We start from the raw sequence: 57,110 nt of genomic DNA, 5'->3' as shown, positions 1-57,110 counted from the left end.
CGTGGTCGGTCTGACCGATACGTTCCGCCCGATTCCGGAGCGGCGCGGCCTCTACAAGCCGAACGACCCGCGTGCCGCGGCCGCCAAGCCGGCTCTCGCCGGCGCAGCACCGCGCATGGCGGTCATGGCAGGACGATAGACATGGCCGAGGATGGCAAGGGCACGGAACGCGTAACTTTCAGTCGCGGCTATGACGTCTGCATCATGGCCATCGACGGCACCTGGCGCCGCGACTGCAAGCTCAACGCGATCTCCGACACCGACGCCATCCTGACGGTGGAAGGCTCGATCCAGGGCTTGAACCTGAAAGAGTTCTTCCTGCTGTTGTCGTCCACGGGCCTCGCCTACCGCCGCTGCGAGCTGGTCCGCGTCAACGGCGCCGAAATGGACATCCAGTTCCTGCGCGGCAAGAACAGGAAGAAGCGGGGTGCGGCCGGCGGTCATGACGCCGCTGCGTGATCTGGCCGCGTCCGTTGCCGTCCTTTCCGATCACTTGCTTCACATTTTCTGAAAACATCCGAACGAATTCGCGACGCCAGCTTTACGTGGCCTAAGCGCGAACCGTGTATCCGTTGACGGTCTCAATCTCAGGATACGGAAATGCCCAGAAGTTCTCTTTCGCCCATGACGTCAAACCTGCCCGATGGCACTGAGCGGCGTGCGCTTCAGCTTCTGGTGGTCGATGACGACGCCACGCAGCGCAGCCTGATCACGGTCGCCGCCAAGCAGGCCGGCCACGAAGTCACCGTGGCGCCGTCGGTGGCGGACGCGGTCGAGAAGCTCCGTGCCGCCCGCTTCGATTGCGTGACGCTCGATCTCGTGCTGGAGGATGGCGACGGCATCGACGTGCTGCGCGAGATGGCGGCGGCGAAGTTCGGCGGTGCCGTGATCGTCATCAGCGGCATGGACGGCAAGCGCCGCAGCGCCGCCCGCAACTTCGCCCGGTCCGTCGGGATCGAGCTCCAGAGCCTGCCGAAGCCGCTCGACCTCGCGGCCTTGCGCATCAGCCTCGCCAATCTCGGCAAGACCGCGATGGGCCTGCCGGCGATGCACACCTGGGGCGGCGTCGCTACCGACGCGATCGTGGAACGGCACCGCGCCTGAGCTGCGGGGCTGCCATGCGATGGGATGCGGCCATCGGGCCGCGCTGATCGCGATCTATTCCGGGCTGCCGGATTCCGACAGACATTGCAGGGCGTGGCCAAGGCCCGCCCGGCAGGCATTGAGGGCGGCGCTCGCCGTCGCATAGCGCGGCGTGACGTCGTCGAGCACGACAATGTCGGCGGAACCCGCCGGATCGGCCTGCGCCAGGCTTGATTCAGACAGGCCCGTTTCCAACATGCCGGTTTCCATCATGGCCGCGTCGATCAGGCGCATGCTGCTCTCGATCCGTGTGATCAGAGCGCGAAGATCGGCGGCGATCAACTGACGGCTGTCGGTTTCGGGCACCGCGACGAGCGGGGGTGTGCCAGCGAAATTTAGCATGGATATTCTCCGTACCCCGCAATTAGGCACCCTGCCGCTACTTGTGCGTTAAGTCCATGTCCCGTACAAATACGGGTGGGCCGAATCCGCGCCGAACGCCATAAACGGTTGGCGCGGACGCGAGTCCTTCATGCCAACCGGATGTGGCACATGGCCGAACAAAGCTCTCGCGGTGAAATCTTCGTGGTCGACGACGACCCTGCCGTTCGCGACACTCTGTCGATGGTGTTGAAGGCGGCGGGCTATGAGGTGATCTGTTTTGCCGACGGCGCAGCGCTGCTCTCCGTCGCGCGAAACCGCACACCGGCTGCGATCCTGCTCGACGTGCACATTCCCGGAAAGTCGGGCCTCGACATTCTGAATGAGCTGCAGGGCGAGGACTATCCGGCGCCGATCTTCATGATCTCCGGACAGGGCGACATCGCGATGGCGGTGGGCGCGATCAAGAGCGGCGCGCTCGACTTCATCGAGAAGCCGTTCCGCGGCAGCGAGATCGTCGGCCGGCTCGACGAGGCGATCGGCGCCTATGCGCGCAGGCAGGCGGAGAACGCCTCGCCGAAATTCGGCTCGCTGCATTTCCCCGGACGCGAGCCGCTGACGCGCAGGGAGCGCGAGGTGCTGGAGCAGTTCGCCTCCGGAGCGTCCAACAAGGAAGCTGGCCGCACGCTCGGCATCAGCCCGCGCACCATCGAGGATCACCGCGCCAACATCATGAAGAAGCTCGGCGCGCGCAACGCCGCCGATCTGATCCGCATCGTGATGACCGCGGCCCAGCGCGCCTCGTAAAATGGTCGCGTGCCCCGGACGCGGTGCATCATGGTCCCGGCTCTGCACAGCAGCGCTTGCGCGCTGCCGTGCGTCCGGGACACGAGATCGCAGCGTCAGCTGCTCAGCGCCCTGCGGATGATCCGCGCGAGATCCGACTTGCGATAGGGCTTGGCCAGCAGCAGAACGCCGGAATCCAGCCGGCCGTGATGGATGATCGCGTTCTCGGTATAGCCTGATGTGTAGACCACCCTGAGATCGGGGCGCGTCTTCATCAGCTCGTCGGCGAGCTGCCGTCCGTTCATCCTGCCGGGCATGATGACGTCGGTGAACAGAAGGTCGAACGGCTTTCCGGCGGCGACGATCGCGAGCGCCTCCGCGGCGTTCGCGGCCTGCAAGGTGACGTAACCCAGCGAATGCAGCTGCGCCAGCACGTAGTCGCGCACCAGCCTGTCGTCCTCGACCACCAGGATCGTCTCGTGCCCACCCTCGATCGTCGCCGGCGTCACACCCTCACCGGCCACCGTCGGCGTCTTGCCGGGCGGCAGGTACATCTTGATCGTGGTGCCGTGGCCTTCCTCGCTGTAGATCTTGATGTGGCCGGCCGACTGCTTGACGAAGCCGTAGACCATCGAGAGCCCGAGTCCGGTGCCCTTGCCGGGTCCCTTCGAGGTGAAGAAGGGGTCGAACACCCGGGGCAGCATGTTCGCAGGAATTCCGGTGCCGGTATCGCTCACGGCAATCAGCACGTAATGGCCGGGCCGGACATCGTTGACGCTGGCATAGACCTCGTCGAGATAGGCGGCGCCGGTCTCCACGATCAGCTTGCCGCCGCCGGGCATGGCGTCGCGGGCGTTGAGCGCGAGGTTGAGGATCGCGGTGGTGAGCTGGTTGGGGTCGACGATCGCGACACAATTCTCGTCCTCGAACACCGATTCGATCTGGATCTGCTCGCCCAGCGTCGGCCGCAACAGTTTCGCGGTGTCGACGACCAGCGAGTTGATGTCGATCTCGCGCGGCTGGAGCGGCTGCTTGCGCGCGAAAGCGAGCAGGTGCTGGGTCAGATCGGCGCCGCGCGCGGCGGCCTCGTCGATCATCTTGGTGATGGCCGCAAGCTGCGGCTCCTTCTCGACCGCCTCCGCGAGAATCTCGATCGTCCCGGTGATGACGGTGAGGATGTTGTTGAAATCGTGCGCCACGCCGCCGGTGAGCTGGCCGACCGCCTCCATCTTCTCGGCATGGCGGATGCGCTCCTCGGCGGCGATCTTGTCGGTGAGGTCGCGGTAGAAGACGTTGAACAGCAGGCCTTCGCGGCGCTTCAGCGCGGTGACGCTCAGCTCGGCCTTGAATTCCTTGCCGTCGCGGCGACGGCACATCAGCTCGCGGCGTCGGTTCAGTGACCTGCCGTCCTCGCTCTCCAAAAACTGCTTCAGGCCCGCTCTGACCCTGTCGCGTTCGCTCTCGGCGACGATGAGGTCGATCGTGCTCTTGCCCAGCACCTCGTCGCGGCGCCAGCCGAACAGCTGTTCGGCCTGCGAGTTCCAGTTCAGGATGCTGCTGGTCTCGTCGGTCTGGATGAAGGCGTCGAGCGAAGTCTCGACGATGTTGCGGGCGAGCCGCTCGCTCTGGCGCAGCGATTCCTGCGCGAGGCGCGCCTCCGTCATGTCGCGCCCGATGAAGAAGAAGCGTCGAGCCCCCTCGGACCAGTTGCCGAGCCAGGACAACCAGACTTCGTGCCCGTTCTTGTGGAAGCAGCGGGTATCGGCGAGCTTGGGATGTTCGCCGCGCCGCATCGCGCGCATGTCCTCGCGGGACTGCTCCAGATGGTCGGGATGAATAAAGTCGGCGCCACTGCGGCCGATCATCTCCTGCGGCCGGTAGCCGAGAATGGCCTCGCTGCTCGGGCTGATCTGCGCGATATGGCCGCGCGCGTCCATGATCATGATCAGGTCTTGCGACGTCTCGAAGATCTGCCGCCGCTCCTCGAGCTGGTGCTGCAGCGCCCGTTCGGCCCGCCGCGCCTCGGTCAGGCTGCGCGCAGATCCGGAGACACCGATGACCTCGCCCGACGGCCCTCTGATCGGTGAGAGGCTGAGTGAGATCTCGACTTGTGTGCCGTCCTTGCGCAGGCGCACCGTCTCGAAGCGTTCGATCGGCTCGCCCCGGGCGATCCGCTCCAAAATGTCCTTGCCCTGCTCGCGGCGCTCGGCGGGCACGATGATCGCGGTGGATTGTCCGATCGCCTCGTCCGCCGAATACCCGTACAGGCGCTCGGCGGCCGGATTCCAGCCCGTGATGACGGTATCGAGCGTCTGCATCACGATCGCATCGTCGGAGGATTCCACCGCGGCGCTGAACAAGCGCTCGCGCGCTTCATGATGGCTTCGCGCGGCCTCGGTGCGGCGATGCTCCTCGATCTCGCGTTCGAGCGCCGCGGTCTTCACCCGCGTCTCTTCCACCATGTGGGCGAAAGCGCGCGCCAGCACGCCGGTCTCGCCGCTGGCGTCGACCGGTATGTCCGCGGCGCGCCCGCCGCCGATGGCCTCCACCGCCGCGGTCAGGCGGCCGATCGGTCGCGTCAACGAGCGTGCCACGAATATGGCGAGAGAGGCCGCGGCGAGGATCGCAAGCGCGCCGACGAGCAGGGATGTCCTCTGGATGGCGGACGGCACGATGCCGAAGACGGGGGAGGGAATCGCCTCGATGATTGCGACCCATTCCTTGCCGACGAGCAGCGCCGGCGCGATCGCCGCGCCGCTGGGCCGGCCCGAATCGTCGGTCAACAGCCGTGTCGATCCCTCCCGCGTGCCTGTCAGGGCCGCAAAATAGGGAAAATCCTTGCGCCAGTCGTTGGGGCGATCGGGCGCCGCGCCGAATTCGCGCGTACGGTCAGGATGGAGGAGATAGTCGCCGCGCGAATTCACGACGTAAATCATTCCCCCCGACGTCACCGTCGCGCGAATGCGATCGAGCGCCGGCCGCATGTCGATGTTGGCGATGATGATGCCGAACGGCCTGTTGTCGGGCGTGAACAGCGGGGTCGCGACGCGTAACGTCGGAATGTGCGCCTCCGTGGTGCCCCCCTGACGCGTGGCGTGGTCGATGGGCGAGACATAGATCTCGCCCGGCGCCAGTCGGATCGTGTCCTCGAAATAAGTCCGCTCGCCCTTGCGCTCCAGTTCGGCATTGGGGGCAATCCGTGCCGTGCCGTTCGGGCCGGAGCGATCGACACGGACGAGTTCCCGCTGGTTGTCGTCCAGGCCGATGATTCGAAACTGGCTGTAGCTCGGCTTGGCGTCGATTTCGGCCGCAAGCCGCGCCGCGATTCGCTCGCGCCAGGTTTGTTCCGAGACGCCATCAAGCGGGTCGATTCCGCCACCGAGGCGAGCCCGGATCAGGCCGTTGATGGCCGCGGCGGAGCGATAGCCGATCAGGTCGCCCCGGACGCCGGCAACGTAGGATTCGAGGTTGGCGGCGAGCAGGCGTGACTGGGCTTCGACCCGCTCCAGAACCCTGGGAATGACGGCCTGGGTGGTGTTGCGATAGCCCAGCCAGCCGACTGCGGCCACCGTCACCGCCACCAGCAGGATCATCGCGACGGCAAGCCGCGTTGCAAGCGTCATGGGGATATTCACGCCGTTTGCCGAATGGCCGCGCCTGTTCTGGCCTGGGATGGAATGAATCTCCTTCTCATCGGCTGCCGGTGCTGACATCGGGGGCCTCCGGCCGTGCCGCCTTCAGGCAGCCTTCGACGGCGGCGAGCAAGGCACCGGCGCGAAAGGGCTTTTGCAGGCTTGCCACGGCGCCGAGCTTGGTCGCCATCTTCAGGAAGTCCGGCTCAGCATAGGCGTCCGGCGTGGCCGAGCGGCCGGAAATGACGATGATCGGAATGGCCGGGACCAGCGCCCGGATGTGACGCATCGTCTCCAGCCCGTCCATGCCGGGCATAAAGATGTCGAGAAACAGCAGATCGAACCGGCCCGCCTCGAACAGCGCAAGTCCCTTGCGGCCGTCGCCGGCGACGGTGACGTGATGACCGGCCCTCTCGAGGAGCAGCCGGATCGTGATCTGCACGGCCGGGTCGTCATCCACGATCAGGATGTTGGCCACGTCTGAATTCCTCCGGGCTGGATGGAGATCCCACCAACCGCAAATCAAATCCGTCAAAGATGAAATTGTTGCGCGGATTCCGCTCGGGCTGCAAGCACTTCGCGTTTGCTGCGACTGTAGGTTCCTGGCACCGCGGGGGATGACGGGCTTGGGGACCGGTACGCACGCTTACGTGCATATGGAGCCCAAAACTTCGGTTCCGAACGCGGAGATATTCTTCTCGCCGTAGTTGTACGGAACCCAGCCTTCACCATCGATTAAAAGGCAGCGGACTACAATCTCCGATAGTTTCCATAGCGGTACTTCGCGCATTTCATTTCGGCATTCTGGACCCGACGTAGCCGGCCACCCCCAACCGGCCATCAGCACGAGAACCTCTCATGTTCAAATCGATCGCGGACACCGGAATTCGCACCCGGCTGCTCGGCGGCTTTGCGTTGATCTGCGGCCTGCTCGCAGCGACCGTGATCTACACCGTTGCCGCCGTCTCGGACATTTCGTCCCGGATCAGGGCGGTCGTGGATCAACGCGCGCCAGTCGCGATCGCGAGCACGGAGCTCGTCGGCAATCTCTATTCAACGCTTTCGACGCTGCGCGGCTATCTGCTGACGGGCGATGTGCAGGGCAAGCGCGACCGGGCCGCCGTCTGGGCCGAGTTGGATCGCACGGCCGCCGCAGTCGACCGCATGGCGGAGGGCTTTTCCAGCTCCCAGAACAAGGCCAATTGGAGCGAAGCTAGGGCGCTGATGGCGGAATTCCGCGAGGCCCAGGACAAGGCCGAAGCAGCCGCCTTCACCCCCTCGGCCTATCCGGCGAGCGAATTGCTGGCGAAGGAAGCCGCGCCGCTGATTGCGGCCATGTTCGCCGAGATCACCGGCATGATCGACGAGGAGGAGGCGCTGGAGGCGACCCCGCAGCGCAAGCGCCTGCTCAAGACGTTTGCCGACGTGCGCGGCAATCTTGCCGCCGCGGGATCGCAATTGCGCCTGTACGTGGCCTCGGGCGAGGCTGCCGATCGTGACAAGTTCGAAAAGCCGCTGGCGACCTTTAGTGCCGCGCTTGCAGCGGTTGGCGCCCAGGCGGATCTGCTCACCCAACGGCAGGCGATCGCTTACCGGGCCATCGCCAAAGCGAACGAGGCCTTCAGCCCGCTGCCGCAGAAGATCTTCGCGATCCGCCAGAGGCCGCAATGGAATATACCGGTCTTCATCCTGTCTACCGAGGCCGCGCCGCGCGCTGCTCGGATCCTCGATCTGCTCGACGGTCGCAAGGACGCTGATGGCAAGCGCTCCGGCGGTCTCAAGAGCGATCAACAGTCGAGGCTCGCCGACGACGCCCGCAACGTGGCCGACGAGGTCGAGAGGCTGCTCCTTCTGCAATGGATTTTGCTTGCCGCAGGGCTTGCGCTCGGGACGGCGATCGCGATCCTGGTCGCGCGCTCCATCACTCGTCCGATCGTCGAACTGGTGGGCGATTCCGCGCGCCTGTCCGGCGGCGACACCAGCGTCGAATTCAGGACGGCCGAGCGCGGCGACGAGATCGGCGTGGTGTCGCAGGCGGTGGCCAAATTCCGCGACAATGTGATTGCCCAGCAGCAGGCGGCGGCGTCTCTCGCGCGCGAGGCGGAGGCGCGCGAAGCAGCCAACCGCAACATGGAGGACGCGGTCGAGGACTTTCGTGCGACCTCGCGCGACCTGCTCGCGCTCGTCGGGGAGAATGCGGGCACCATGCGTCAGACCGCAGAGAGCCTCGGCGGCATCGCCAAACAAGCGACGAGCCAAGCCGCGTCCGCAGCGACCGCCTCCGAACAGACCGCGGTCAACGTCCAGACCGTCGCCGCGGCGGCCGAGCAGCTCGCGGGCTCCATCGTCGAGATCGGCCGGCAGATCGAGCTGTCCAACACGACCGTGCGCACCGCGGGCGAGGTGACTGTACGTTCGGAGAGCGAGATCGAAGGGCTCGCGCACGCCGCGCAGAGCATCAGCTCGGTGGTCGACCTGATCGAGGCGATCGCGGCCCAAACCAACCTGCTGGCGCTCAATGCCACGATCGAAGCCGCGCGCGCCGGCGAGGCCGGTCGCGGCTTTGCCGTGGTCGCGTCCGAGGTCAAGGCGCTGGCCGAACAGACCCGCAATGCGACGCAGGAGATCGCCCAGCACATTGCCGCGATCCAGAACTCGACGGGTAGCGCAGTCGCCTCGGTCAAGGAGGTCGCAACCGCCATGCGCCGGATCGACGAGGTAACCGCGGCGATCGCCAGCGCCGTGGAAGAGCAGGGCGCGGCCACGCGCGAGATCTCGCAGAACGTCCAGATGGCGGCGTCGGGGACGCAGACGCTGGCAACCAGCATCGGCACGGTGTCCGGCGCCATCGCGGAAACCAATCGCTCGGCCGACGAGGTGATGGGGGCCGCGAACCACGTCGCGGGGGCGGCCGAACGCCTCGCCACCGAGGTCCAGGCCTTCTTCGTCAGGCTGCGCACCGGCCCGATGGACCGCCGCAATAGCAGCGATGCCAGTTATCGCGGGCCGGAACGGCGCAACTGTCGCGACGCGGCCTGATCAATCCGTCAAATACTCCGGATAGTCGCTCCGGATCCGGTCGAGCTCGCTCAACGTGCCGGACAGATGCTTGCGCAGGTGCTGTTGCGCAGCCTCGGCGTCTGCCGCCTCGATCGCGCGCGTGATCAGCTTGTGGTGGCGCACGATGTTCTGGGCCTTGCCGGGCGAGGGCAGGTGCAGCCGGCGCAGCCGGTCACTGTGTCCGCTGCGGCTGCGCACCAATGTCCACAGATCCTGCTTGCCGGCGGCGGTGTAGAGCTGGGCGTGAAAATCGTTGTCGCCGGCCATGAAGGCCTCGAAGTCGCCGGCCTTGGCGAATTGCTGCTGCAATGCGATGGCCTGATCCAGGCGCACGATCAGGGTCGCGTCGGGACGGGTTGCGAGCAGGCGGACGATCTCCAGCTCCAGCGCCTGACGCAGGAAATGCGCCTGTTGCGCGCGATCGACGTCGATCCGGCTGACCACGGTCGCATGCTGCGGAAATACGTCGACCAGGCCTTCTTCCTCGAGCCGCATCAAGGCATCGCGCACCGGGGTCGAGCTGACACCGAACTGGCCGGCAAGCTCGGCGCGTGACAGCGGGGCGCCCGGCGGCAGTTCGAGGGCGATGATTGCATTGCGCAACCGCTCGAACACCTGCGGTGCGGCTTGACGGCCGCGATCGAGCCGGGCGGCGGGTCGTGGTGCCGCGCGCGGCGCGGGGTGGGGTGATTCCATCGCGGATCCTGCGGGCTTGCCTTTGATGCACTAATATATTAGTGCATCAATAGCGTCAACGCAGCTCGACGATGACCGGAGGAAACACACAACAATGATCACGCATCTTCGCAGCAAGCTTGCGGCCGCCATCCTGATCGCCGCAGCCCTCACGGCAAACGCTGCGCATGCCCAGCAGAAATCCGAGATCGCGCTGTCGCGCCAGCCCGGCATCTTCTACATGCCGAGCCACATCATGGAGAAGCTGAAGCTGATCGAGAAGCACGCAGCTTCTCTCGGCGTCTCGGGCGTCACCACCAAATGGATCACTTTCTCCGGCGGCGGCGCGCAGACCGACGCGCTGCTCGCGGGCGGCGTCGACATCCTCAACACCGGCACCGGCAATTTGCTGCTGCTGTGGGACCGCACCCGCGGCGGCGTGAAGGGCATCGTCGCCACCTCGGCGCAGCCGATGACGCTGATCAGCCGCGATGCCAACATCAAGTCGATCAAGGACTTCGGCCCCGGCGACAAGATTGCGGTGCCGACCGTGAAGGTCTCGACCCAGGCGATCGTGTTGCAGATCGCGGCCGCCGAGGCTTTTGGCGCCGACCAATGGTCGAAGCTCGATGCCAACACGGTGCAGCTCGGCCATCCCGACGCCTATGCGGCGCTGTCCAACCCCAAGCACGAAGTGCACACCCACTTCTCGATCCCGCCCTTCACCTTCCTGGAGCTGAAGAACGTGCCGGGCGCGCATATCGTGCTGTCGTCGCCGGACGTGATGGGCGGGCCGCTCAGCCAGGCCCAGTTCTTCACCACGACCAAGTTTGCCGACGCCAATCCGAAGATCATCCAGGCCGTGCGCGACGCCACCAAGGAAGCGCAGGATCTGATCCGCAGTGACACCAAGCAGGCGGTCGAGATCTACAAGGAGATCACCGGCGACAAGACCTCGGTCGAAGAGCTGCTCGATCTCCTCAAGGAGCCCGGCATGATGGAGTGGAATCTCGAGCCGCAGGGCACGATGAAATTCGCCGCGCATCTGTTCAAGACCGGCACGCTGAAGAATCAGCCCAAGGCGTGGACCGATTATTATCTTCCCGTCGCGCACGATCTGAAGGGCAACTGATGGCGCTGCTCGATGTCAGCGGCGTGACGCTGCGCTACAAGACCTCCAGCGCCGTCGTCACCGCCACGGAGAGGGTGAGCTTTACGGTCGACAAGTCCGACCGCTTCGTGCTGCTCGGTCCCTCCGGCTGTGGCAAGTCGACCCTGCTCAAGGCCGTCGGCGGCTATATGAGCCCGAGCGAGGGCCGCATGACGATCGGCGATCGCGAGATCCACGGTCCCGGCGCCGACCGCATGATGATCTTCCAGGAGTTCGACCAGCTCCTGCCCTGGAAGAGCGTGCTCGCCAACGTGATGTTTCCGCTGCTCACCGCGCGAAAGCTGTCGCGCAGGGACGCCGAGGCGAAGGCTCGCGCCTATATCGAGAAGGTCGGCCTCACCCGCGTGGTCGACGCCTATCCGCATACGCTCTCCGGCGGCATGAAACAGCGCGTCGCGATCGCGCGCGGCATGGCGATGGAGCCTGATATCCTCTTGATGGACGAGCCGTTCGCGGCGCTCGACGCGCTGACGCGCCGGACCTGCCAGGATGAATTGCTCCAGCTCTGGAGCGAGACCAAATTCACGGTGCTGTTCGTGACCCATTCGATCGCGGAGGCGATTCGCATCGGCAACCGCATCCTGCTGCTGTCGCCGCATCCCGGCCGGGTCAAGGCCGAGGTGATCGATGTCGACAAGGTCTCGAACGAGGACGGCAGCGCCGGGCGGCTCGAGAAGGAGATCCACGATCTCCTATTCGCCGCCGAAGCAACCGCGCATTGAAGGAGCCGGTCATGGGCGAGGCAAGAATTCTGCTGCGCGGCACGACAGCCGCGGCCACCGGTGCGGGCGAAGTCGAGCGCAAGCTCAGCGTGCTCGAGCTGTTGTGGAACGACGGCTTCGTCCGCAAGTCCGTCATCATCCTGTTCCTGGCGGCGGTCTGGGAGGCCTACGGCGTCGCCCTCGACAATCCCCTGCTGTTCCCGACGCTGCACGATACCGCGGTCACGCTGTTCGAGCGCGTCAAGGACGGCACCATTCCGATGCGGGCCTGGGCGTCGCTGAAAGTGCTGTTCATGGGCTATTCGGCCGGCATCGTACTGGCCGCAATCTTCACCATTCTCGCCATCTCGACCCGCATCGGCACCGATTTCCTCGAGACCGTGACGGCGATGTTCAACCCGTTGCCGGCGATTGCGCTGCTGCCGCTCGCGCTGATCTGGTTCGGCCTCGGCAATGGCAGCCTGGTCTTCGTGCTGATCCACTCGGTGCTGTGGCCGGTCGCGCTCAACACCCATTCCGGCTTCAAGAGCGTCTCCAACACGCTGCGTATGGTCGGCCGCAATTACGGCCTGCGCGGCTTGCCCTATGTCGCCAAGATCCTCATCCCGGCGGCCTTCGGCTCGATCCTCACCGGCCTCAAGATCGGCTGGGCCTTTGCCTGGCGTACGCTGATCGCGGCTGAGCTGGTATTCGGCGTGTCCTCGGGCCAGGGCGGGCTCGGCTGGTTCATCTTCGAGAACCGCAATCTGCTCGACATACCTGCGGTCTTCGCAGGCCTCTTGACGGTGATTATCATCGGGCTCTTTGTCGAGAACCTGATCTTCCGCGCCATCGAGCGGAACACCGTCCAGAAATGGGGCACCCAATCATGATCAAGAAGAAAATCACGCCCGACCAGCTCCGCAGCGCGCGCTGGTTCGCGCCCGACGATCTCCGCTCGTTCGGCCATCGCTCCCGCACCATGCAGATGGGCTACGCGCCGGAGGAGTGGAAGGATCGCCCGATCATCGCGATTCTCAACACCTGGTCGGACGCGCAACCCTGCCACATGCACTTCAAGTCGCGCGTCGACGACGTCAAGCGCGGCATCCTGATGGCCGGCGGCTTTCCGATCGAACTGCCGGCATTGTCGCTGTCGGAATCGCTGCTCAAGCCCACCACCATGCTCTATCGCAATCTGCTGGCGATGGACGCCGAGGAATTGCTGCGCAGCCATCCCGTCGACGGCGTGGTGCTGATGGGCGGCTGCGACAAGACCACGCCCGCGCTGCTCTTGGGCGCGACCTCGATGAACATCCCGGCGATCTACCTGCCGGCCGGCCCGATGCTGCGCGGCAATTGGAAGGGCAAGACGCTCGGCTCCGGCTCGGACGGCTGGAAATACTGGGACGAGCGCCGCGCCGGAAAGATCTCCGACAAGGACTGGCTCGATATCGAAGCCGGCATCGCCCGCAGCTACGGCACCTGCATGACCATGGGAACGGCCTCGACCATGACCGCGATTGCGGAAGCGATCGGCATGACGCTGCCGGGGGCCTCCTCGATTCCGGCCGCCGACGCCAACCACATCCGCATGGCCAGTGAATGCGGCCGCCGCATCGTCGAGATGGTCTGGGAGGATCTGACGCCGAAGACCATCCAGACCCGAAAGGCCTTCGAGAACGCCATTGCGGTCGCGATGGCGATGGGCTGCTCGACCAACGCGATCATCCATCTGATCGCGCAGGCGCGCCGCGCCGGCCAGGACATCGGGCTCGATGATTTCGAGATCGCGAGCCGCAAGGTGCCCGTGATCGCCAACGTCCGGCCGAGCGGCGACACCTATCTGATGGAAGACTTCTTCTATGCCGGCGGCCTCCCGGCGCTGATGGGGCAGATCAAGCCGCATCTGCATCTCGACTGCATCACGGTGACCGGCAAGACGCTGGGCGAAAACATCGACGGCGCCGAAGTGCACAATGCCGACGTCATTCGCGGCATCGACAACCCCATCTACAAGGAAGGCGCGCTCGCCGTGCTCAAGGGCAATCTCGCGCCCGACGGCTGCGTCATCAAGCCGAGCGCCTGCGCGCCGCGCTTCCTCAAGCACACCGGTCCCGCGCTGGTGTTCGACGATTACCCATCGATGAAGAAAGCGGTCGACGATCCCGATCTCGACGTGACCGAGGACCACATCCTCATCCTGCGCAATGCGGGGCCGCAAGGCGGGCCCGGCATGCCGGAATGGGGCATGCTGCCGATCCCGACAAAACTCGTGAAGCAGGGCGTGCGCGACATGGTGCGCATCTCGGATGCGCGCATGAGCGGCACCAGCTATGGCGCCTGCATCCTGCACGTCTCGCCCGAGTCCTACATCGGCGGCCCGCTGGCGCTGGTGCAGAACGGCGACCGCATCACGCTCGACGTCGCCGCCCGCACCATCAATCTCGATGTGAGCGAAGCCGAGCTCGCCAAGCGCCGCGCCGCCTGGAAGCAGCCCGAGCGCCGCTTCGAGCGCGGCTATGGCTGGATGTTCACCAAACACATCAAGCAGGCCAATGACGGCTGCGACTTCGACTTTCTCGAGACCGATTTCGGCGCGCCGATCGGCGAGCCGTCGATTTACTAGGGACGACGACATGACAAAACTCAGCGAAGCCACCCGCACCAAGCTCAAATCCGTCTCGACCGCCACCGTCGCCACCGCCTTGTTCAAGCGCGGCCTGCGCATCCAGATGATCCAGGACGTGCACCCCTTGGGCGCCGACCAGCCCACCATGGTCGGCGAGGCCTTCACGCTGCGCTACATGCCGGCGCGCGAGGATCTCAACACCATCGATGTGTTCAAAGACCGCTCGCATCCGCAGCGCAAGGCGGTCGAGGATTGCCCGCCGGGTGCCGTGCTGGTGATGGACAGCCGCAAGGACGCGCGCGCGGCCTCGGCTGGTGCGATCCTGGTGACGCGGCTGATGAAACGCGGTGTCGCCGGCGTCGTCACCGACGGCGGCTTTCGCGATTCCGCCGAGATCGCCAAGCTCGGCATTCCCGCCTATCATCACCGCCCCTCGGCGCCGACCAATCTCACGCTGCACCAGGCGATCGAGATCAACGTCCCAATCGGTTGTGGCGACGCGCCGGTGTTTCCCGGCGACGTCATCCTTGGCGATGCCGACGGCGTCATCGTGATCCCCGCGCATCTGGCCGACGAGATCGCCAACGAAACGTTTGAGATGACCGCGTTCGAGGATTTCGTCACCGAGGAAGTCGGCAAGGGCCGCGGCATTTTCGGTCTCTATCCCGCGACCGATCCGCAGACGCTCATTGATTTTGCCGAATGGCGGAAGAAGAACGGCCGCTAAGGCCGAGAGCAGGTCACGTCAAGCACAGGCCGGCCGCATCAAGTGCCGGCCTTTTAACAAGCAGGGAGGACTTCATGAATTTCACGCGACGTAACCTCATGGCCGGCGCTGGCGCAGCAATGGCATCCACGCTGCTCGCCCGCGCCGCCGGCGCGCAATCGTTCCCATTCACGCCGAACCAGCGCTATCCGGATCCCGCCGTCCAGATCCTCGATCCCAGCTTCGCAAAATACCGGATCTATTCCTCGACGGTCGAGCAGGTCGCGACCGGCTTCCGCTGGGCCGAAGGCCCCGCTTATTTCCCCGAGGGTGGCTATCTCCTGTTCTCCGACATTCCCAACAACCGGATCATGAAGTTCGACGAGAAGACCGGGCAGACCAGCGTGTTCCGCGCCAATGCCAATTACGCCAATGGCAATGCGCGCGACCGCCAGGGCCGCCTCGTCACCTGCGAGCATTCCGTCACCCGCCGCATCACGCGCACCGAGAAGGACGGCAAGATCACCGTGCTCGCCGACAAGTTCGAGGGCAAGCGGCTGAACGCGCCGAACGACATCGTGGTGAAGTCCGACGACAGCATCTGGTTCACCGATCCGCTGTTCGGCATCAATGGCGAGTGGGAGGGCAAGAAGGAAAAGCCCGAGCAGGCCACCAGCAACGTCTATCGCCTTGCCAAGGACGGCAAGATCAGCGCGGTGCTCACCGACCTCGTCAATCCCAACGGCCTCGCCTTCTCGCCGGACGAGAAGAAGCTCTACATCGTCGAATGGAAGGGCACGCCGAACCGCAGCATCTGGAGCTACAATGTCGGCGATGACGGCACCCTCAGCGGCAAGACCAAGCTGATCGACGCCGCCGACCAGGGCTCGCTCGACGGTTTTCGCGTCGATCGCGACGGCAATCTTTGGTGCGGCTGGGGCTCCAACGGCGCGCTGCAGGGCGAGCCCACCGATGTCGGCGGCCGCAAGGTGTTTCAGCTCAAGGCGAGGCCAGAAGATCTCGACGGCGTGATGGTGTTCAACGCGGACGGCAAGCCGCTCGCCTTCATCAGGTTGCCCGAGCGCTGCGCCAATCTCTGCTTCGGCGGCCCCAAGAACAACCGCCTCTACATGGCCAGCAGCCATTCCGTGTATGCGCTGTATGTCGAGGCGCACGGGGCGGTGTGAGGTCGTCGCCACGAGCCAGTCTGCCGTAGGGTGGGCAAAGGCGCGCCCTTCGCGCGCCGTGCCCACCTCGCCATAGTTATTGAGAGATGGTGGGCACGGCGCGGCGCGCCTTTGCCCACCCTACAAGATTACACCCCAGCCTCCGCCATCCCGGCCGCCCACAGCGCAAACGCATAGACGATCGCGACTTCATCCAGTCGGTCGAACCGCCCCGAGGCGCCGCCATGGCCGGCGCCCATGTTGGTGCGCAAGAGAACCGGGCCGCCGTCGCGCATGGTGGCGCGCAGGCGCGCGATCCATTTGGCGGGCTCCCAATAGGTGACGCGCGGATCGGTCAAGCCGCCCATCGCCAGGATCGCCGGATACGCCTTCGCGGCGACATTGTCGTATGGCGAATAGGACAGGATCGTGCGAAAATCCTTCTCGCTCTCGATCGGGTTGCCCCATTCCGGCCATTCCGGCGGCGTCAGCGGCAGCGTGTCGTCGAGCATGGTGTTGAGCACGTCGACGAACGGCACCTCGGCGACGATGCCGGCGAACAATTCGCCGGCGCGGTTGGCGACCGCGCCCATCAACATGCCGCCGGCCGAGCCGCCATGGCCGACGATGCGCTTGGCGCTAGTGTATCTCGCATCGATCAGCGCGCGGGCGCTGGCTGAGAAATCGTCGAACGAGTTGGTCTTCTTCTCGCGCTTGCCGTCAAGATACCAGCCCCAGCCCTTGTCGGCGCCGCCGCGAATATGGGCGATGGCGTAAACAAAACCGCGGTCGACCAGCGACAGGCGGTTGGCGCTGAACGAGGCCGGCATCGCCATGCCGTAGGAGCCGTAGCCGTAGAGCAGCAGCGGCGCCGAGCCGTCGAGCTTGAGCCCACGGCGATAGAGGATCGACACCGGCACCTCGGCGCCGTCTTGCGCCTTCGCCATGATGCGCGTCGTGACGTAATCGGCCGCGTCATGGCCGGACGGGATCTCTTGGCGCTTGCGCAAGGTGCGCGTGCGCTTGACCATGTCGTAGTCGTACACCTCCGACGGCGTCGTCATCGACGAATAGGAAAAGCGCAAATTCGTCGTGTCGAATTCGTAGGAGCCCATCGTGTCCAGCGAATAGGCGGCCTCGTCGAAGGCGATGGCATGTTCCTCGTTTGAGGCGAGATCGCGGATCACGATCGACGGCAGCGCATTGGCGCGCTCCAGCCGCACCAGATGACCGGCATAGAGATCGAGATCGATGATGTAGATGCCGGGCCGATACGGGATCAAATCCCGCCAGTTCTTGCGCTCGGGCGCGAGAAGCGGCGCGGTGACAATCTTGAAGTCGATAGCATCGTCGGCGTTGGTCAGGATGAAGAGCTGATCGCCGCGGTCGGCCAGCGAATATTGCACGCCTTCCTCGCGCGCCGCGACGAGGCGCGGCGGCGCCTCGGGATGGGCGAGATCGATCAGCCGCTGCTCTGATGTTTCGTGGTCGCCACCCGCGATCACGCAGAAGCGGCCGCTGGTGCTTTCGTGCAGATGGGTGAACCAGCCGGAATCCTGCTCTTCATAGACCAGCGTGTCGTCGGCCTGCCTGGTGCCGAGCTTGTGCCGCCACACCTGCATTGGGCGGTGATTGTCGTCGAGCTTCACATAGAAGAAGCTCTTGCAGTCCGCGGCCCAGACGATGCCGCCGTCGGTCTCCTCGACGAGGTCGTCAAAGTCCTTGCCGGTGGCCCAGTCGCGGACGCGGATCGTAAAATATTCGGAGCCCTTGGTGTCGGCGCTCCAGGCCTGCAGATTGTGATCGTGCGAGTGCCGGCTGCCGCCGAACTTGAAATATTTGTGGTCCTTGGCGAGTGCGTCGCCGTCGAGCACGATCTCGCCGTCACCGCCCTCGCGCGGCATGCGGCCGAACAGCTCGTGCTGCCCGCCCTCGCGAAACCGGCGGAAATAGGCGAAAGGACCGTCGGCCGACGGCACGCTGGAATCGTCCTCCTTGATCCGCCCGCGCATCTCGCGCACCAGCGTCTTCTGGAGCGTTGCAGTGTGGCCGAGCAGGCTCTCGGTGTAGACGTTCTCTTCATCGAGATATTTGCGGATGTCGGGATCGAGCACCTTGGGATCGCGAAGGACCTCCTGCCATTTGTCGTCCTTCAACCAGGCATAGTCGTCGGTCACGGTAATGCCGTGCCGCGTGAACGAATGCGGCCGGCGCGGGGCGACGGGGGGCTGGGAAGGTGTTTTGGCTTGTGTCACTCGATCCTCGTTCAGATGCGTATCCGCGGCGCTCCGCGTTCCCTTATATCGTCCCGATTCCACGAATTGCCAGCGCGTCTGCGCCGAGGACTGCACCAAGTCACCGGGTTGTTGATCCGCCACTTGTATGCTTTGAGGGTTACATCCCGCCGCCGGTCCACCTGATGCTGTTCAATTCTTACCCGTTCATCCTGCTGTTCCTTCCGGCCGTGCTGGCCGGTTATTTCTGGCTCGGGCGGCGCAGCAATCTGACGCCGGTGGTCTGGCTGGCGCTGGCCTCGCTCGCCTTCTACGCCATCGGCAGCTGGCAGTTCGTGGCTCTGTTGCTGCTGTCGATCGCCTTCAACTACGGTGTCGGCCATTTCTTGATCGTGGCGAAGCTCGGCCCGTCGCGACGAAGGGCGGCGCTCGCGCTTGGCGTTATCGGCGATCTGCTCGTACTCGGCATCTTCAAATATGCCGGCTTCGTCACCGAGAACATCAATACGCTGTTCGGCACGCATGCCGCGGTCCACATCCTGTTGCCGGTCGGCATCTCCTTCTACACCTTCACCCAGATCGCGTTCCTGGTGGATGCCTATCGCGGCCAGGTCGCGGCTTACGCGCTGCCGCACTACGCGCTGTTCGTGACCTATTTCCCGCATCTAATCGCAGGGCCCATCCTCCACCACAAGGACATGATCCCGCAATTCGCGCGGAAGGAAACCAAGCGCCCGGACCCGCATCTCATTCTGTGCGGAATCATCATCTTCGCCATCGGCCTGTTCAAGAAAACCTGCCTTGCCGATGGCATCCAGCCGCTGGTCGCGCTCGCCTTCGAGGCGCGCTCGCCGAGCTTCGATCAGGCCTGGCTGGGTGCGCTCGCCTACACCTTCCAGCTCTATTTCGACTTCTCCGGCTATTCCGACATGGCGATCGGAATATCGTTGATGTTCGGCATCTTCCTGCCGGTGAACTTCAACTCGCCCTACAAGGCCACTGGCATCATCGAGTTCTGGCGGCGCTGGCACATGACGCTGTCGCAATTCTTGCGCGACTATCTCTACATTCCGCTCGGCGGCAACCGCAGGGGACGCGTGCTGCGCTATGTCAATTTGCTGATCACGATGCTGCTCGGCGGGCTCTGGCACGGCGCGGCCTGGACTTTTGTCATCTGGGGCGCCCTGCACGGCACCTATCTCTGCGCCAACCATGCCTTCAATGTGCTGGTGCCGACCATTCCGTCTGCTCTCGCGCGCCCGGCCCGCGTCGCCGGAGCAGCGCTGACGTTCCTGGCTGTCGTCGTCGCCTGGGTGTTCTTCCGCGCCGAGAGCGTGACTTGGGCGCTACGCGTTCTCCACGCCATGGCCGATCCCTCGCATATCGTGCTCGGCCGCGAGGAGATCGCGGCGCTCGTCCTCATCGCCATCTATGCCGCGCTGGTGTGGCTGGCGCCGAACACGCAAGGCATCATGGGATATGATCATGACAACCGCAGTGTCGGCGAGGCCCTGCGGGCGGGGCGCATGCGGCCGCTGGTCCTCTATGCGGCGTCGCTGGTGCTCGCATTCGGGCTGCTCGGCATCGGCAGCCACAGCGAATTCATCTACTTCCGGTTCTGATGCAGGGCGCGTTCGCACAGTTGAGACGTCTTCTGCTCGCCAGCATCGCATGCGTGCTCGGTGCGGCCTTGCTCACCTACGCCGTCGATCCCCTGCAACTGTTTCGCCCTTCGCGCTCCGCCTTCTATTCCGATGACACGCGCGTGCAGAATGCCGGGCTGATCCGCAGCCAGACGTTCGAAACCGCCTTCATGGGCACCTCGCTCGCGATTCATTTCCGCCAGAGCGACATCGACCGCGCGCTTGGTGTGCACTCGCTCAAGCTGGCCATGACCGGCTCCAATTCGCGCCAGCAGGCCTTCGTGCTGGAGCAGGCCATCGACCGCGGCGCAAAGCGGGTGATCTGGGCGATGGACGATTTCATCTTTGTCGAGGCGGCCGACATCGAGGCGGATCCCTACCTGTCCGTCGATCTCTATCGGGGGACAGCGAAGGGGATCGCGTCCTATCTGTTCAGCGCCGCGATGGCCAAGGAATCCCTGTTCACGCTGCTGCGGTCCGTCCCGCCGCTGCGAGAACCACTGACCCGGGCGGCGCCGTTCCTGCCGGTTAAATTCGCGCTGCCCGATGTTGACGACATCTACGCCCTGCCGCGGGATTTCGACGTTGCGCGAGACTACAACGCAAGAAAGACGCTCGCCGCCTTCGCCTACATCACCAGTCCTGTGCGCAGCCGTTTCCTCGGCGAAGGCTACGGCTACGACGCCATGGTCAGTCATTTCGAGCGCGACGCCATCAGCTTGATCACGCGCCATCCCGACGTGACCTTCGACATCTACTTCCCGCCCTATTCGATCCTGCAATTCGTCGCGATGCGCGATGCATCACCTGCGACGCTGAAGATCGTCACCGATCTCACGGCGGTCATCGCGCAGCGATTGACGCAGCTTCCCAACGTGCGCCTGCATGATTTCCGTGCGATCAAGGTGGTGACTCATGACCTCGATAATTACGGCGACGTCATCCACCACTCGCCGGTGATCGACGCGAAGGTGTTGCAATGGCTGGCGAGTGGGGAATACCGGGTGGACCCGAAGACGCCGCTCGCGTCGCTGGACGAGCTGAAGGCGCAGATCGAGGCGTATCGTGTGCCCCGATCGAATCTGCCGTAGCCCGCATGAGCGAAGCGACATGCGGGTTATCGCGCGAATCCCGGGTGTCGCTTCGCTCACCCGGGCTACGACAGCCGAGGCCTACGCCGCCACCTCGTCCCCGAGATACGCGACCGCCGCTTCCAGCCCGCCCTTGCCGTGCGGGATCTTCAGTGCGTTGAGCCCGATCTCGATCACCCCTAACGTGCCGAGCAGCATCGGCGCATTGACATGACCCATATGGGCGATGCGGAAGGCTTGGCCCGAGAGGTCGCCGATGCCGGTGCCGAGCACGACGCCGCACTTGTCCTTGCAATAGCGTTGCAGCACCGCGGGATCGTGGCCGGTGCTCATGGTCACGGTGGTCACGGTGTTGGAGCGCTCGCTGGCTTCCGCGACGTTGAAGCCGAGCACCTGGCCTTCCGACCATGCGGCAACCGCGCGGCGCGCGGCTTCGCCGAGCAGGCTGTGGCGGCGGAAGGCGTTCTCCAGGCCTTCCTCGTGCAAGAGGTCGATCGCCTGGCGCAGCGCAAACAACAGATGCACCGGCGCGGTGCCGGCATATTTGCGATAATTCTCGGTGCCCTCGCGCTCGCTCCAGCTCCAATAGGGCGTCGACATATTGGCCTTCTTGTGCACCTCGAGCGCCCGCGCATTGGCGGCGACGAAGCCGAGGCCGGGCGGCGTCATCAGGCCCTTCTGCGAGCCGGACATCGCGACATCGATGCCCCATTTGTCCATCTCGAACGGCATGCAGCCGAGCGAGGCCACGGTGTCGACCATGTACAGCGCGGGATGGCCGGCCGCCTTGATCGCCTTGCCGATCGCCTCGACGTCGTTCTGCACGCCTGAGGCCGTGTCGACCTGGACCACGACGACGGCCTTGATGGTGTGCTCCTTGTCGCGGCGCAGGCGCTCCTCGACCTCGTGCGGCCGCACCGCGCGGCGCCAGTCGCCCTTGAGCACCTCGACCTCGGCGCCCATCAGGGCTGCCGCATTGCCCCAGCCGATCGCGAACCGGCCGCTCTCTAGCACCAGCACCTTGTCGCCGCGCGACAGCACGTTGCTGAGCGCGGCTTCCCAGGCGCCGTGACCGTTGGCGATGTAGATGTAGGACTTGCCCTTGGTCGCAAACAGCTTCGAGATATCGCTGAGCAGGCTCTCAGTCAGATCGAGCATCTGCTTGGAATAGATGTCAATCGCCGGACGATGCATCGCCCGCAGCACCTCGTCAGGCATGTTGGTGGGCCCGGGGATGGCCAGAAATTCCCGGCCCGCACGAACGGTCATTGCTGTCAGTCCTTATTGCCAGAGAACAGATCGGTGGGTCGCTGATTCATGCTTTTACGTGGCGCTGACGCCTTAGAAAAGCGCCCAAAACGCAGGTCTGGGTTATCGTTTGGTCTCACGGCAGCCGGCGGCTTCGGCCTCCTCGACCGAGCAGAACCAGCGGGTGCCCTTGCTGATCTTCATCTTGATCTGGGTGTACCAGCGGCTGGTCGGCTGGTGAAAGATGCACTCGCCGGCGCTGTTGACGTTGCCCTTGATGGTGCAGTCCGGCGAGGGCGCCACCGGTCCCGAGGCCGAGGCGAGCAGCACCGCATGCGCGCCGTCAGGTGGCTTGGTCGCGCCGAGGATGGTGGTCTTCTTGTTGCGTTCACGCCAGTCCCAGGGCGCGATGAAGGCGCCCTGCCACATTCCGGCTTTTGCCTCACGCGCGACTTTCTCGTCTGCATCATAGTCGTGGGACATGCGGGTGTAGGCCAGCGCCCAGCCGCTGCGCACCAGCCATTTCTGGATATCCTCGCCGCCGACCTCGCAGCGCGCCACGGTGCGGCCGCGCCGGTCGATCGCGCGGGTGTGGCAGACCCAGTTCTTGCCGTCGGCGTATTTGGCGAGCTCGTCGCGCGCCGCAATGCCGCAGGTCCAGCGCTCGGTCTTGGTGTTGAGGCAGAGCTGGTCGACCGCGGGCGCATCGATGCCGCCGAGCCGGATGCGCGTGTTGCCGATCACCACGGCATCGCCGGCGCGGACCTTTGCCGTGCCGGTGATGTCAGCGGCGTGCGCCATCGACGGGAGGGCAAGTAAAGACAGCGCAATCAGGAATTTTCGCAACATGCCGGTCCGCGTGTGATGAAAATCTCGATAGACCGCGCAATTGTGGTCGGCTTTTGGCCATCGGGCCAGCGCATGCCTGATGGTTGAGCTTTCAACTTCCTGTCATCTAGCGATGGTCCTGTAGGGTGGGCAAAGCGACCTGTCCGCCGTAGCTCGAAGAGCGAAGGCGGAAGCGTGCCCACGATCTCTGGCTCCAAGGGGGAAGTGGTGGGCACGGCGCGAAGGGCGCCTTTGCCCACCCTACGAGACCTGTATTCGGGGCACGACCTACTCCCGCCCCGCCATCGCCCGCCGCGCCACCGCCAGCCCCATCAGCACGAAGGCCGACGTCACTTCCGGGCCGCCCACCAGGATCCGCGTCGGCGTCTTCATCTTGTTCCACTCATAGGCGCGGAACGGGCCGCGGCGGCCGCCTTCGCCGAGATTTGCGACGATCACGTTCAGCGCGGGCGCGAAGGCGCGCGGGTCGGCGCCGAGATGGCCGAGCGCGATCAGCGCCAGCGCCGCGTCGAACACGTTCATCTCGGCGGCCATCAGCTCGCCCTTGACGTAGGACAGCACGCGATGGCGGATGAAGTCGAAATCGCCGGCGGGATCGATCGCGGCCTGTGCCGCCAGCGGCAGCGCCAGGAAGGCGGCATAGCAGCGGCCGAAATAGGCGCTGTAGAGCTCCGGCAAATAATAGATGTGCGAGCGCGGATTGGCGAAGGCGCCGCTCGCGGCCAGCCGCTTCTGGAAGCCGATGATGCGATGCAGCGTGGCGAGCCGCGACGGCGTCTCCAAAACCTTCCAGCGCGCCAGATTGCGAAAGCTCACCTCGAGAATGTCGAGATTGAGCGTTGGATCGAGATCGTTGCCGTAGGGACGTTCGCCCGCGAGATTGTCGATCCAGGTCGCGACCCCGCCCTCATAGTCGATATTGTCATTGAGCGGCACGGTCACGCGCGGTTCGTTGACGCCGGCGCGCACCTGGTAGCCGGAATAGAAGTCGAGCAGCGGCTGGTCGATGATCGCATCAAGGCAGCCGGCCTGCGTCGCCGCCGAGATCGAGCACGCCGTGGTGTCGCAATCCGGCACGTAGATGCCGAAGCCGAGGTCCTGCTTGATCTGCGCGAAGTAGCGGGAGAAGCGCGGATGCGGCGCCGGCGCCAGCGCGGTGATGACGTCAAAGCGCGCGCCGCCGATGCCCTCGACCTCCTCGCGGCTGATGTTGACGCAGAAATCCACCATGTCGGCGATGGCGCGCTCGGCCGCGATCTTGTCGGACTGCGAGGCGAGCCCGGTCTCGCCATAGCTCAGCAGCGCCTCGATGAAGAACGCGTCGTAATAGGCCGAGCGGTGCCGGATCTGCACCGGCTCCCACATCGGCTCGGCGACCCCTCGCCAGGGCGGATTGACGACGGCCCGTGCCGGCGAGCGCGCGATGAAGACGCGGGCGAGGTTGAACAGCAGCGAGGAATTCTTGTAGCCGCGGGCGTTGAGGCCGGTGAGCGCCATGATCAGCTCGCGCCCACGAAAGTCAGGATCGCCGATCAGGTTGAAGGCGGCATAGGTCGGCAGAAAGCTGTTCTTGCGGTACGAGCCGAGCAGATGCTGCGCGCAATCGCGGATCACGCCGTCGATCTGCGCCTGCGGCGGCGCGGAGCCGGTGAAGATCGCCGGCGGCGGCTTGGGATGGTCGGTCGCGATGCTGTCGACGAGATCGGCGACCGGCTGGCCGACCGCCGCCCAGTCGGGCTCGGCCTCGTCGCGGGCGCGAACCAGCGCCTCGCGAAGCGCCGTCAGCCTGGCTTCGTCGCGCAGCTCGGGCAGCCCGGCCCGCCGCAGCAGCACCCGCAGCGCGGGATTGCCGAGCGCGGTCTTGTAGAACTTGGCCAGATGCGGATCGCCGCTGGCTCGGCCCGATAATACGGGATCGCAGACGTCGTAAAGCGAGGGACCGTCCTTCGGCGCCAGCAGCGCCCGGCAGGCGGCGCCGGCGAAATAATGAAAGCTCATGAAATACCTGGTCGCGGGGACTCTGGCGGGTTTTGGCCGGGGGCCGGCCATGCGCGCCCAGCCACGCGCCACCCCCTGCAAGTCGTTGAAAAGGCTACCCGGATTCGCAGGAAATACAAATGTGATGAAAGTCACGGAAAAGGCCGGCACGAAGGCTGCATGGTTGAGGCTCAGAAAGCGGCCAAGGAGGGGAAAACACGCAAATCTGGCCCGAGTAATTAACGAATATATTCAGTGACTTAGCTCAATTTTTGGGCAGTCTATTGCCGGGGAGGCGATATCCGGTTAAGGGTTTGTTTGGTGCGGCGCCGCAAATTGCGCGCAATTCGGGGGCACATCCCCGGCCAATCCCTCAAACCTAAAGACGCTATCGCGCTACTCAAACAGTGTGCGCGCGCTTGGCTGGTCTTTGGCACAGGAAACGAACCGAGATGAATGTAAAGCAGCTCGACCTTTCCAGACGCACGATCGCGCTGGCCGCGGCCCTCATCGGCACGGTCTCGCTGGTGATCGGCGCCCATGCTGCTCTCAACATGCGTGCGATCGATGCCGCCAAGGCGGTCTCGACCGACCAGATCACCGGCTCGATCGGACAGACCTCGCGCCTCGCCCTCGTCATCGGCAACGGACATTACCCCGACGCCAGCGCGCCGCTGACGCAGTCGATCAACGACGCCCGCGCGCTGTCCTCGGCCCTGCGCAAGGACGGTTTTGACGTCGACATGGTGGAAGACGCGACCCGGGACGACATGGTCCGCGCCGTCAATCGCCTGAAGTCGCGGATCAAGCACGACACCGTCGTCATGCTGTTCTTCGGCGGCTACGGCGTGCAGGCGGGACGCGAGAGCTACATGCTGCCGGTCGATGCCGTGATCTGGAAGGAAAAGGACGTCCGCCGCCAGGGTGTCTCGATCGACGGCGTGCTCGACATGATCAAGGAGCAGGGCGCCAAGGCCAAGCTCGTCGTCGTCGACGCCTCCCGCCGCAATCCCTATGAGCGCCGCTTCCGTTCCTACAGCCACGGCCTCGCGCCGATCAGCGCGTCCGACAATGCCCTGATCCTCACCTCGGCCGCGCCCGGCAAGGTCGTCGACGACGGCAAGGGCGAGCACAGCGTGCTGGTCAGCGAGTTCCTCAACAACCTCAACGCTCGGGGCAGCGCCGAAAGCGTCTTCAACAAGACCCGCCTCGCCATCTCCCGCGCCAGCGAAGGCGACCAGGTCCCGACCGTCTCCTCCTCACTGCTCGAAGACGTCCATTTCGGCGCAGCCGGCGGCTAGTTTTTTCCGAAGGCTCGCGAGCTCTCGTAGGGTGGGCAAAGCGAAGCGTGCCCACGTCTTTCTATCGAAATCTTGGAAAAATGGTGGGCACGGCACGCTTCGCTTTGCCCACCCTACAGCATGCGTGCGTGACGCACGATCGTGCTTTTACTTCGCCGCTTCCGCGCTCGCCATCACCGGACGCACCGGATCGCCTTCGCGCAACAGCGCGCCGGCGCGGGCGACGACGACGTCGCCCTCGTTGAGGCCGTCACGGACCTCGATATTGCCGCCCGACATCAAGCCGACCTCGACACGCTTGGTCTCGACGCGGTTGCGGCGGATCACCTGCACCACGGTGCCGGCGGTGGAATATTGCACCGATGTCAGCGGCACCGCGACGTTGCAGCTCTGCCCGGTCTTGATCAGCGCACGCCCACTCGCCTTCAGCAGCAGCCGCTTCTGCGAGGAGATGCCGATATAGACCATGCCCTGCTGGATGTTCGGCTCGACGGTCGGGCCGATGCGGCGGATCTTGCCGTCGATGTCGCCGGCGCCGGCGATCCGCACCGTCGCCGGTTGATTGACCGCGAGCTTGCGCATATCGGTGGTCGCCACGAGGCCAACGAGATCGTATTCGCTGCGCGCCACGATGGTGAACAGCGCCTCGCCCTTGGCCGAGGCGAGATTGCCGATCTGGGCCGTCGACGTCGCGATCACGCCCGCCACGGGTGCGGTGACCTGCACCGTGCCGCCCTCGGGCAGCGCCAGCCGCGCCAGCACCTGGCCGGCGGTGGTGGTGTCACCGGCTTCCGCCAGCACGTCGGTAACCTTCAGGCCCGGACGCTCGGGCCGCACCGAGGTTTCCTCCCGCGCGATGATGCTGCCGGTGGCCTCGACAATGTCGGAGAAGCAGGATTTTGCGACTTTCAGCACCGTGACGGCCGGCCCCTTGGGCGCGTCGTCATCGGCAGCGCTGGCCGGATATTGACCGAGGACGAGCACGCCGGCGACGGCTGCGGGACACAGGCTTCGAACAACGGCGCGGGGCAAATGACGCATCGGAAATTCCACGGGTTCTATGCCTCCAATCGATAGCAGATGGCAACGGGCCGGACTACGGCCGCGTTGCCCCAAAACGGGATGCCGCGCCGGCGCGGCAAGTCATTGATTAGTCGCGGGATTGGGGATCAGGTTCGCTGCCTTTCGGGGGCGGGGCGGCGTGATTGCGGCGGTCGATGGGGTGTGGACCACGTCAAAAACGTCACGCCGGCGGTCGCGGCAATGGCTGGCCCTCGCTCCGGCGCTCGCCGAGCAGCTTGCCGGTAGAACGATCGATCAGGTGCAGGCGCGTACAGGCCGGACACGGCACGGAAACATGCGTGCGATCGCTCGGCTCGTCGCCGAGCCGATACTGCACATTCATCCCGGTCCGGGGGCACCTGAAGACGATCTGACGGTCCATGCCCGGTGATATGCCTACAAGCACGGCCTTCCGAAATTACGGATGATTACGTAGCTCCGCCGCGCCTGCCTCACGGCAGGCTCAAGAATTCCACCCAGTTCGGCTTCTTGCCGGTGGGGTAGGATTTCAGCTTGGCCAGCGCGCCGGTGCTCTGGTCGATCGCATAGACCGTCATGCTGTCGGAGAGCTCGCCGACCGCGGCGAGGTAGCGTCCGGAGGGATCGACGTGGAAGCCGCGCGGCTGCTTCTCGGTCGGCACGCTGCCGATCGTGGTCAGCTTGCCGCTTGCTGCGTCCACCTTGTAGGCGGTGAGCGTGCTGGTGGTACGCTCGGAGGCGTAGAGGAAGCGGCCATCAGGGGTGATGTGGATGTCGGCCCCCCAAGGTTTGCCGGAAAAACCATCCGGCAGCGCGGTGGTGCGCTGGATCTCGTCCAAGGCGCCGCTCTTGGCCTCATAGGTGAAGGCCGCGACGTCGCCGTTCAGCTCGTGGAGGAGATAGACGAACTTGCCGCCCGGGTGAAACACGAAGTGCCGCGGGCCCGATTTCTCCGGCACCTTGTGGGCCGGCGGATCGTTCGGCGTCAGCGTGCCGGCCGTGGCATCGAACGCGAAGCTCAGCACCTGGTCGGAGCCGAGGTTGGTCGCGAACGCGAAGCGGTTGTCGGGCGAGGGCAGGAAGGCGTGCGCGTTCAGCCCGGTCGGGATCACCTGCTTCGGCTCGCCGGCGACGCCGTTCGCGTTCAGCGGATTCAGGGCGACCTTGTTGCCGCCATAGGACGCGCTGAACAGGAACTTGCCGCTGTGATCGACGGCGATATTGGCCATGCTGTCGGCGAGCGGCCCGTTGCCGATATGGCTGAGCTGGCCGGTCTTGGGGTCGATCGCAAAACTCACGGCGAGATACGGCTGCGAGCGGACACCGGCAATCAGCACGCGGTGGTCGGGCGTGATCGCGAGCGGCGTCGAGGAGCCGGGCTTGTCGACGCCCTTGAAGGCGGCCGTCTGCACCGGTGTCATCTCGCCGTTCGCGGCCAGCTTGAACACGCTGATGTCGTTGCTGTCGGCGTTGCCGACATAGGCGAAGGTCTCGGCCATGCCGGCGTGGACTCCTGAAATGAGGGCGAGAAAGGTGAGGGTGGTCATGGCGAGCGCAGCGCGCGGCAGGCGCGATGCGACGCATCGGGTCGATCTCAACATGGTCTCCTCCTCAGAGCCGGTACGGCATTGTCGTTTTGCCGGCGAGGATAGCGGGCGGCGCGCCACCACACCAAATTCCAATTGGGATCGATCGATGCCGAAATTGTATCGGTCGCGCCGGGACAGTTAGCGCATCGCGGCTGTGCGGGAGGGCAGATACGGTCCGGACGGGCGGTCGGGCGGCCCGAGCACGCTCCAGACGGCGACCCCAACCAGGGCGGACGTCATGATGGTCCAGACGATCAGTCGCTTGCGCATCAGGCCCAATCCGTCGGTGGGATTTGCAATGCACCGGGACGCTCCCATCGTGCATTGCAAAGAGCGGCGATTCTATGAGCCCGTTCACAGGTCGAAAACAGCCGGCCCTGTCGCGAACCAATGCCGCGCCAGCGCATTGAACCGGCATGCCCCGCGAAAACGATCTCGAAGGCAAGCCCGACATGGGTGGCAAGCATGGCGGCCAGCAAGGCCAGCCCAAGCCGCCGCCACGCCCGCATGAGGGCGAGCGTGACGAGGATGTCGTGGCAAAGCGCCACACCGGCCAAACCGATCCCGCGTCGCCGCCGACCAAACAAAAGTAGCGCTGTATTCGCACCGGGAACGGCAGCCTCGCCTTGCCGTTACCTGATCCGCGGGCGAATGAATCGAACGGAGGCTGGCACGTGTTTTGGATCTATTGGGACACCGTCTGGTCGCTCATCATCAGCGGCATCATGTTCGCCACCATCGTCAGCCACCCCGACGCCGAAATCGCCGAAGTGCGTGCCGCAAAACGTTTGATGTGAGCACGTCGCGCCTGCGTCAAGTCATGACGCGCGAAAAGCGCGATGACGATCGTCATCGCGCTTCCGACCCGACCCGCGGTCAGTAGTCCCAGAAGGCCGGCACCCAGCGGAAGTGGTCGCCGTCGACCGCAACCCGGCCGACCGAGGGGAACGGCATGTGGGTGGCGACGAGCAGCTCTTCGTTCGCCGCCAGCTCCCGCAACAGACGGACCCGAACGCGGGCGGCCTCTTCCGGATCATGCTCGAAGCCGTTGTGCCAGTCGGGGTGGTCGAATCCGACAGTGAACACGGCATCACCGGCGAATGTCAGCCGATCGCCGCCCGATGCCAGCCGGACCACGCTGTGCCCGGGGGTGTGGCCGCCGGTGCGCGTGACCACCACGCCGGGCGCCACCTCGTGCTCGTCCTCGAAGGTGCGCAGCTGGTTGTGGTACTCCTTCGCGAACCGCGTGGCGGTCGCCCGAAGCGCGTCCGGGAATCCCGGCGGCATCGAGACGTGGGAGAAATCGGGCGCCTCCCAGAATTTGACCTCGGCGGCGGCGACGTGGATCCGCAGGTCCGGCCGCAGCCGCTCCCTTACCTCGTCGATGAGCAGCCCGCCAATGTGGTCCATGTGCATGTGCGTCAGCACAACGTCGGTCACGGACTCGAGATCGATGCCGGCCGCTTCCAGCCGCTTGCTCAACTGGCCCGCCCGCGGCAAGTGCAGATCCGGATCGGACCCGAGCCCGGCGTCGACCAGGATGGTCTGGCCGCCGCTACGCACCACGACCACGTTCAGCGCCCAATCGAACGCATCCGGCGGCAGGAACATCTCCTTCAGCCAGGCCGCGCGGACCGCCGGGTCGGCGTTGTGGGCCAGCATCGCGCCCGGCAGCGTCAGCACGCCATCGCTGATCACCATCACGTCGATCTCGCCGATCTTCAGCGCATAGCGCGACGGGACCAGCTCTTCGGGGCGCGATGTCGCGGGATATGAGGTGTTGTGTAGGTTCATGTTCGTCTCCTGAGTGTTGCGGATCGTCTGGTTCATCTTGAAAGCTCCTGTGCTCTGTCTTGGTGTTTAGTTCTGCAAAAGCCCCAGCGTCTGCCTGTGGTGATGGTCTAACGGATCAGCGCTGCGACTGCCCCAGAGCGATTGCCGTTGCTATCGAGTGATTGCTGCCAAAGCATGCGCGCAGCTATGCCAATCCCAAGCCGCCATCGATCGCGATCACCTGGCCCGTCACCCATTCTGAAGCGGGGCCGGCAAGTCGGACGATCCATTCTGCGACATCGTCCGGAACGCCGCGCCGTCCGAGCGGTATGCGCGCGCGCTCCTGCTCCTTGATGGCCGCAGCCTGCTCCAGGGACAGCCCCATCATGCCAGTCAGAGCGCCAGATTCTGTGGGCCCCGCAGCGACCGCGTTCACGCGTATACCGACCGGTGCGAGCTCCAGCGCCCAGCAGCGAGTCAAATGCTCCAATGCCGCCTTGCTGGACGCGTAATGGGACAGCGCGCCCGCCGGCCTGTGACCGAAAGTGCTCGAGACATTGACGATTGTGCCCTGTGTTGCCCTGAGGTGAGGCAGAGCAGCAGCGGCGAGCAGACTTGGGCCGATCACATTCACGGAGAAGATGTCCATGATCCGATCGGCCGTCGCGTCGGCCAGCGGAAGAATTGCACCTGCGCCTGCGTTGTTGACCAGGACATCGACCTTGCCCCAGGTATCGACCGCCTTGGCAATTGTGCGCCGGGCATCTTCGGCGGACGCGACATCGGCAATCAGGCCGGCAATGTTTGCATGCTCGGCAACCGTTTCCTCGATAGGGCCGGGACTGCGGCCGGTCACGAGCACCTTGTCGCCTTGTCTGGCGAAACGTAGTGCCGCCGCGCGCCCGATGCCCGAGCTGCCTCCCGTCACGATGACGACATTTTCACTTTTCATATTCGATCTCCTTCAGCTTACAGCGCAGTCCAGCCACGACAGGCCGAGGCCGCCGTGCGCTCGCGCGTGGGTGCGTGGTCGATGTCGTGTGAGGTGCCTAGAGGTCGGTCACACGCTCCGGGTCGGCCGAGGCGAGAGCGGCGGCGCGCTCGGCTTTCGGCGGATAGATCCAGACGGTGTTGATCTCCCGCTTGGTCTTCTTGGCGACGTCGCCGACCATCTCGACCTTGCGCTCCCAGCCGCGCGTGAACAGCGCGCCGGCTTCGCCAAGGTCGAGGCAGGTGACGTAGGCCTTCTGGTGATAGGGCCGCGTTGCAAGGCCGAGCAGCTCGGCCGCGGCATTGTTGCCGGCGAAGGCGCCCATCCGTGTCGCGTGCTGGCACGACATCAGCGCGTAATTGCCCTCGTCGTCGCAGCCCGCACGTGCCGCATCGCCGGCCGCAAAGACACCCTGAATGCCCGTCACCTGCAGGCAGCGATCGACCAACAAGCGGCCGAAAGCGTCGCGCTCGGCGGGAATCTGCGCGGTCAAAGGCGCCGCACGAATGCCCGCCGCCCAGATCACGGTCTCTGTCTCGATGTGTTCGCCGCTGGACAGCGTGACGCCGGATTGGTCGAGCGATGCGACGCCGGCACCGAGGCGGGTTTCCACACCGAGCTTGCGCAGCGCGTCCTCGATGACGGGGCGGGGACCTGCGCCCATGTCGGGCGCGATTGCATTGTTGCGTTCGACGATGATGACGCGGGTCTTCGCGTTTGCGCCGAGGATCTCGCGAAGCCGCGCCGGCATTTCGGTGGCCGCCTCGATGCCGGTGAAGCCGCCGCCGGCGACGACGATTGTGTCGCGCCCGCCCGTGGCCGGCCGCTTGGCGAGGCCATGCAGATGCTTGTCGAGCGCGATGGCATCGTCGAGTGAATCGACGCTGAAGCCATGCTCGGCAAGGCCCGGAATGTTGGGGCGGAACAGCCGGCTGCCGGTGGTCACGACGAGACGGTCGTAGGAGAGCGTCTTCTTCGTGCCCTTTGCCGTCGCGATCTTCACCATGCAGGATTTGGTGTCGACCGTCTCGGCAATGCCCTGCACAAAGGTGACGTCGATGGACTCGAGCATTTCGAGCAGGGGCGCGGTCAGGGTCTCGGGCTTCGGTTCGTAGAGCCGCGGGCGAACCACGAGCGTCGGCTCGGGCGCAACCAGCGCGATCTCCAGCTGGTCTGGCGTGACGCCGTGGATCTCACGCAGGCGGGCCGCGGAAAGGGCGGCGTACATGCCGGCGAAGCCGGCGCCGATGATGACTAGTCGCATGGGTTTGCTCCTTGGTTGGTAGTCTCGAAAGTCCGCGCGCGGCCGCCGCTGCTCCATCGCGGGCAGCGTCCGGTGACGACACGAAGAGATGTGAAGAGATGAAGTGAGTCGCTGGGTCTAAGGCGCCATGCAGCGTTGTAGCGGTGAAAGCGGCGGCCGGCCTTGGCGAAACACGACCGGTCTCGGGCCCCAGTCCTGATAGGGAAGACCGGGGTCATCCCGGGTCATGATGGACACCAGCGGATGCATCGGGTGCACATAGTGCGCCGGAAGCTCCACCTCCTCGCCCGTCGCCGAGGTGAAGCGAACGGCCAGCGAGAGTCCGTACAAGGTTGCGGTGGCAAGGCCTCGGCGGCGCGAGGCGATCACCCGCCGGCTGATGAAGTTTTTCCAGGTCATCTTCGGTCTCCGTCGATCGGTCTGGGCATGATGATGATCTAACCGATCAGGTCCGCCGCTGCCCCAGAGCGATTGCCGTCGCTGTAGAGCGATTGCTGCTAACGCTGGCGCCTGCGCCAGTCGCTCGGGCTCACGCGGCTCAGCTTCCGACGGCGGCCGCGAACGCCCGGTGCTTTGCTTGAACGCACGGCAGAAATGAAAGCGCGACGGCCGACATCCGACGCCAGCGCCGCGAGCGGCCCCGCGATCGAGCAAGAGCTTGTGGTGCTTCGAGCGATTATCGTCAGCGCGCGTGGCGCCTGCGCCAGTCGCTTGGCGTCTCGCCGGTCAGCTTGCGGAACGCCGCCGCGAACGCCGTCTGCGAGGAATAGCCGAGCGCGGCTGCGATCGAGACGACCGTGTCGTCGCTGTCGCGCAGCATCTTCATGGCCTGCTCGAGCCGGTGTAGGCGCAGCCAGGCATGCGGGGACAGGCCCGTGCTTTCCTTGAACGCACGGCAGAAGTGAAAGCGCGACAGACCCGCATCGGACGCCAGCGCATCGAGCGAGACGTCCGCATCGCTGTCCGACCGCAAGCGTTCGATCGCACGGAGCAGGACCTTCGGCGACAGCCCGCCCATGGTCGGCTCGAAACTGGTCGGCGAGCCCGTATGCGCAGCCAGAAGGCGCGTGGCCAGGAGATCCGTCAGCTGATGCCGGAACAGCGTGTCCAGGGCTCCATTGCCTTGCAACGTATCTGCCGCACTCAGGATCAGTCGGGAGGTGATGGCGTCGGGATGTGCGGTTCGCTCCAAGAGGTCGGCCGGTCCGACCCGGGCTTCGTCGGCAACGCGCTTCAGGATTGCGTCGGGAAGATAGAGCTGAACCACATCGACGGGCTTGGGGATATCCCACCTGGAGCTCGATCCTTCCGGGATGATGATCAGGACCCCCGGACGAAACGTGCCGATCGCGACCGATCGTCCTGTCCGCCGCTCCATGCGCTGCATCATGCCGTTATACGCCATGACCACGTGGTGGCTCATCGGCTCGACGACGTCGTGCAGCGGATCGTGCTTCCAGTGCGCGAGACCGGCGCCGGAGGCGTCCAGCGCCATGCGAAATGGCTCGGTCCTGAGCACGCGCGCCATCTCCGCGCCGGCGGCGCGCCGCTCGGAATGCGAGCTGTCGTCCGGCTGCCCGCCAGGTGAGGGTACGCCCTGCTGCGAGGCATCGCGCATGGGAGCGGTGTTTGCAGTCATGGCGTGGCTCCTTGCGGATCGCGTCGAGCTTCAAATCGGTCGTCCGTGCTTGTACGGACCTGTGCGCGTTCTATGGCTGCGAGGGCCCAGCGTATTGCCTGAAACGAGCATGTCTTGTCCGATCCTGCTCCAAGCAGGCGTGCGGTTTCGCAAACGCACGATAGGTGGACGGAACGGAAAAACGTTTGATTACAACGGGGCACGAGGCAGGTCGTCACAGAGCTGTCGCGATCGGGCTCCTCCGCGGCCAGACAAATCGAGCTTCCTTCCCGAAGCGGGTGTTCGCGCCGAAGGTTCGGAGGGCCTAAGCACTTCCGAACCGCGGTATTTGCCGTTACCGTCCATTCTCCGATCGGGGATGAACATGAGACGGCGGGAGTTCATCATTATCCTGGGCGGTGCGGCCACCTCAGGTGCGTTGCCCGCGCGCGCTCAGCAGCGTGAGCATATTCCGCGTGTGGGCATTGTGTGGATCGCTCCGCAATCGGTCGTAAGTCCGTTTCACGACGCATTCCGCGCGGGACTACGCGAGCTGGGCTATGTCGAAGACCGGACGATTGCTCTCGAAGCGCGCTTTGCGCAGGGAAAACTCGAGCTTCTACCAGGGATCGCCGAAGAGCTGGTGCGAGCCAGGGTAGATGTCCTCGTTGCACCGGCGAGCGCCATCGTTCAATCGCTGAAGCAGGCAACGACGACGATCCCGATCGTGATGGCCAATGTGACCGATCCGGTCGGGTTCGGCTTCATCAAGAGCCTGCAACATCCCGGTACAAACATCACCGGCTTTTCAAACTTGATGGTCGAGCAGGTCGGCAAGAACATCGAGTTGTTGAGAGAAATGCTGCCGGGCCTGATGCGGCTGGCGGTGCTGGTGAATCCGGCGGTGCCGGATGCCGCGCTCGTCTTGAGGGAGGCGCGCGCCTCCGCGCGCGTCCTGGGCTTTGCGGTGCATCCGGTGGAAGCCCGCCAGGCGGAGGACTTTGACGGCGCTGTCCGGCAAGCGAGCGATCAAAAATGTGATGGTCTGCTGGTCTCGACGGTCGAAGGCCTGTTCTTCGTCAACCGCGCCCGCATCATCGAAGCCGCTGCCAGACACCGGATGCCGGCCGCCTTTGCCGCGCCGCCGTTCGGGCTGGCCGAGGCAGGCGCCTTGTTGAGCTACGGTGCGAACACGCCCGACATGCTCCGCCGCTCCGCCCGCTACGTCGACCGCATCATCAAGGGCGCGAAACCGGAAGATCTTCCCGTGCAGCAGCCGGTCAAGTTCGAGCTCGGGGTCAATTTGAAGACAGCCAAGACTCTTGGTCTCGCCATTCCGACCTCCATTCTTCTGCGGGCCGACGAAGTGGTCGAATGACACCGATCAGGAGGTGAACGCGAGACCAGGGCCGCTTCCGGCCAGGGCCCGTCGTAGACACGCGCCGCACGTATCGCGATGTTCGGCCGTCGAGCGGAGCAGAGCTAAATCGCTTGTCGGCCTTCCGCCGGTTCTAGGTCAGGCTCACGCCATAGCAGGCAGACATCAATCCGAGTTGCGGATATTGCCGGTCGATCGCCGCCACCTCTTTTCGCATCTGCGTGATGATCCAATCGCGGATTTCGGCGGCGATGGGCCGCATGGGCCGGTGGCGGGGCGGCAGAAACTCGCAGAGGCGGCGCGTGGTGGCCAGTGTATCGGAGGCCGGCACCAGTGCGCCGGTCAGAAGCCAATGCGAGGTCACCGTCAGCCAGCCCAGAGCAATGCCCTGACCTAGCAGGGCGGCCTGCACGACCACGGCATAATCGGTGAAGCTCAGCCCCTTGGCGACGCCGCGGCGCCCGGTCAGAAGCGAGGCGTAATCCGCCGCCCAATCGCCCGGCGTCTCGGCGAGACGGATGATGGTGTTGCCCTCGGCGGGATCGGTCTCGCCCAGATAGGTAGGGCTGCACATCGGCAGCATGACTTCGTTCATGACCAAGGTGCCGCCGGAGGATGGCTCGTCGCGATCGCGGAAGCGCATGCCGAGATCCACGTTCTCCACCGCTCCGCGCAATGCGCCGGAGATGAGTTGGAAGCGCAGGTCGACTTGCGGAAACTGCTTCTGCAGCTTGTCGATGCGCGGCATCAGCCAATGCGTGGTGAAGGCAGAGGAGACCGACAGCGTCACCGTCTCGGTGCCCTTGCGGCGCCGCTCGATCTCGACCAGCCCGCTCTCGATGCTGCGGAAGCCTTCGAGCACGCGGCGATACAGCAGTTCGCCTTCCTCGGTGAGCACGGCGCGGCCCGCCTTGCGGTCGAACAGGCGGACGCCGAGATGCTCCTCGAACTGACCGAGCATCCGGCTCACCGCCGGCTGCGTCACGTTCAATTCCGCCGCCGCTGCGGTGAAGCTGCCATTGCGCGCCGCTGCGTCGAAGACGAACAGGGCGTTGCTGGAGGGCAGCATGCGGCGAAGCTCTGGCATAACGTCATGTTATGAGCCGCGTGAGAATTTGGCAATTGCCGAGTTTTGCCAAGTCTGGTGTCATTGGGATGACAGCCTAAGCATAGGGGCTTCGAGAGAAGATTTGGTGCGGCGCACAGTTTGACGGTGCGTGCTCCCAATCCCTGTCTATAAAGCAGGCTTATGGCGCGCAGTGAGGCGCGCAGGACATGACGAGGTCGATCGTTGGACAAACGAGCGGAAAGCGTCGAGATCAGGTCCGCGAGCAAGGCTTACGGCGCGGTGCGCGCCCTTGATGACGTGTCCCTCAATGTCGGCGCCGGCGAGTTCGTCTCGCTGCTCGGCCCCTCCGGCTCCGGCAAGACCACGCTGCTCGGCATTTTGGGCGGCTTCATCCTGCCGACGTCAGGCACGATCCTCTTTGGCGGGCGCGACGTCACCTACATGCCGCCGCACAAGCGCGACATCGGCGTCGTGTTCCAGAACTATGCGCTGTTCCCGCACATGAGCGTCGGCGAGAACGTCGCCTTTCCCCTGCGCGCACGGCGCCTGCCGAAATCCTCCTGGCCGGACAAGGTGCGCGCCGCGCTCGGCATGGTCGACCTTGCCGGCTATGAAGAGCGCGGCATCGCGCAACTTTCCGGCGGCCAGCGCCAGCGCGTCGCGCTCGCGCGCGCCATGATCTTCGAGCCGCGCCTGATCCTGATGGACGAACCGCTCTCTGCGCTCGACAAGCAGCTGCGCGAATCCATGCAGATCGAGCTGCGGACGCTGCACAGGCGCATCGGCGCGACAATCATCTATGTCACGCACGACCAGCGCGAGGCGCTGACCATGAGCGACCGCGTCGCCGTGATGAAGGACGGCCGGCTGGTCCAGATCGACGCGCCCGAGCGGCTGCACGATCACCCCGCCGACTCCTTCGTCGCCAGCTTCATCGGCGAAGCGACGATGCTGCCTGTTCGCCGCGTCGATGCGTCCAGCGTCGCGCTCGGCAATGCCTTGCTGCGCAGCGCGCGCGCCATCCCCTCAGGGGATGCGCTGATGCTGGCCGTGCACAGCGAGAAGCTGCTGATCGACGATGGTGCGCAGGATGGCGCCTGCAACCGGTTGACCGGGACGGTCACCGACATCGTCTACCAGGGCGAGAGCTTGCGCATCTTCCTTGCGCTGGAAGGCGGCGTTGCACTCAGCCTGCGCCAGCCGGCCTATCACCAGGCCTATAGCCGCATTCCGCCGCTCGGCGGCAGCCTCACCGTCGCGCTCCACCCCGAGGACACCATCGTCGTGCCCCGGGTGGGCGACTGAACTTAAAGCCGCGACCAACCAGAGAGAAGAAGCCACATGTCGACCCAAGCCGCGTTCAGCAATTTCAAGGTTCTCACTTTCGACGTCGTCGGCACCTTGATCGACTTCGAGAGCGGCGTGCTCGCAGCAGTCCGCAAGATCTCCGGCAAGACGCCAGCTGAGCTCAGCGACGAAACGATCTTCGAGTCCTACAAGCGCGGCCGCGACAAGCACTATGAGCGCTCCAGCGAGGTGATGTTCCACGTCTATCGCTATCTCGCCAAGGAGCTCGGACTGCCCGCTGATGACGCCTCCTGCGATGTGTTCCAGCTCGCCGTGCTGCGCTGGGGCCCGTTCCCGGATTCGGTCGAGGCCTTGAAGCGCCTGCGCACCAGGTTCCGCCTGGTCGCGATGACCAATGCCGACCGGGTCGCGCTGTCCTGCTACGCGCATGCGCTCGGCAACCCCTTCGACGACACCGTCTGCGCCGACGATACCGGGGTGGCCAAGCCGAATCCGGAATTCTTCGCCTATAACAAAGGCCGCCAGTCCGCCTTCGGCTACAAGCAGTCCGACATTCTGCACGTCGCGCAGAGCCAGTACCATGACATCGGCATCGCGCGAAAACTCGGCTACAAGGTGTGCTGGATCGAGCGCCGCCAGGGCATCGCCGGCTTCGGCGGCACGCCGGCGGTGGAGACGCTGACCAAGCCGGACTTCCATTTCCCGACCCTGAAGGCGCTCGCCGACGCGGCCATTGGGCCGGCGGCGTAACGGATGAGCGGCGGCATGACATGGGACTGGAGCGCGCTGCCATCGGCCAATTCGCTGTGGGAAGCCACGGCGGAGCCGGCGCGCGACTATCCCGTGCTGTCGGGCGAGAGCCAAGCCGATGTGGTGATCATCGGTGCCGGCTACACGGGCCTCTCCGCCGCGCACCACATCGCCAAGAGCGGGCTCAGCCCCGTCGTGCTCGAGGCGAACCGTCCTGGCTGGGGAGCGAGCGGGCGCAATGGCGGTGTGATCACTGCAAAGTTTCGCCTCTCGTTCCGCGAGATCGACGCCGTGCACGGCCGCGCCATGGCGCGGCGCATGTACGAGATCGCGCATGAATCGACCGACATGGTCGAGGAACTGGTGTCGGAGTTCGGCATCACCAGCGCGAACCTGACGCGCACCGGTCAGGTCAAGGCCGCACATAACGAGACGACGCTCCGGGCCGCGATCGACGAAGCCAACTGGATGACGCGCGAGATGGGATCGGCCGAGGTCCGCATTCTCGACAAGAACGGCGTGCGCGAGGAGACCGGCTCCGACATCTTCGTCGGCGGCGTGCTCAATCCCGGCTCGGGCGGCATCCACCCGTTGAACTATCTGCGTGGGCTCGCGAATGGCGTGGCTGGCCGGGGCGTCCCGATTTTCCAGGAATCGCCGGTCCTCAAGCTCCGGCGGGAGATGGACGGCATCGTCGCCGAGACACCGCAAGGCGCGGTGCGTGCAAAGCAGGCAATCATCGCCACCAACAGCTACTCCGACCTGACCAGTGCCACCGCGCATCTGCAGCGCACGCTGATCCCGTTTCGCAGCGCCATGGTCGCGACGGAAAAACTGCCGCGCAACCTCGCGGGAAAACTGATGCCGACCGGGCGCACCTATACCGAGACCAAGCGCATGATGCGCTGGTTTCGCATGGTGGACAACCGCGTCATCTTCGGCGGCCGCGGCGCCTTCGGCAAAGAGGATTCGCAAGCCGCGTTCGACGCGCTGCGCAAGGCGATGGTCGGCATTTTCCCTGACCTCGCCGATATTCCGCTCGAATACAAATGGTCGGGCCTCGTCGCGATGACGCTGGACTCGGTGCCGCATATCGGCCGGCTCGATGACCGCACGCTGGTCTCGCTCGGCTACAACGGCGCCGGCGTTGCGATGTCGAGCCTGATGGGCCGCTATCTCGCCGCCTTCGTGCGCGGCGAGACGCCCGACGTCGGCCTGCTCGATATCAGGCGCATGAAGGCGATTCCGTTCTATCCGCTGCGCGAGCCCGCCGTGCGCATGGTCGCCGGCTGGTACCAGTTTCTCGATGCGATCGGTCGGTGAGATCTCTTTGGAGGAGGTGAGGATGACGATGAAGCAGAAGTTTGGACTGGGCTGCGGGCTGCTGGGCGCTATCGGATTTGCCAGTGCGGCCGGTGCGGCCGAGCAGATCACCTTCGTCTCGCAGGGCGGCGCCTATCAGCAGGCGCAGACGGTGGCGATCCTCGATCCCTCCGCCAAGAAGCTCGGCATCACCATCAACCAGGATTCCATTCCCGACGCCTGGCCCGCGATCAAGACCCAGGTCGGCAGCGGCAAGCCGATTTGGGACGTGGTCGACACGCCGACCGGCAATTGCCTGCGCGGCGGCGAGCAGGGCCTGATGGAGAAGCTCGACTTCTCGAAGATTCCGAACGGTGCCGCGATGCCGGAGGCGTATCGCAGTCCCTATTCGGTGTCCTACGAGTTCTATTCCAGCGTGCTGGCCTACAGCCAGAAGACCTTTGCGAAGGACGCGCCGAACAGCTGGGCCGATTTCTGGGACGTGAAGAAATTTCCCGGCCGCCGTGCGCTGCGCAACCACCCGTTCGCGACGCTCGAGGCCGCGCTGATGGCCGACGGCGTCGCGCCGGACAAGCTCTATCCACTCGACGTCGACCGCGCCTTCAAGAAGCTGGAGGAGATCAAGCCGCACATCACGGTGTGGTGGACCTCGGGCGCGCAGTCGGCACAGCTCCTCAACGACGGCGAGGTCGACATGGAGATGGCTTGGAACGGTCGCGTCAGCGCCGTCGCCAAGGAGGGCGCCAAGGTGTCGTTCACCTATAACCAGGGCATCCTGCAGAGCACCTCACTCTGCATCCTCAAGGGCGCGCCGAATCTCGCCACGGCGGTGAAATTCCTCAACGAGGCCGTCGATCCCGTGCACCAGGCCAATCTGCCGCTGCACATCGACTATGGCCCCGGCAATCCCAAGGCGTTCGAGACGGGCGTCATCAAGCCCGAGCGCGCCGCCCAGTTGCCGAGCGAGCCGGCCAACGCCGCCAAGCAGGCGCTGATGTCCTACGCCTGGTGGTCCTCGCCGGCCGGAGAGGCCGCCGAGAAGCGCTGGGCGTCGTTCATGCAGAAGTGAGACGAGAGGCGCCCGTGATGAGCGCAAGTCGAATCAAGGCCAACGCTGCGCTCCCTCCCCCGCCTGCGGGGGAGGGTCGGGGAGAGGGTGTCTCGACAGCGAAGGCTCCCCAAGAGGACAGAGCCCTCACCCGGATCGCTTTCGCGATCCGACCTCTCCCGCAAGCGGGAGAGGTGAAGGTCTCCAGACCAGCGAGGCAGCGTTGACGGCATCGGTATCAGATCCCTCCCAGAAGCATCAGCGCCGCGAGCATGCGCTGATGCTGGCATTGGTGTCGCCGGCGCTGCTGGTGATCCTGGCTCTGATCGTGCTGCCGGTCGGCTGGCTCGCCTGGCAGTCGATCTACCATGACGGCTTCACGCTGGAGAACTACCATCGCGTCTTCACCGAAGACGTCTACTGGCGCAGCTTTGCACTGACCTTCGAGATCAGCCTCGCCGTCACGGCAATCGCGCTGCTGCTCGGCTATCCCGTGGCGTACCTCGCCAACTCGGTTCCGAAGGGCTGGAGCATCCTGATCCTGTCGCTCGTCGTGCTGCCGTTCTGGACCAGCGTGCTGGTGCGCGCCTATGCCTGGCTGGCGCTGCTGCAGCGTACCGGCGTGATCAACCAGTTCCTGCGCTATCTCGATGTGATCTCGGAGCCGCTCGCCCTCGTCCACAACACCTTCGGCACGGTGGTCGCGACCGTGCACATCCTGCTGCCCTTCATGGTGTTGCCACTCTATGCCACCATGCAGAAGATCCCGAGCGATCTCATGCAGGCCGGCGCCAGCCTCGGTGCGAGCCCGTCGCTCACGTTCATGCGGGTCTTTCTGCCGCTGTCGCTGCCGGGCGTGCTCGCCGGCTGCACCATGGTGTTCGTGCTCTGCCTCGGTTTCTACATCACGCCGGAGCTGCTCGGCGGCGGACGCACCGTGATGGTGTCGATGCTGGTGAGCCGGAATGTCGAGCTCTACAACCAGTTCGGCGCGGCGAGCGCCGTCGCGGTGGTGCTGCTCCTCAGCGTGCTCGCGATCTTCTTCGTCGTCAGCCGCTTCATCTCGCTCGATCGCGTGTTGGGGCAAAAATGATGCGCGCCTCGCCCGCACGGATTGCCCTGTACGTGGTCAGCGCGCTGGTGCTGGTCTATCTGATCCTGCCGGTCCTGATCATCGTGCCGATCTCGTTCTCCAGCGCGCGCTTCCTGACCTTCCCGCCGCCGTCCTTTTCGCTGCGCTGGTACCAGCAATATTTCGCCAATCCGGCCTGGATGCAGGCGACGCGGGTGACGCTGACGGTGGCGCTCCTCACTGTGGTGATCGCGACTCCGCTCGGAGTTGCCGCCGCCTACGCCATCAGCCAGTCGAAGCTGCGGGTCATGCGGCTGATCCACATGGCGCTGCTGTTGCCGCTGGTGGTGCCGATCATCATCACCGCGGTCGGCATCTTCTTCGTCTATGCCAGGGTCGGCCTGGTCGCGACCATGCCCGGCCTCGTGCTGGCGAACGTGATGCTGGGCCTGCCCTATGTCGTCATCTCCGTGCTGGCGGGCTTGCAGAGCTTCGATCCCGCGCAGGAGATGGTGGCGCGCAGCCTCGGCATGAACCGCCTGCGCAGCTTCTTCGCGGTGACGCTGCCGCAGATCAAGTCCAGCGTGGTCGCCGGGGGCATCTTCGCCTTCATCTCGGCGATGGACGAGACCATCGTCGCGCTGTTCATCTCCGGCGGGCAATACCAGCCGCTGACCAAGCGCATGTTTACTGCGCTTCGCGACGAGATTGATCCCACGATCGCTGCGATATCGACGCTGATGACGGCAGCCTCCTTCTTCCTCGTGCTGCTCGCAACAAGTCGACAGGGGAAGAAAACGTAGAGCGAATTTCCGCTAAGCCGCCGCTTGCGCCGTCAGCAGCTGCTTCAGTTTCGCCGCGGGCACGGCCGGGCTGAACAGCCAGCCCTGCATCTGGCTGCACCCGAGCTGGCGCAGCACCTCGCGCTGGGCTTCGGTCTCGACGCCTTCGGCGGTCGTCGCCATGTGGCGGGCGGCGGCCATGTGCACCACGGCCTGCACGATCGGCGAGGAATCCTCGGACTGACCGATGTCGCTGATGAAGCTGCGGTCGATCTTGATCTTGTCGAACGGGAAGCGGTGCAGATAGCTCAGCGATGAATAGCCGGTGCCGAAATCGTCGAGCGCGATGCGCACGCCGAGCTCGCGCAGCTGCTGCAGGACCGTCAGCGCCTCCTCATCGTCGCGGATCAGCACGGTCTCGGTGATCTCGAGCTCGAGCCGCCCCGGCGCAAGGCCGGTTTCCGCGAGCGCCGCGGCGACCTTGAGCGCCAGCGTCCGCGAGCGGAACTGCACCGGCGAGACGTTGACCGCGATGTGAATCTGGCCGGGCCAGGAGGCGGCCTCGAGGCAGGCCTGCTTCAAGACCCATTCGCCGATCTCGCCGATCAGCCCGGTGTCTTCCGCCACGGGAATGAAGTCCGCCGGCGAGATCATGCCGCGCTCCGGATGGCGCCAGCGCAGCAGCGCCTCGCAGCCGGTCACGACATTGGCCGCGAGATCGACCAGCGGCTGATAGTGCACCTCGAACTCGCCGCGCAGGAGCGCCTGACGCAGATCGAGCTCGAGCTGACGGCGCAGCCTCGCCTTGGCGTCGTATTCGGGCGCGAAGATGCGGTAGGTGCGGCGCCCTTCCGACTTCGCCGCGTACATCGCAAGGTCGGCGCGCTTGAGCAGGTCGTCGAGATTGTCGCCATGGTCGGGCGCGATCGCGATGCCGATGCTGGCATCGGTCGGGACCTCATGGCCCTTGCAATCGACCGGCATGCGCAGCGCGCTGAGGATGGTCTCCGCCAGCGCGGTCAGCTCGGCCTTGTCGCTGGTGCCGGCCTTGACGATGGCGAATTCGTCGCCGCCGAGCCGCGCGACGAGATCGTTGGCGCTGACGCAGGCGCGCAGGCGCATCGCCACCTGGCGCAGCAGCTCATCGCCGACCTCGTGGCCCAGCGAATCGTTGACGCCCTTGAACTCGTCGACGTCGATATAGAGGATGGCGAATGGCTTCCCCTCGCTGAGCTCGGCAACGCGCCGCTCCAGATGGCCGCGCATCAGGACGCGGTTCGGCAGGTCGGTCAGCGCGTCGTAATGCGCCATATGCGCGATGCGCTCGTCGGTGCGGATGCGGGCGGTGACATCCTCATGGGTCGCGAGCCAGCCGCCGGCCGCGCCGGGCTGGTTCTTGACCTCGATCAGGCGGCCGTCGGTGGTCTCGACGATGGCGCTCTGGGTGCGCCCGACATTGCCCAGGATGTCGTCGCAATAGGATGAGACGTCGCCGTGGAACGATCCGGTGTCGTGGCGATGCTGGATCACGTCGCGGAAAGTGGCGCCGGGCTTCACCACGTCGGCGGACAGGCCGTACATCTCGATGTAGCGCCGGTTGCAGACGACCAGCCGCTCGTCCTGATCGAACATCAGGAGCCCTTGCGTCATCGTGTTCATCGCGGTGTCGAGCCGCTGCTTCTCGAGCGAGAGCCGGCGCGTCACCTGGCGGAAGATCAGGAACAGGGTGAGCACCAGCAGGCCGATCGAGAGCACGGCGACGGTGACGAAGAATTTGGTTTGCGTGCGCCAGGTCGCGAGCGTCGCGTCCAGCGACTTGGTCGCGACCACGACCAGCGGCTCGCCGGTGAGCAGGCGCGAGGCGACGATGCGGTCCTTGCCGTCGATCGGGCTTGCGAGCTGCATGGAGACGAAGGTGCGCTCGAACACCGCCATCTGCTCCGGCGTGCCCTTGCGAAAGTTCTGCCCGATCATCGTATCGACATGCGGAACGCGCGCGAGCAATTGGCCGTTCTGGTGGTGCATCGCGATCGAGGAGTCCTCGCCGAGCCCGCTCGAGGCGAAGAAGGATTCGAGCTGCTCGGGCGCGATCGCGCGCGAGACGATCCCGAGGAATTCGCCGTGCGGGCCGGACACGCGCCGCGCGAACACGATCGCCGGTGCGTTGCCGATCCGGCCGTGCACGACCTCGATCTCTTCCTGCGCGGTCGGATCGTTCTTGAGGCGGTCGAAATAGCCGCGGTCGGCGACCGAGACGTCGGCGACCGGCCAGCGGCGCGACGAGTTGATCAGCATGCCCTTGGAATCGAACAGGTTGGCACCGGCAACGTCGGACCAGCCGCTGGCCTTTGACCGCAGCACCTCGTGCATGGCCAGCGTGCCCATCTCGCTGCGGAATATTTCGGCGGATTCGATGCCGCGGCTCTCGAGCTCGGCGATGATGCTCTTCTGCAGCACCGCGAAGTCCTCGAACTCGCGGTCGAAATGCCGGGCCAGGAGGCGCACGGAGTTTTCTAGGCTGTCGCGGCCACTCTCGATCGCGTTCTGCCGGAAGCGGTCGACGGTGAGCGCAGTGCCGACGGCGGTCGCGGCCATCAGCACGAAGCCGCCGGCGATCAACCACGTCAATGGCGCTCCCCGCCAGCGACGGAGCAGCGCGCGCATGCGCGCAGTCCATCGGATCGATGTGCCCATGCAGCCCTCCCGCGGCATGCAGGATGCAGCAAAACCGAAAAGACCGCGTTACCAGCGAAGGTTACGGAACCATGAATCGGAGCGGAAATCAGGCGGTTGGTTTCATCGGGCGCGGGCAGGTCCCGTTGCGCGTAGGGTGGGCAAAGGCGCGCTCTTCGCGCGCCGTGCCCACGATCTGTCTGTAATGGATAGAGGTGGTGGGCACGCGTCCGCCTTCGCTCTTCGAGCTACGGCGGTCGCTTTGCCCACCCTACGAGACCTGCACTCACCGCCTGATCTCCCATCTCAACGCTTCCGCATTCGCCTTGGCGAACATCCTGGGCACGTCGAACTTGCCGGTCGCGAGATCATAACGGCATTTCCAATCTGCCAATCCCTTCACGGCGACGTTCTTCGGATGCTTGTCCATCGCGCCCGACAGTGAGATCACGAGGTAGCGGTTGTCGGGCCAGCGCACGCCGAGCCAGCGATAGGCCTCCTCCGTGCCTTTCACGAGATTGGCCGAGAGGTGGTAGTCGAGCTTCATCCCGTTGGTGTCGGGCCGGCTGTGGAAATAGGCCCAGGCGAGGTCGCTGAGCGATTGCTTCGTTGCGCTGACGAAGGCGCCGTTCTCGACATGGTAGAGAAACAGGTCCTGCGCGCCGGAGCCGGTCTTCTGCATCCGCACCAGCCATTGCGAGTTGCTGGTGAAGCGGAAGCCGGCCGGATAGCCCTGCTCCGGCTTCAGCTCGGTCAGCTGGTCGCCGCGCCGCGCCCAGGCCTGCCATTTGATGTCGAAATCCCCGCCGTCCTTCATGTATTGCTCGAGCCTGATGGCCTTGTCGGGCGAGGTGAAAGCGAGCTCGGCATCGTCGGAAAGGACGAAGCCCGGCGGCGGGCCGGAGGCCGCGAGCGCAGGGGAGGCGGCGAGCGTCAGGACAAATGCCAGCCATTGGGCGGGACGGCGAAATACGGTCACGGGAAAATTCCTTAAGAAATGCCGCGATGCGGCCTTGGTGATGTGACGCCGGCGGAGTGGCGCCGGTTCATCCCGGAACAGCGGTCTCATCCCATCGACCGGCTTGCTGCCGCGGCCAAATCGGCGCACCTTGCCGCCCTCGGTTGATTTGCTCCCTAAGGTTCTTTTCCGATGATCACCGCGTCCAAGGCCTTCATTGCTCTTTGCCTGCTGGCGCTGGTCGGCACGGTGCTGGTGATCGGCCCGGCCGAGCTGCGCCGTCTGCTGCCTGATGGGACCAGGACCGCAATCGCCGCCAAGCCGGAGGCCAAGGCCGACCTCAAGCCGGAGCCGAAAACGGAACAGCCGAAGCTTGCCGCCGCCGCGCCGCCTGCGCCGGTGGCGGTCCCGGCGCCCGAGCCGAAGGCGCCCGCGCTGGCCGAGACGCAGAAGCAGGTTACGGCGCTGCCCGAGCTCGCGCCGGTCAAGCCGCCCGCGGCCACTGATACCGGCCCCCGTTTCGACGTCGCCCGGGTGGACGATCACGGCGAGGCGGCGGTGATCGCCGGCCAGGCCGCGCCGGGCGCGAAGGTCGAGCTGCTGCGTGACGGCAAGACGCTCGACACCGTGGTCGCCGACGCCTCGGGCCAGTTCGTGATGACCCCGCCGCAGCTTCCCGCCGGGTCCTATGAATTGACGCTCCGGGCCAAGGCGCCGGATGGCACGGTCACGCAGTCCGGCCGCACCATGCCGGTGACCATCGCCGAGGCCGCGCCGCCGCCGGCGCGCCCGGTGCCGGTCGCGAAACAAGAGCCGAAACAGGCCGAGAAGGCCGATGACAAAGCGGATGTCGTGGCCTCGCTGCCGTCGGGCGGGCCGCGTCTTGCCGCGACAGCCGACCGGTCCGCGGCCCGGCCGAAATTGACCGGCGCGCCGAAACCCAAGGTCATGGCGCGCGCGCCAGCCGCGACAGCGGTGGCATCGGCCTCGCCGGCGGACGCGCTCCACGCCGCGCCAGCGGAGGCAGGCGGCAACCGCGTGATCTCCCGCGGCGACAGCCTGTGGGCGCTCAGCCGGCTCGCCTATGGCGACGGCGCCCGCTACGCCGTGATCTTCAACGCCAACCGCGACAAGATCCACAACCCCAATTTGATCTATCCCGGCCAGACCTTTGTGATGCCGAAGGCGGAGTGAGGGGGGCCGTCTTTCCTCTTCCTTTGTTACAGGGATAGGTAAGTCACCGCCCGCGACGCTTTGCCCTGTCTGGCCTGGGAACAATTGGTTCCCTTGCGTGTCATCTCGATGCGGCGCAGTGCGCGCTGGCGCTGGGAGGAGGCCGAATTGGTCAGGTCAGCGGTCGTGTCGGGAGGCATGCGGCTGGCGCTCGCCGGCGCGGCCCTCCTGATTGCAGCAGTGCTGCTGCCGAACAGAGCCGAGGCGCAATTCGGATTGCGCGGTGGTCCGCTCGGCGTTGCGCGTTTCGCCGTCGGCCACGTCATCGGCATGTCGCGGCTGCGCCATTCGCGCATGGCGGTGCGGGGCGGCCGGTATCGCTCTGCTGCCATGAGATCGCAGGATCCGCGCGGCGCCGAGCGCGGGCAGCCTTCCAATCCCTACATCGTCCGTGCGGCGCTCTCGGCGCAAGCCGCGCTGGCGGGCTGGCACGGCGGCCGCCGCCCGCAGGGCTGGTGGCGCCATCCGGATGGCAGCTATGGCTGGGCCGGCCCGGTGTTCTGGCCGTTCGCGCATGACGATCTCGCCAATGCGATCATCTTCGCCGACACCACCAGCATCTCGCTTTATGGCTATGGCGACATCTATGCCGCGATCTTCTCGCCCTACGCCGCCACCGAGCTCGCCGCCTACACCGCGCCGCAAGGCCGGCGCGCACGCAAAATCCCGTCGGCGCAAAACATCTGCGATGTCAGCGATCCCGCCGGCTTCCCCGCGGATCTCATCTCCGCGGCCGTGCAGCCCAACGAATTGCAGCGCACCGCGCTCGACGAGCTCGTGAGCGCCTGGCAGGCTGCCCGCGACAGCATCCGCGCCACCTGCCCGGCAGAGGTGCCCGCGACCGCGGCGGAGCGCCTCGGCCTGATGCGCGAGCGCCTCGCGGTCATGATCAAGGCGATGGACAATTTCGCGCCGGCGCTCGCGAAGTTCGAGGGTCTGCTCGACGACGGCCAGAAGGCAAAGCTCGACGGGCTGGCCAGGGAGCGCCGCGCCGCGCTGGCCGCGGGCCAGAACAAGGACGCCCAGGCGGCCGCCGCGTGCGACGCCGACGCCGATCCCCGCTATGACGAAAAGCTGCAGCGCCAGTACGAGCAGCTCGTGCAGCAGCAATGGCCCGCGGGCGACATCGCCTCGACGCTCCGCCTCGACGAGGTCGCGCGCGCCCGCTTCGAGGTGCTCCAGGACACCACCCTGCGCACCATGCAGACGCTCAGCGCCTGCCCGTCACAGCCCGCCGCGACACCCCAGGCCCGCCTCACCGCCGTCAAGGCGCGACTGGAGACGATGCTGCAAGCCGTGAACGGCGTCACTGATGCGCTCGATGATTTCGAAGCTGATCTGAGCGACGAGCAGAAGGCGACCTTCGAGGCGATCGGGCCGAAGCGCGGGGCGTGATCAGCCGCACGCCCAGTCGAACTTCATATCCCTGAAGTCGAGCTGCGCGTTGCCGGTGCCGAAATTGTAGCCGCCGAAATATTCCTCGAACTCGATGTAGAACGGGCTCATCTCCGGCACCGCCTGGCACGGCCGCATGGTGCCGCCGAGATGGTTGTGGGCGTGGTCCTTGGCCCAGTCGTGCAGGCGGTAATTCTCGGGGCTCGGGGCGCCGTCAAAGTAGTAGTAGGACTGATAGTCGCTCGGCGGGTTGCGCGGGACGTGCGGGTCCTGCGGGGCCTTGCCTGCGTTGGGATCGCTCGCGCGCGGCATCAAAACGATTGCGAGGTTCGCTGTCAGATCGGCGCGCGGAGGGCCCGCGAACATCTTCTGCGCAAAGGGCGGGGCTGCCTGATAGAAAGCGCTGGCGCCGCCGACATCGAGCCAGCGCGGCCGCTCCACTGTTGCCAGCGCAAGCGGCGCCGGCGGCGCCGCGAACGCGCCTTTGTACTCGCGCCTGGTCAGCAACAGCGCGGCATATTCGTAGTCGAGGATGTCGGTCATGCGCGACAGCCGCGGATGCGACGGCCGTGCCAGCACGGCTTCGCGGATCTCGGGGGCAGCGGTCGCGCCGCCGTCGGTGTGATCGGCCGGGGTGGCGAAGAACGACAGCGCGACGATGTCCTCGCCATGCACGCGATAGTCTTCCGGCAGCAGCAGCGTAAAACCGTGCATCAGCGGATAGCCGGTGACCGGATCGAGCGGCCATTGCTCGGACGTGATCCCCGGCGGCAGCCCATAGACCCAACCGTGGTCGCGCCCACGCTCAGCGGGCCGGTCCAGCATCTGCAGATCATAAGCACGCGAAGGCAGGGCAATCGCCACGGGTCGTCTCCGATCAGAGCCGCCTCGCCGTTGAGGCGAGGGTTAGTCGCGGGGAGGCGGGATGTGGTTCGGGGTATCGTGCCGATGGTTACAACATTCAAGCGCCTTGCACCGCTGCGCTCCCTCCCCCTCTTGTCCGCCGAAGCCCGCATTCGGGCGAAGGCGGATGCGGGGAGGGCAATCGCATATGGGAGCGATCTCGCCCGTGGCCATCCTTCGAGACGCCCGCCTTTGGCGGGCCCTCAGGATGAGGACCGAGTGCGCGGCAGAAGTTTCAACGAGCACCAATGCTGCTTAGCCTCATCCTGAGGAGACCGCGAAGCGGTCGTCTCGAAGGACGAGGCGCGCGCTCAAGTCTCGCTAAACGCCATATGCGATAGCGTGTGCGGCTCACGCCGCCGAGGTCAGCGGCCGCGCCCGCTCGATCCGCTTGCGGTCGCGGGCGGAATGCATCGCCTCCCACAAATCGGTTCGCCGCTGCACGTTCAGCCAGAAGTCCGGGCTGTTGCCGAAGACGCGGGCCAGAATCAGCGCGGTGGCCGCGGTGACGTTGCGGCGGTCGTTGCAGAGTTCGTTGACGTGCTTGCGCTGCACGCCCATGGCCTCGGCCAGCGCGCCCTGGGTCAGGCCCATCGGCTTCATGAATTCCTCGGTGAGGATTTCGCCGACCGTGGCCGGCTTGCGCTTCGTCATCAGCATGGGTCACCTGTAGCTGTGGTCGTCGAGATCTTGTGGGGCGCCTCGTCAGCATGATACGTGAAATCAACGACGGCGCGGTCGCTTGAGCAGAGGCCACGATGAAGGTTTTCAAATGGGATGACGATCTGGCTGTGGTTCTTCCCCAAGAGCTGATCGACCGGCTCGCGCTCAAGGAAGGTGACGAAATCGAGATCGTCGCCTCCGTCGAAAGCGCGACCGTTGCCGAGACCAAGTATCAGGGTGATGGTCCGCGCGAAGAAGATCCGCCGCGCTGAATCCTGGCTTCCGTCCATTCCCCGCTCTCGGCCTGCCAAGGCTCTCGTTCCGCTAACCCATTGATCCGGCTCGCCCCCTCTACTGTGCATGGGGTTGTTTTCGACATTTGTACAGAATGCCCGCATGGGGTTGGCAACTTGTAAGAGGTTCTTACACGTTGCCTCGCCGCCCTTCGCTTTCTTCTTCGAATAATCAAAATTTCTCTTTACCCGAACCTCGACACACCCTATGCTCCCTTCCAACTCATCCCATGGTAAGGGACGGATCGCGATCGTCAGGGTTCGTGGGGTGAGGGGCGGTGGACGCGGGCGGCGTTGGCGCCAGATGCGGTCGCAGGGCGGGTAGTCCCCGTGAGCGATCAGCGGGCGCGTGTACGACGATGTCGAACGCGTACGGCAAAATCGTGTGGTCGTGACGCCCGCATATCTGGCGTCAAGTCTTGCGGCGGTGCGCGGGTCCAACCGGACCTGTGCATCCGATGAAAGCCGCAGGGCGACGGTGGCAACAGAGAATCGACTCACCGGCGAGAGCGCGACATAAGCCGTTTCAACCACTGCGCAGGGAAGGCCGGGCATTCGGTCGCACCTGTTTCTCCCCTGTGAGCGACTATGACGCACTCATGCACAGGGGTCTTGCGGGTGCCAGCCGGTGCCCGGTCTTCCCTGCGCCCTTCCACTTCGAAGGGTGCCGAGACCTCAGCAAAACCCGGGCGCAACGCGCCGCGGGATCGCGAATGGCTGCCGGTGAGCGATAACAAGCAATGCCTCGCCGTTCGAGGCAGGCGAGAAGCCAGAGCGTGATGAGATCAGGTTTGATCGCTACAACGGAGGTGCGCTCCCTCTCCCGCTTGCGGGAGAGGGCTGGGGAGAGGGTGTTTCCGCAACGGGACAATCCCCTAGAGGAGAAAGCCCTCTCCCGGCGCGCGGGACGATGCTTCGCATCGCCCGGACGCGCCGACCTCTCCCGCAAGCGGGAGAGGTGAACGAGCCGCGGCAACCGACTCAATCCAAAGGCATTCAGTCTAGCCTCGCATCCGCACCGCGGTGGCATCGACCACGTTGTCGACCTCCTCGCGCCAGCTCAAAATCTCCATGGCGAGCACGGGGTGATTGAAACCCTTGAGCTGGAGATCGTCGAGGGCGCGGGCCTCGACGAAAGGCTCGACGATGCCAAAGACGCGGCGGCTGACCACGATCTGGTTGGGCTTGGCCTCGCCGCAGAGGCGCGAGGCGAGGTTGGTGACGCTGCCGATCGCGGCATATTCCAGCCGCTGCTCGAAGCCGACCTGGCCGAGCGTGGCATAGCCGACCGCAATGCCGATGCCGAAGCCGAGGCTGTGCCCGCGGTTGCGCCAGCGCTCGGTCAAGGGGCCGATGGTGTCGCGCATCTCCACCGCCATCTTCACGGCGCGCCTGGTGTGGTCCTCGAACTGGATCGGCGCGTTGAATAGGATCATCACGCCGTCGCCGGCATATTTGTCGAGCGTGCCCTCATATTTGAAGATCAGCTTGCCGAGCGCGGCGTGATATTCGCGCAGCACGTTCATCGCCTCTTCCGGCTCGGTCGCCTCCGTGAACGCGGTGAAGCCGCGCAGATCGCAGAACACCACGGTCACCTCGCGGCGCTGGCTGGTGAGCAACCCTTCCGGGCTGTCGGACGACGCGATCAGCTGCGCCACCTGCGGCGCCAGGAAGCGCTCGAGCTTGCGGATGCGCTCGATCTCGCCGAGCTGGGTCTTGACGCGCTCCTCCAGCGACTTGTTCCAGTCCTTGAGCTGCTCGGTCTGCTGCTTGAGCTTGTCGGCCTGGGCACGCACGGTCTCGCTCGCCGCCTCCAGCTCGCGGCCCTTGTGATCGACCTCGCTGAACAGGCGCGCATTGCGCATCGCCAGCACCGCCTGGTTGGCGAAGGTGCGCATCAGGCCGATGATGCTGGGCGCGAACTCGCCACTGGGACGGCGCAGCACCACCAGCGAGCCGAGCGTGCCCTGCTGATCGACCAGCGGCACGACCAGCACCGAATTGAAGCCGGCCGCGGTCGCGACCTCGCGCAGCGGCTGCTCGGCGGCTTGATCGAGATCGGCCAACGCGATCGGCTCGCCGCTTCTGGCGGCATCGCTCAGAATGTTGTCGCCTTCCTCGATGGTGACATGGGCGCCGTCGGCGGATTTGTCGATGCCATCAGCCTCGACCAGATTGAAGCTGTGCCGCTCGGCGTCGAAGCCGTAGATCAGCACCGCGTCGGCATGGGTGATCTCGATCGCGCGCGCGGCGATCGTCGGCAGCACGGCGTCGAGATCGAGCGAGGAGGCGACGGCGCGGCCGACCTCCTCGAGCACCTTCAGCTCGTTGATCGACTGCGCGAGATCACGGGTACGCTCCTCGACCTTGGTCTCCAGGTTCGAATAGGTCTCCTGGATCTGGCCGGCCATGCGGTTGAACTGGCCGGCGAGGTCTTCCAGCTCGTCGGAGGTGCGCACTTCGATGCGGTGGCTGAAATCGCCCTCGCCGAGCAGTTGCGCGCCGTCGCGCAGCGCCGTGATCGGGATGATCATGCGGCGGGCGAGCAGCGTGCCGGCGAGGATTGCGACCATAAGGCCCATTCCGATCAGCAGCGCGATGCGCACCAGCTGGTCGCGGATCGGCATCAGGGCCTGCGTGGTCGGCTGCTCGAACAGCACGCTCCAGCCGAGCTTCGGCACGATGCTCGCGGCGCTCATCACCGCATGGCCGTTGAAGTCGGTGCCCGATGTATCGGGCTCGTGGCCGGGCGCGATCGCGGCCGCGACCTGCGGCAGCTTCGACAAATCCTTGCCGACATCGGGCCCTTTCGACGACGTCGCCAGCACACGGCCGCGCGGATCGACCACATAGGCGAAGGCGGCCTTGCCGACCTGCGCGTCCGACAGGAAGTCGGAGAGGAAGCCGAGATCGATCTCCGCGACGGTGACGCCGGCATTGAAGCCGGAATGCGCCACCGAGATCGACATCAACGGCGTCCGGTCGGCGAACCAGGCCGGCGCATAGCTGACGCCGCGGGCGACGGTCTCGGTGAAGCGCATGTCGCGGGAGAGGTCGGCATTGCTGCCGGTCGTGGTCGACTGGCGCGAGACGCGCAGCACCTCGCGGCCCTCGCCGTTGAGCTGGAACAGCTGGTTGACGACCGAGACCTGGTGCAGCAGCGAAGCGTAATCGGCACGGCGCTTCTCGAGCGTGTCCTGGCTCGCCCGCGTCACCCAGCTGATCTGGCGGTCGAGCTCCGAGATCGACTGCTCGATCCGCCGCGCCGCGGCTTGCGCCTTGTCCTCCAGGCCGTCGGTCAGCTGCGTCCTGGTGGCGCGGTAGGAGATCCAGGTCTCCATCGCGCCGTTGACGGCGAGGACGAACACGACGAGGCCGACGAGGGAGACGACGTATTTGGCGAACAGGCCCTCGCGCAGAAACCGTCTCTTGTCGTTCGCTCCTGCCATCCCGATCCTCTCGCGCCGCCATCGACGCCGGCGCTGCGGGCCGTCGGCCCTTCGGGACCGTTCTATCACAATTTGGGCCAAACGACCGCCGCGCGGCCTTCGGACCGGCCGGCGTGGTTACTCCCTGTGGACGTGTAGGGATTGCCGTGGAATCCAGCCGCCCAGTCCGCCGATCACCGGTTGAAGAGTTGCCGCAGCACGTCGTTCATTGGCTGACTGTCCTGCTGCGCGACCGGCGGGTCCTCGAGGGCTGGAGCCGCAGGCGAGGCCTGCGGGGACGGTGTGGACGGCGTTGCCGGCAGGCTGCGGCTGCGGCCGCCGCCTGGCGCGGTGCCGGTGCTGCTTCCCGCGCCACTGGAAAGTCCCTGCTGGATCAGATTGCCGATCGCCTCCCCGAGCGGACCGCCGAGCAGATTGTTCTGGCCCGGCTGCTGGGCCTGCGGATTGGCATTGCCGGCCGCATTGCCGCTGCCCGGCGCATTGGCTCCGCCGAGACCGAGGCTGCCCAGGATATTGCCGAGGCCGGCGCCGTCAGGGCCGAACAGGCCCTTGCCCATCTCGCGCAGCTTGGCATAGGCGGCATCCGGATTGTCCAGCATGCCGGCCATGTCAGGGTAGATCCGCGGCTGCGACCAAGAGCCCTGGATCATCACGGGAATGCCGAAGCCGACCGGCTCATTGGCGCGGCCCTGGCCTTCGGTCGTCATCACCAGCTTCGGCTCGACGCGAAAACCCATCATCTTGGTGTCGAGCGCGATGGTGCCGGCGCCGGTGACGCGCACCAGCGGCCCGATCAGATTGAGATCGGTCGTCACCGCCTGACCCTTGTCGATGCGGAAGGAGGCCGAGAGCTGCGACAGATCCGTGCTCTGCTCCTGGTTGCCGTTCTGGTTGCTGTTCTGGTTGTCTTGCCAGCCGGAGAGCGTGCCCGATGTCAGCGAGCGGATCATCTGCGCGACGTTGATGCCGCGGATGGCGCCGTCCTGGAAATTGACGAAGGCGGTGCCCTGCATGTTCGCCATCAGCGCGCGCTGGCTGGTGCCGGCGCTGCGCAGAGCGAGCTTGGCCTGCAGCTTGCCGTCGATGCGGTCGAATTCGGCAAGGCCCTGCAGCAGCGGCAGCGCCCGCACGCCGACGAGGTCGGAATGCATGGCAAAGCTCGGCGCGCCGGTGGTCGCATCCAGGATCACCTCGCCCGAGACCTGGCCGCCATAGGCGCCGAGATTGGCGGTGCCGGCCTTCAGCACGCCGCCGGCGAGCTTGCCATCGAGCGCCAGCGGTGCGATGCGCGCATCGCCGATCACGGCCTCGCTTGCGGAGATCCTCACCTGCGCATCGACATAATTGAGCCCGGACACGTCGATCGGCGCATCGCTCCAGGGCTGCCCGGCCGTGCCCTGGGGCGATTTCGCCAGCGGAATCGTCAGCCGCTGGAAGTCGAGGTCGAGCTTGACCAGGGGCTTGCTGGCGATGTCGACCGAAGCCCAGCCGTTGAAGGCGCCGTCGCCGAGCTTGCCATTCACGCCGTTGATCATCACGACATCGCCGCTCATCCGCATCTCGGCATGACCGGTGAGTTGAGACTTCAGCACATCGGGCATGTCGATGGCGAAATCCACCGGGATCGTCGGCCGGTCGGCCGGCGGCGCCGGCGTCGTCGCCTTGATGTCGAACTTGGTCGGGTGGTCGCCGACCCGCGCGGTGCCGGTGATATTGACCTTGCGGTCGCGCCCGACGGTCGCGTCGGCGTTGATGGCGCTGATGCGGCCCTCGACACGGTCGCGCATGCGGGAGAATGCGACCTCGCCGTCGGTGACCGTGACGCGGTCGATGGTCGCGCCACCTGCGTCGAGTGCGAGGGGCGGCTTCGAGGAGGCTGCCGCATTCGGCAGCCGCTCGCGCAGCAGCGGCTGGTAGAGCACGGGATGGGTGACGACGAGCTCGCTGATCTCGGGGCGGCCCGACCACACGCTGGAGAGCGACATGTCGGCCTGCACGCTGTCGATGGTCAGGCGCGTGATGCCGCTGCGATCCCTGGGGTCGGCCAGCGTCAGATCGTTCAGGGTGACGTTCAGCGTCGGCCACAGGCTGATCCTGGTGGTTCCGTCGACCGACAGGCGATAGCCCGTCGCACTCTCGACGCGCGAGGCGATCGTCGAGGTCAGGAAGCCCGAAGGGATCCCGACCACCAGCAGGAGGGC

49 protein-coding genes (2 of these 49 cut by a window edge) are annotated in these 57,110 nt (G+C 65.5%); 26 read left to right on the top strand and 23 right to left on the bottom strand.

Annotated elements, in window-relative coordinates:
• The 3 genes from IVA79_RS04120 to IVA79_RS04110 all read left to right on the top strand — a co-directional run.
• Positions 1–139, top strand: partial view of a protein-glutamate O-methyltransferase CheR gene (locus tag IVA79_RS04120; RefSeq protein WP_247550520.1) — the 3' portion only. The gene continues 740 nt to the left of window position 1, outside the view; 139 of the gene's 879 nt are visible here — the last part of the coding sequence; its start codon lies off the left edge, out of view; it ends in the stop codon at positions 137–139.
• Positions 140–141: 2 nt separating this feature from the next.
• Complete coding sequence (locus tag IVA79_RS04115; protein WP_027563592.1) at positions 142–459, top strand: hypothetical protein; 318 nt, start codon at positions 142–144, stop codon at positions 457–459.
• 141 nt (positions 460–600) lie between these two features.
• The gene (locus IVA79_RS04110; protein WP_247550519.1) at positions 601–1,104 is read left to right on the top strand and encodes a response regulator; all 504 of its coding nucleotides are present in this window, start codon (positions 601–603) and stop codon (positions 1,102–1,104) included.
• A gap of 54 nt (positions 1,105–1,158) precedes the next feature.
• Here the strand turns inward: IVA79_RS04110 and IVA79_RS04105 are convergent, their stop codons facing one another.
• Entirely contained in the window at positions 1,159–1,485 is a 327-nt protein-coding gene (locus IVA79_RS04105; RefSeq protein ID WP_247550517.1) for a hypothetical protein, read from the bottom strand.
• A gap of 150 nt (positions 1,486–1,635) precedes the next feature.
• Between IVA79_RS04105 and IVA79_RS04100 the strand changes: the two genes are divergently transcribed.
• On the top strand, positions 1,636–2,271 hold the full coding sequence (locus IVA79_RS04100; RefSeq protein WP_135167407.1) for a response regulator: 636 nt from the start codon (positions 1,636–1,638) through the stop codon (positions 2,269–2,271).
• Positions 2,272–2,366: 95 nt separating this feature from the next.
• Here the strand turns inward: IVA79_RS04100 and IVA79_RS04095 are convergent, their stop codons facing one another.
• Positions 2,367–5,963, bottom strand: coding sequence for a PAS domain S-box protein (locus IVA79_RS04095; protein WP_247550512.1), 3,597 nt, complete (start codon positions 5,961–5,963; stop codon positions 2,367–2,369).
• A complete protein-coding gene (locus tag IVA79_RS04090) occupies positions 5,941–6,360 on the bottom strand; it encodes a response regulator (protein ID WP_247550510.1) in 420 nt (139 codons plus the stop codon). The genes IVA79_RS04095 and IVA79_RS04090 overlap by 23 nt, the downstream gene beginning before the upstream one ends.
• Before the next feature lie 380 nt (positions 6,361–6,740).
• Here IVA79_RS04090 and IVA79_RS04085 point away from each other — a divergent pair, with 380 nt between their 5' ends.
• Positions 6,741–8,921 (top strand): methyl-accepting chemotaxis protein, encoded by a 2,181-nt coding sequence (locus tag IVA79_RS04085; protein WP_247550509.1) that lies wholly within the window; start codon positions 6,741–6,743, stop codon positions 8,919–8,921.
• On the opposite strand, the gene IVA79_RS04080 is transcribed toward IVA79_RS04085, so the two are convergent.
• Positions 8,922–9,638 carry a GntR family transcriptional regulator gene (locus tag IVA79_RS04080; protein ID WP_247550507.1) on the bottom strand — a complete coding sequence of 239 codons (717 nt, stop codon included), beginning with the start codon at positions 9,636–9,638 and terminating at the stop codon, positions 8,922–8,924.
• Between the two features lie 94 nt (positions 9,639–9,732).
• Here IVA79_RS04080 and IVA79_RS04075 point away from each other — a divergent pair, with 94 nt between their 5' ends.
• The 6 genes from IVA79_RS04075 to IVA79_RS04050 all read left to right on the top strand — a co-directional run bounded on the left by IVA79_RS04075 (position 9,733) and on the right by IVA79_RS04050 (position 16,014).
• On the top strand, positions 9,733–10,749 hold the full coding sequence (locus tag IVA79_RS04075; protein WP_247550505.1) for an ABC transporter substrate-binding protein: 1,017 nt from the start codon (positions 9,733–9,735) through the stop codon (positions 10,747–10,749).
• The gene (locus IVA79_RS04070; RefSeq protein WP_247550504.1) at positions 10,749–11,510 is read left to right on the top strand and encodes an ABC transporter ATP-binding protein; all 762 of its coding nucleotides are present in this window, start codon (positions 10,749–10,751) and stop codon (positions 11,508–11,510) included. The genes IVA79_RS04075 and IVA79_RS04070 overlap by 1 nt, the downstream gene beginning before the upstream one ends.
• Positions 11,511–11,521: 11 nt before the next feature.
• Positions 11,522–12,382, top strand: coding sequence for an ABC transporter permease (locus IVA79_RS04065; protein ID WP_247550503.1), 861 nt, complete (start codon positions 11,522–11,524; stop codon positions 12,380–12,382).
• The gene (gene araD / locus IVA79_RS04060; RefSeq protein ID WP_247550502.1) at positions 12,379–14,118 is read left to right on the top strand and encodes an L-arabinonate dehydratase; all 1,740 of its coding nucleotides are present in this window, start codon (positions 12,379–12,381) and stop codon (positions 14,116–14,118) included. Before IVA79_RS04065 ends, araD begins: the two co-directional genes overlap by 4 nt.
• A gap of 10 nt (positions 14,119–14,128) precedes the next feature.
• Positions 14,129–14,848: a ribonuclease activity regulator RraA gene (locus tag IVA79_RS04055; protein WP_247550501.1), complete on the top strand. Its 720-nt coding sequence runs from the start codon at positions 14,129–14,131 to the stop codon at positions 14,846–14,848.
• A gap of 74 nt (positions 14,849–14,922) precedes the next feature.
• Positions 14,923–16,014 (top strand): SMP-30/gluconolactonase/LRE family protein, encoded by a 1,092-nt coding sequence (locus IVA79_RS04050; RefSeq protein ID WP_247550500.1) that lies wholly within the window; start codon positions 14,923–14,925, stop codon positions 16,012–16,014.
• A 128-nt stretch (positions 16,015–16,142) separates the two neighbouring features.
• Here the strand turns inward: IVA79_RS04050 and IVA79_RS04045 are convergent, their stop codons facing one another.
• Positions 16,143–18,248 (bottom strand): S9 family peptidase, encoded by a 2,106-nt coding sequence (locus IVA79_RS04045; RefSeq protein WP_247550499.1) that lies wholly within the window; start codon positions 18,246–18,248, stop codon positions 16,143–16,145.
• A 164-nt stretch (positions 18,249–18,412) separates the two neighbouring features.
• Here IVA79_RS04045 and IVA79_RS04040 point away from each other — a divergent pair, with 164 nt between their 5' ends.
• Positions 18,413–19,849: an MBOAT family protein gene (locus IVA79_RS04040; protein WP_247550496.1), complete on the top strand. Its 1,437-nt coding sequence runs from the start codon at positions 18,413–18,415 to the stop codon at positions 19,847–19,849.
• Positions 19,849–20,961: a hypothetical protein gene (locus IVA79_RS04035; protein WP_247550495.1), complete on the top strand. Its 1,113-nt coding sequence runs from the start codon at positions 19,849–19,851 to the stop codon at positions 20,959–20,961. The genes IVA79_RS04040 and IVA79_RS04035 overlap by 1 nt, the downstream gene beginning before the upstream one ends.
• 81 nt (positions 20,962–21,042) lie before the next feature.
• Here the strand turns inward: IVA79_RS04035 and IVA79_RS04030 are convergent, their stop codons facing one another.
• From IVA79_RS04030 to IVA79_RS04020, 3 genes are all read right to left on the bottom strand, one after another.
• On the bottom strand, positions 21,043–22,230 hold the full coding sequence (locus IVA79_RS04030) for an aminotransferase class V-fold PLP-dependent enzyme (protein ID WP_247550494.1): 1,188 nt from the start codon (positions 22,228–22,230) through the stop codon (positions 21,043–21,045).
• 102 nt (positions 22,231–22,332) lie between these two features.
• Positions 22,333–23,058 carry a thermonuclease family protein gene (locus IVA79_RS04025; RefSeq protein WP_247550493.1) on the bottom strand — a complete coding sequence of 242 codons (726 nt, stop codon included), beginning with the start codon at positions 23,056–23,058 and terminating at the stop codon, positions 22,333–22,335.
• A 267-nt stretch (positions 23,059–23,325) separates the two neighbouring features.
• Positions 23,326–25,056, bottom strand: a complete 1,731-nt coding sequence (locus tag IVA79_RS04020) for a hypothetical protein (protein ID WP_247550491.1) — start codon at positions 25,054–25,056, stop codon at positions 23,326–23,328.
• Positions 25,057–25,487: 431 nt separating this feature from the next.
• Here IVA79_RS04020 and IVA79_RS04015 point away from each other — a divergent pair, with 431 nt between their 5' ends.
• The gene (locus tag IVA79_RS04015; protein WP_247550490.1) at positions 25,488–26,336 is read left to right on the top strand and encodes a caspase family protein; all 849 of its coding nucleotides are present in this window, start codon (positions 25,488–25,490) and stop codon (positions 26,334–26,336) included.
• Between the two features lie 147 nt (positions 26,337–26,483).
• Here the strand turns inward: IVA79_RS04015 and IVA79_RS04010 are convergent, their stop codons facing one another.
• The 3 genes from IVA79_RS04010 to IVA79_RS36750 all read right to left on the bottom strand — a co-directional run bounded on the left by IVA79_RS04010 (position 26,484) and on the right by IVA79_RS36750 (position 29,236).
• Positions 26,484–27,377, bottom strand: coding sequence for an HlyD family efflux transporter periplasmic adaptor subunit (locus IVA79_RS04010; RefSeq protein ID WP_247550489.1), 894 nt, complete (start codon positions 27,375–27,377; stop codon positions 26,484–26,486).
• 473 nt (positions 27,378–27,850) lie between these two features.
• Positions 27,851–28,978, bottom strand: coding sequence for a beta-propeller fold lactonase family protein (locus tag IVA79_RS04000; protein WP_247550486.1), 1,128 nt, complete (start codon positions 28,976–28,978; stop codon positions 27,851–27,853).
• A gap of 126 nt (positions 28,979–29,104) precedes the next feature.
• Positions 29,105–29,236 (bottom strand): hypothetical protein, encoded by a 132-nt coding sequence (locus IVA79_RS36750; protein WP_256465540.1) that lies wholly within the window; start codon positions 29,234–29,236, stop codon positions 29,105–29,107.
• A 146-nt stretch (positions 29,237–29,382) separates the two neighbouring features.
• On the opposite strand from IVA79_RS36750, the gene IVA79_RS03995 reads away from it, so the two are divergent.
• Complete coding sequence (locus tag IVA79_RS03995; protein WP_247550485.1) at positions 29,383–29,559, top strand: hypothetical protein; 177 nt, start codon at positions 29,383–29,385, stop codon at positions 29,557–29,559.
• A gap of 81 nt (positions 29,560–29,640) precedes the next feature.
• Complete coding sequence (locus tag IVA79_RS36740; protein WP_256465545.1) at positions 29,641–29,763, top strand: hypothetical protein; 123 nt, start codon at positions 29,641–29,643, stop codon at positions 29,761–29,763.
• Positions 29,764–29,842: 79 nt separating this feature from the next.
• On the opposite strand, the gene IVA79_RS03990 is transcribed toward IVA79_RS36740, so the two are convergent.
• The 5 genes from IVA79_RS03990 to IVA79_RS03970 all read right to left on the bottom strand — a co-directional run bounded on the left by IVA79_RS03990 (position 29,843) and on the right by IVA79_RS03970 (position 34,633).
• On the bottom strand, positions 29,843–30,796 hold the full coding sequence (locus tag IVA79_RS03990) for an MBL fold metallo-hydrolase (RefSeq protein WP_247550484.1): 954 nt from the start codon (positions 30,794–30,796) through the stop codon (positions 29,843–29,845).
• Positions 30,797–30,944: 148 nt separating this feature from the next.
• On the bottom strand, positions 30,945–31,691 hold the full coding sequence (locus IVA79_RS03985; RefSeq protein ID WP_247550482.1) for an SDR family oxidoreductase: 747 nt from the start codon (positions 31,689–31,691) through the stop codon (positions 30,945–30,947).
• 97 nt (positions 31,692–31,788) lie between these two features.
• Positions 31,789–32,994: an NAD(P)/FAD-dependent oxidoreductase gene (locus IVA79_RS03980; RefSeq protein WP_247550481.1), complete on the bottom strand. Its 1,206-nt coding sequence runs from the start codon at positions 32,992–32,994 to the stop codon at positions 31,789–31,791.
• Positions 32,995–33,111: 117 nt separating this feature from the next.
• Positions 33,112–33,393: a hypothetical protein gene (locus IVA79_RS03975; protein WP_247550480.1), complete on the bottom strand. Its 282-nt coding sequence runs from the start codon at positions 33,391–33,393 to the stop codon at positions 33,112–33,114.
• A gap of 283 nt (positions 33,394–33,676) precedes the next feature.
• Positions 33,677–34,633 (bottom strand): AraC family transcriptional regulator, encoded by a 957-nt coding sequence (locus IVA79_RS03970; protein ID WP_247550478.1) that lies wholly within the window; start codon positions 34,631–34,633, stop codon positions 33,677–33,679.
• Positions 34,634–34,991: 358 nt separating this feature from the next.
• Here IVA79_RS03970 and IVA79_RS03965 point away from each other — a divergent pair, with 358 nt between their 5' ends.
• Positions 34,992–35,990 carry an ABC transporter substrate-binding protein gene (locus tag IVA79_RS03965; RefSeq protein WP_247550477.1) on the top strand — a complete coding sequence of 333 codons (999 nt, stop codon included), beginning with the start codon at positions 34,992–34,994 and terminating at the stop codon, positions 35,988–35,990.
• 133 nt (positions 35,991–36,123) lie between these two features.
• Here IVA79_RS03965 and IVA79_RS03960 read toward each other — a convergent pair whose 3' ends face one another.
• Positions 36,124–37,077, bottom strand: a complete 954-nt coding sequence (locus tag IVA79_RS03960; RefSeq protein ID WP_247550476.1) for a LysR family transcriptional regulator — start codon at positions 37,075–37,077, stop codon at positions 36,124–36,126.
• Positions 37,078–37,281: 204 nt separating this feature from the next.
• On the opposite strand from IVA79_RS03960, the gene IVA79_RS03955 reads away from it, so the two are divergent.
• From IVA79_RS03955 to IVA79_RS03930, 6 genes are all read left to right on the top strand, one after another.
• Positions 37,282–38,364, top strand: coding sequence for an ABC transporter ATP-binding protein (locus tag IVA79_RS03955; RefSeq protein WP_247550475.1), 1,083 nt, complete (start codon positions 37,282–37,284; stop codon positions 38,362–38,364).
• 36 nt (positions 38,365–38,400) lie between these two features.
• On the top strand, positions 38,401–39,117 hold the full coding sequence (locus tag IVA79_RS03950) for an HAD family hydrolase (RefSeq protein ID WP_247550473.1): 717 nt from the start codon (positions 38,401–38,403) through the stop codon (positions 39,115–39,117).
• Between the two features lie 15 nt (positions 39,118–39,132).
• Positions 39,133–40,440 carry an FAD-binding oxidoreductase gene (locus IVA79_RS03945; protein ID WP_247550471.1) on the top strand — a complete coding sequence of 436 codons (1,308 nt, stop codon included), beginning with the start codon at positions 39,133–39,135 and terminating at the stop codon, positions 40,438–40,440.
• Between the two features lie 22 nt (positions 40,441–40,462).
• Positions 40,463–41,509 carry an ABC transporter substrate-binding protein gene (locus tag IVA79_RS03940; protein WP_247550470.1) on the top strand — a complete coding sequence of 349 codons (1,047 nt, stop codon included), beginning with the start codon at positions 40,463–40,465 and terminating at the stop codon, positions 41,507–41,509.
• 259 nt (positions 41,510–41,768) lie between these two features.
• Positions 41,769–42,581: an ABC transporter permease gene (locus tag IVA79_RS03935; RefSeq protein WP_247550570.1), complete on the top strand. Its 813-nt coding sequence runs from the start codon at positions 41,769–41,771 to the stop codon at positions 42,579–42,581.
• Positions 42,578–43,363, top strand: a complete 786-nt coding sequence (locus IVA79_RS03930; RefSeq protein WP_247550469.1) for an ABC transporter permease — start codon at positions 42,578–42,580, stop codon at positions 43,361–43,363. The genes IVA79_RS03935 and IVA79_RS03930 overlap by 4 nt, the downstream gene beginning before the upstream one ends.
• 12 nt (positions 43,364–43,375) lie before the next feature.
• Here IVA79_RS03930 and IVA79_RS03925 read toward each other — a convergent pair whose 3' ends face one another.
• Together IVA79_RS03925 and IVA79_RS03920 are read right to left on the bottom strand one after the other, a co-directional pair.
• Positions 43,376–46,036 (bottom strand): EAL domain-containing protein, encoded by a 2,661-nt coding sequence (locus tag IVA79_RS03925; protein ID WP_247550466.1) that lies wholly within the window; start codon positions 46,034–46,036, stop codon positions 43,376–43,378.
• Positions 46,037–46,301: 265 nt separating this feature from the next.
• Positions 46,302–46,994 carry a hypothetical protein gene (locus IVA79_RS03920; RefSeq protein WP_247550465.1) on the bottom strand — a complete coding sequence of 231 codons (693 nt, stop codon included), beginning with the start codon at positions 46,992–46,994 and terminating at the stop codon, positions 46,302–46,304.
• A gap of 171 nt (positions 46,995–47,165) precedes the next feature.
• Between IVA79_RS03920 and IVA79_RS03915 the strand changes: the two genes are divergently transcribed.
• The gene (locus tag IVA79_RS03915; RefSeq protein WP_247550464.1) at positions 47,166–48,167 is read left to right on the top strand and encodes a LysM peptidoglycan-binding domain-containing protein; all 1,002 of its coding nucleotides are present in this window, start codon (positions 47,166–47,168) and stop codon (positions 48,165–48,167) included.
• Positions 48,168–48,344: 177 nt separating this feature from the next.
• On the top strand, positions 48,345–49,601 hold the full coding sequence (locus IVA79_RS03910) for a Spy/CpxP family protein refolding chaperone (RefSeq protein WP_247550569.1): 1,257 nt from the start codon (positions 48,345–48,347) through the stop codon (positions 49,599–49,601).
• Here the strand turns inward: IVA79_RS03910 and IVA79_RS03905 are convergent, their stop codons facing one another.
• Complete coding sequence (locus tag IVA79_RS03905) at positions 49,602–50,465, bottom strand: hypothetical protein (protein ID WP_247550463.1); 864 nt, start codon at positions 50,463–50,465, stop codon at positions 49,602–49,604.
• Between the two features lie 390 nt (positions 50,466–50,855).
• Complete coding sequence (locus tag IVA79_RS03900) at positions 50,856–51,164, bottom strand: HigA family addiction module antitoxin (RefSeq protein ID WP_247550462.1); 309 nt, start codon at positions 51,162–51,164, stop codon at positions 50,856–50,858.
• 98 nt (positions 51,165–51,262) lie between these two features.
• On the opposite strand from IVA79_RS03900, the gene IVA79_RS03895 reads away from it, so the two are divergent.
• A complete protein-coding gene (locus tag IVA79_RS03895; RefSeq protein WP_247550460.1) occupies positions 51,263–51,439 on the top strand; it encodes an AbrB/MazE/SpoVT family DNA-binding domain-containing protein in 177 nt (58 codons plus the stop codon).
• 1,022 nt (positions 51,440–52,461) lie between these two features.
• On the opposite strand, the gene IVA79_RS03890 is transcribed toward IVA79_RS03895, so the two are convergent.
• Positions 52,462–54,909, bottom strand: coding sequence for an adenylate/guanylate cyclase domain-containing protein (locus tag IVA79_RS03890; RefSeq protein WP_247550459.1), 2,448 nt, complete (start codon positions 54,907–54,909; stop codon positions 52,462–52,464).
• Positions 54,910–55,082: 173 nt separating this feature from the next.
• Positions 55,083–57,110, bottom strand: the 3' portion of a protein-coding gene (locus tag IVA79_RS03885; RefSeq protein WP_247550457.1) for an AsmA family protein. Its footprint extends 54 nt past the window's final position; the window shows 2,028 of its 2,082 coding nt (coding positions 55–2,082); the start codon falls outside the window, past its right edge; it ends in the stop codon at positions 55,083–55,085.

This window comes from Bradyrhizobium sp. 138 (genome assembly GCF_023074075.1).
Taxonomy (GTDB): domain Bacteria; phylum Pseudomonadota; class Alphaproteobacteria; order Rhizobiales; family Xanthobacteraceae; genus Bradyrhizobium.
The sequence above is the reverse complement of the archived record's forward strand: the minus strand, read 5'-3'. Positions and strand labels throughout refer to the sequence as shown.

What these genes read in the sequence shown, in the direction of transcription:
- IVA79_RS04115 (WP_027563592.1), top strand. Translation starts at nt 142, where the DNA reads ATGGCCGAGGATGGCAAGGGCACGGAACGCGTAACTTTCAGTCGCGGC.
- IVA79_RS03890 (WP_247550459.1), bottom strand. Translation starts at nt 54,909, where the DNA reads ATGGCAGGAGCGAACGACAAGAGACGGTTTCTGCGCGAGGGCCTGTTC.
- IVA79_RS04105 (WP_247550517.1), bottom strand. Translation starts at nt 1,485, where the DNA reads ATGCTAAATTTCGCTGGCACACCCCCGCTCGTCGCGGTGCCCGAAACC.
- IVA79_RS03965 (WP_247550477.1), top strand. Translation starts at nt 34,992, where the DNA reads ATGAACATGAGACGGCGGGAGTTCATCATTATCCTGGGCGGTGCGGCC.
- IVA79_RS04015 (WP_247550490.1), top strand. Translation starts at nt 25,488, where the DNA reads ATGAATGTAAAGCAGCTCGACCTTTCCAGACGCACGATCGCGCTGGCC.
- IVA79_RS04085 (WP_247550509.1), top strand. Translation starts at nt 6,741, where the DNA reads ATGTTCAAATCGATCGCGGACACCGGAATTCGCACCCGGCTGCTCGGC.
- IVA79_RS04080 (WP_247550507.1), bottom strand. Translation starts at nt 9,638, where the DNA reads ATGGAATCACCCCACCCCGCGCCGCGCGCGGCACCACGACCCGCCGCC.
- IVA79_RS04100 (WP_135167407.1), top strand. Translation starts at nt 1,636, where the DNA reads ATGGCCGAACAAAGCTCTCGCGGTGAAATCTTCGTGGTCGACGACGAC.
- IVA79_RS04020 (WP_247550491.1), bottom strand. Translation starts at nt 25,056, where the DNA reads ATGAGCTTTCATTATTTCGCCGGCGCCGCCTGCCGGGCGCTGCTGGCG.
- IVA79_RS04055 (WP_247550501.1), top strand. Translation starts at nt 14,129, where the DNA reads ATGACAAAACTCAGCGAAGCCACCCGCACCAAGCTCAAATCCGTCTCG.
- IVA79_RS03930 (WP_247550469.1), top strand. Translation starts at nt 42,578, where the DNA reads ATGATGCGCGCCTCGCCCGCACGGATTGCCCTGTACGTGGTCAGCGCG.
- IVA79_RS04000 (WP_247550486.1), bottom strand. Translation starts at nt 28,978, where the DNA reads ATGTTGAGATCGACCCGATGCGTCGCATCGCGCCTGCCGCGCGCTGCG.
- IVA79_RS04075 (WP_247550505.1), top strand. Translation starts at nt 9,733, where the DNA reads ATGATCACGCATCTTCGCAGCAAGCTTGCGGCCGCCATCCTGATCGCC.
- IVA79_RS03915 (WP_247550464.1), top strand. Translation starts at nt 47,166, where the DNA reads ATGATCACCGCGTCCAAGGCCTTCATTGCTCTTTGCCTGCTGGCGCTG.
- IVA79_RS36750 (WP_256465540.1), bottom strand. Translation starts at nt 29,236, where the DNA reads ATGCGCAAGCGACTGATCGTCTGGACCATCATGACGTCCGCCCTGGTT.
- IVA79_RS04035 (WP_247550495.1), top strand. Translation starts at nt 19,849, where the DNA reads ATGCAGGGCGCGTTCGCACAGTTGAGACGTCTTCTGCTCGCCAGCATC.
- IVA79_RS04010 (WP_247550489.1), bottom strand. Translation starts at nt 27,377, where the DNA reads ATGCGTCATTTGCCCCGCGCCGTTGTTCGAAGCCTGTGTCCCGCAGCC.
- IVA79_RS03900 (WP_247550462.1), bottom strand. Translation starts at nt 51,164, where the DNA reads ATGCTGATGACGAAGCGCAAGCCGGCCACGGTCGGCGAAATCCTCACC.
- IVA79_RS03925 (WP_247550466.1), bottom strand. Translation starts at nt 46,036, where the DNA reads ATGGGCACATCGATCCGATGGACTGCGCGCATGCGCGCGCTGCTCCGT.
- IVA79_RS03975 (WP_247550480.1), bottom strand. Translation starts at nt 33,393, where the DNA reads ATGACCTGGAAAAACTTCATCAGCCGGCGGGTGATCGCCTCGCGCCGC.
- IVA79_RS04040 (WP_247550496.1), top strand. Translation starts at nt 18,413, where the DNA reads ATGCTGTTCAATTCTTACCCGTTCATCCTGCTGTTCCTTCCGGCCGTG.
- IVA79_RS03970 (WP_247550478.1), bottom strand. Translation starts at nt 34,633, where the DNA reads ATGACTGCAAACACCGCTCCCATGCGCGATGCCTCGCAGCAGGGCGTA.
- IVA79_RS03980 (WP_247550481.1), bottom strand. Translation starts at nt 32,994, where the DNA reads ATGCGACTAGTCATCATCGGCGCCGGCTTCGCCGGCATGTACGCCGCC.
- IVA79_RS03935 (WP_247550570.1), top strand. Translation starts at nt 41,769, where the DNA reads ATGCTGGCATTGGTGTCGCCGGCGCTGCTGGTGATCCTGGCTCTGATC.
- IVA79_RS04070 (WP_247550504.1), top strand. Translation starts at nt 10,749, where the DNA reads ATGGCGCTGCTCGATGTCAGCGGCGTGACGCTGCGCTACAAGACCTCC.
- IVA79_RS04110 (WP_247550519.1), top strand. Translation starts at nt 601, where the DNA reads ATGCCCAGAAGTTCTCTTTCGCCCATGACGTCAAACCTGCCCGATGGC.
- IVA79_RS03960 (WP_247550476.1), bottom strand. Translation starts at nt 37,077, where the DNA reads ATGCCAGAGCTTCGCCGCATGCTGCCCTCCAGCAACGCCCTGTTCGTC.
- IVA79_RS04095 (WP_247550512.1), bottom strand. Translation starts at nt 5,963, where the DNA reads ATGTCAGCACCGGCAGCCGATGAGAAGGAGATTCATTCCATCCCAGGC.
- IVA79_RS03945 (WP_247550471.1), top strand. Translation starts at nt 39,133, where the DNA reads ATGACATGGGACTGGAGCGCGCTGCCATCGGCCAATTCGCTGTGGGAA.
- IVA79_RS03950 (WP_247550473.1), top strand. Translation starts at nt 38,401, where the DNA reads ATGTCGACCCAAGCCGCGTTCAGCAATTTCAAGGTTCTCACTTTCGAC.
- IVA79_RS04025 (WP_247550493.1), bottom strand. Translation starts at nt 23,058, where the DNA reads ATGTTGCGAAAATTCCTGATTGCGCTGTCTTTACTTGCCCTCCCGTCG.
- IVA79_RS04050 (WP_247550500.1), top strand. Translation starts at nt 14,923, where the DNA reads ATGAATTTCACGCGACGTAACCTCATGGCCGGCGCTGGCGCAGCAATG.
- IVA79_RS04030 (WP_247550494.1), bottom strand. Translation starts at nt 22,230, where the DNA reads ATGACCGTTCGTGCGGGCCGGGAATTTCTGGCCATCCCCGGGCCCACC.
- araD (WP_247550502.1), top strand. Translation starts at nt 12,379, where the DNA reads ATGATCAAGAAGAAAATCACGCCCGACCAGCTCCGCAGCGCGCGCTGG.
- IVA79_RS04065 (WP_247550503.1), top strand. Translation starts at nt 11,522, where the DNA reads ATGGGCGAGGCAAGAATTCTGCTGCGCGGCACGACAGCCGCGGCCACC.
- IVA79_RS03995 (WP_247550485.1), top strand. Translation starts at nt 29,383, where the DNA reads ATGCCCCGCGAAAACGATCTCGAAGGCAAGCCCGACATGGGTGGCAAG.
- IVA79_RS03895 (WP_247550460.1), top strand. Translation starts at nt 51,263, where the DNA reads ATGAAGGTTTTCAAATGGGATGACGATCTGGCTGTGGTTCTTCCCCAA.
- IVA79_RS03910 (WP_247550569.1), top strand. Translation starts at nt 48,345, where the DNA reads ATGCGGCTGGCGCTCGCCGGCGCGGCCCTCCTGATTGCAGCAGTGCTG.
- IVA79_RS03990 (WP_247550484.1), bottom strand. Translation starts at nt 30,796, where the DNA reads ATGAACCAGACGATCCGCAACACTCAGGAGACGAACATGAACCTACAC.
- IVA79_RS03985 (WP_247550482.1), bottom strand. Translation starts at nt 31,691, where the DNA reads ATGAAAAGTGAAAATGTCGTCATCGTGACGGGAGGCAGCTCGGGCATC.
- IVA79_RS03940 (WP_247550470.1), top strand. Translation starts at nt 40,463, where the DNA reads ATGACGATGAAGCAGAAGTTTGGACTGGGCTGCGGGCTGCTGGGCGCT.